A 57,671-nucleotide genomic window follows, 5' to 3' on the forward strand; every position below is an offset into this window, starting at 1 on the left:
CCACTCGATGCTCCGGTCCGCCGCATCCTTCGATTCCTCGGCGATCACCGACTCGACGACCGGGCGCAACGCGAATCGCTCCGGATGTAGCGCGGAGCGGCCGGTGCGCGAAAACGCCAGTAGATCGTCGACGAGTCGTCCACCGAAACGCGCCGCGCCGATCACGCGTTCGACGAAATGTCTGCCGCGTTCCGAAAGCCGGTCGCCATCCAACTGATAGAGCAAATCGGCGAAGCCGACGATATGACGTAGCGGCGCGCGAAGATCGTGTGAGACGGTATAGGAAAACCCTTCCAATTCCTGGTTCGCGCGGCCGAGCTGCATCGCGAGTTGCGCAAGCTCTTCGGCACGGCGCAAGACGACGCCTAGCAACGCCGTGCGAAACTCGATCGCGATTTCAAGCTCCGCATGACCCCACGCGGGCGAACGTCCCCTGACGGTCTCGACCCATGCATCGAAACTTTCGCGCGGCGATAACGACGACGACAACGACGCGAGCTTGGCGCGCGGATCGCCTGCCCATTCGATCGTTCGTACGACTTCCGTGCGAAACCAAATGATGTAGTTGCGAAACAGCTTCGAGAACGACAGCACGAGCATACCCGCGTTCTCCGGATCCACGGGCTTGCCCCATGCCGATGCGAGATCGTCTGTCGAGAAGATGTCTTCGCTTTTCGTATCGAGCCACGTGACGAGTTCGTTGACGGTCTCGGCCGACGGTGTCGTACCCACCGTCAACGTGTGCCCGTCGAATACGATCGCGGCGCCGCTTGCGCCCATGAGATCGAGCAACGCCGATGGGTCTTGCGCCAACGCATCGACGAAATTGACCGAGTTCGCCATCGACGCGAGCAGCGCCGACAACCGCGTGCGCAAGGCGAGACGTCGTTGCGCTTCCTCTCGATCCTCCTTCGCCTCCACCTGCAACGACAAGACTTGAGCGATATGTTCGCAGGCGATGCGCACTTCGAACGATGGCATGCGCGGCGTGGCATGGTGGCACGAAATGAGCCCCCAGAGCTTTCCGCGAACGACGATCGACATGGACATCGACGACCATGTGCCCATGTTTTTCATGTACTGCGTATGCAGCGGCGAGACGCTGCGCAACGAAGCATGAGTCAGATCGGTCGGCCTGCCCGTGCTAGGGTGAGCCGGCGGAACCAACCGCGCCGGCGTATAGCCCGCGTCCGCGATCACGCGAATACGGTTGCGCACGTAAAGCGCGCGTGCCTGCTCGGGGATGTCCGACGCCGGAAAATGCTGGCCGAAATACGAGTAGTAGTCCGGTTGCAACGCCTCCGCCAGCACGACGCCGTTACCCTGTTCGTCGAAGCTGTAGACGAGCGTGCGTCCGTAACCGGTAATGCGCTGCACCTCTTGCGCCGCGAGATTGGCGAGTTCGACGACGTTTTGCGCCTTCTGCAAATTGCCGACGAACGTACGCACGAGCGGATACATCGAGAAAAATACGTCGTCCGTGCCACGCGCCCGCTCCAACTCGAGCAACGCCACGCTATCGTATCGGTGGACGACGATCGCAAGCGGCACGCTCTGCGGGAGCGCGGCGCGCCGAGGATGTTCGATCGATCCGACATACAGCGGCACGCCTTCCTCGTGAAGCCCGGCGAGCGCGGTCCTCACCATCGCCGCGGCGGATTCCCCCAGCACGTGCTCCAACGGTGCCCCGACAATGGCGCTCAACGCCATCCCGGTCAGTTCGACGGAATTTTCGCTCGCTTGGACGATCAGACCATCGTCGTCCACGCTAAACAAGAAGCCGTGCGGCTGAATGCCGCCGGGAATGTGAATGGGCTCCTTTGCGCAGTTGGCAATCAAGTCATCGACGCTTTGGGGTGCCGCTGTGGCCATGCATGCTCCGTACACTCAGTCCGTGACACATCAATTGGACGAGCCGCCATGTTGCCAGATTTATTGCCCTTTTGCTCTTCGCGACCGCCCTGCTTTAGAAATAAACGAACAACGTTCTCGGTAGTTTTTTCTCAAATCATAAAGCATTAAATTTACAAGTCGGAATTTAATTCTCATATTAAGAACATGGGACGCGGCAATCGCACGGCGTGCAGCATGGCACGTGCCCGTTCAACGTCGAGCGCGCGACAAGATGCACTTGAGCTAACGGTGCGATCGGCGCTAGTCTTGCATGTTGCCGCAACCCCGATCCCAGGCGCACCGACCGCGCCTAGCGACGGCGCAATGCGAGGTAAGCGTCAGCACGACTGACTTTTCAGGAACCTGCATGCAAGTCTATATGCCCTCTACAACTTCGGAAAACGATTGGGATCCGGGCCCGCTAATTGTTTTCGATCTCGGGTTACGCGTCGTCAGCACAAAGAATATTGAACCGACGCGCTTGGTCGGCATGCATTTGAGCGAAATCGGCGAATCGCTCGATCATCCCGCTTGGCTGCCGAGCGTCGAAAAACTTCATCTGGCGATTGAAGCGGCATTGCATTCGGGGCGGCCGCAATCGGTCGCCGTCGACGCGACGCACTCGGCCCCCTCGGTCACCCTCTACCCGCTCTGGGGCAACGGCGAGCGTGCGATCGCATGTCAAGCGCAGCCGCAACGCAAGCAAGGAGCCGCGCCGAAAGAACATACGACGACCGAGTCGGAGCTGCTCGCCCAGCGCCGTTGGTTCAGCCGTGTGCCGGGCAGTGCCGGCAATCGGCTTCTGCTCGAAACGGCGAGTCGTCTCGAGATGGCCGTTGAGGCAGCCGATATCGGGACGTTCTACGTTCCGCTGCCGATGGGCCGCATCTATTGGAATGCGCAGTGTGCCGCCCACTTCTGGGTACCGCCCGATGCCAGGGTCGACTTCGACCTGTTCTACTCGCGACTCCACCCCGACGATCGCGAGCGGGCCCGCGCAGCCGTGAACGGAGCCGTATACGAGGGCCGCGCCTATGACATCGAATACCGCGTGCTCTCCCCTGAGGGCGAGGTTCGATGGATCCGCGCGAAAGGCGCGGTGCGCCATTCCGCCCAAGGCGTTCCTACGCGCTTCGACGGCATCACGATCGATATCTCGGCCCAAAAGCGAGCCGAGGAGGAACGCGATCGCCTGCTGCAAAACGAAAGACTGCACCGTATCGAAGCCGAGCGCGAGAGCCGGATGAAAGATACGTTCATCGCCACCGCTTCGCACGAGTTGCGCACGCCGCTAAACGCCATTCAAAACTGGATCGAATTGCTCGAGCGCAAGCCCGGCGATCCGTCTTTCGTCAATCAGTGCGTCGTCGTCGTCAAGCGCAATCTCCTCAGTCAAACCCGTCTGTTGAACGACCTCTTGGACGCGAGCCGTATCGCCGCCGGCAAGCTGGAAATGCGAGAGGATCGCGTGAACTTGGCCGACGTCCTGAGCGCGGAGGTGCAGGCCCTGCGCCCGCTCGCCGACCGCAAGGCAGTTCGGGTCGTGGCCGAATGGATGCCGCAAGCGCCTATCCTCGGCGACGAGACGCGGCTTAGGCAGATATTCGGCAACATTCTCGGCAACGCGCTCAAGCACACACCGGCGGGCGGCAGCATTTCCGTCTCGCTCACCTCGCGGCGCGGCGAATTCGCGATCGAGATCGCCGATACGGGGGAAGGCATTCCGCCGCAGTTTCTCGACACGATTTTCGCCTCGTTCGCGCAAGTGGACGGGTCCTCCACGCGCAAGCACGGCGGACTCGGCTTAGGGCTCGCGATCGCACGCAAACTCATCTCGCTGCATAACGGGCGCATCGAAGCGTTCAGCGAGGGATTGGGCAAGGGCGCGACGTTTACGGTCGCGCTGCCGCGACTGGAATACACCGCCGATCAGTGCTCGCACGATTCGAGCAACGACGATTCCGTTGCCGATTCGCGAAACGATTTCAGCGGGCTGAACGTGCTGCTCGTGGAGGACGATCGCGATTCTCTCGAAGGCTTCCGCCTCATGTTGATGGGCTTGGGCGTGGACGTGACCTCCGCGATGTCGGCACAGGAGGCACGAACGGCCCTGGGTCAACGAACGTTCGACGCCATCTTCTCCGATATCTGCATGCCCGAGGAGGACGGCTATCAATTCATGCAGTCGGTCAGAACCGAGGGCGTGACCGTTCCCGCGTTCGCGGTGACGGCACTTGCGCGGGACCAGGACATCCGCCAAGCGGTGGCGGCCGGTTACGACGACCACATTCGCAAACCCGTGGAAAGACTCGCCATCGTGCAAATGCTTGCGCGCATACGCACTCTTGCAAACCCGGCCGTTCAGGTGGGGGCCAAACCGCAGCTTTGATCCCGTCTCTCTCGGCTCTCGCTCGAACCGGCTCGAACCGGCTCGAACCGGCTCGAACCCACGCGAGCCGCGCCGTGGCGCTAGGCGCCTTGGCGCGGCCGGCTCAAGCGCGCGTGCGTCGACAGCGCGCCCTACGCACGCAATTGCTCGCGTTCGAGATTTTCCATGCGAATGCGACGGCGTGCGCGTACCGCGTCGGCCAACGCTTCGAACAGATAGCCGGTATCGTCGAGCGATACGCACGCGTCGGTGATGCTCTGCCCGTACGCGAGGGCGGTACCCGGAACGATGTCTTGCCGACCTTCCTTGATGTTCGATTCGATCATGACGCCGACGATGCGCTCGTCGCCGCCTGCCACTTGATCGGCGACATCGGCACATACGCCCACCTGATTGCGGTACTGCCGGCGGCTATTCGCATGACTGAAGTCGATCATCACGCGCGGCGTGAAATGCGCCGCCGCGACGCGCTTGCAGGCCGCATCCACGCAATGCGCCTCATAGTTCGGCTCGCTGCCGCCACGCAACACCAAGTGCGTATGACGATTGCCCGCCGTGGACAATGCACATAGTTGACCTTGCGCGTCGATCGAGATGAAGCGGTGCGGACGCGACGCTGCCGACATCGCATCGACGGCAACCTGCACGTTGCCGTCCGTGCCGTTCTTGAACCCGACCGGCAGCGGAAGCGCCGACGCCATCTCCCGATGAATTTGCGACTCCACGGTCCGTGCGCCGATTGCGCCCCAAGCAACGAGGTCGCTCAAGTATCGAATCGAAAGCGGATCGAGAAACTCCGTGGCGGCCGGCATCTCGCGATTGTTGATATCGCAGAGCAGCGCGCGCGCGGTATAAAGGCCCACGTCGATCCGATGGCTATTGTCGAGCAACGGATCGTTGACGAGCCCTTTCCATCCCACTGTCGTGCGCGGCTTTTCGAAATACACGCGCATCACGATTTCCAATTCGTCGGCAAAACGGGCCCGCTGTAGCGCGAGCCGGGCGGCGTAGTCGCGCGCAGCGACCGGATCATGCACGGAACACGGCCCTACGATCACCACCAACCGATCGTTCGTACCGTTCAAAATATCGACGATCGCGTTTCTGGTTTTTTGAACGGTATGTAATGCGCGCGGCGTCGTCGGCAGTGCCTCCAGTAACTCTGCCGGGGACGGCAGGCACTGCACGGCGTCATGGTCTGGCGACCACGATATCGATTGCATCGCACTTCCTCCTCTCCGTAAATCGACGGGATGAAACCACGGACGGACTCTATGCAAGCCGCGTGGATTATGCAACTAAGATATCTAGCAGTTCATTCACTTAAAAGAAGAAAAGCGGCGTGAATTCAGCACAAACAAAAAGGGCACGCCTCATCATCGCGTCATTCACAGAACTTTAATATTCATCGCAATGAACATCGCGGTTTTGCACACAATTCGCACTGACGAATGAATCTGCGATGCACGGGCCTCGCCTTCCGACCTCGAGCCAAAAAAACGACGTATTCGCGTAGGAAGCACGCGTGATGAAGCGCGTTTTTTCGTACATAAATCACGATATTACGCAGCGCCTTCGGACTGCCCTACCAGATTTCGCAGCCTCAATTTTGCCGCACCCTCGTGACAAGTGACTGACTCCCAGTCATACTCAGGCTATCATGTACCCAATCCGGTTTGCAACGACTTCGCGCGTAATGAACATCGTGTCATTACTGCGTTCTGCTATCCAATTTCAAAGTGACGAGCTCATTACTACCTTTTCTTGTAGCGATTTTGTCTCGTCAACCGGCATGAAGTCGTCTTTTTGAAACTGATAATTGATGGAAATGACGTTTACTCATATGCATTTCATGAATAGATTTCGCCACTGAAATCCGGGAGATAGGCTGCGCAAATTAGTAGCTGTCAAGTAACGGATATTGACCAAATCGACCATAGCCGAGCACGGCTAACAGCATGCGCCATTCTCATTTCGGAGATCGCAATATGTTGGAGCAAGTGATTGACGAGGACCGTCGCAGCGAAAGGCTGGAACGATCGATAGCTGTGCTCGGCATGCATGCATCGAGTGCCGACCGAATTCGAAAGCTGCATTCGGACGTCGTCGACGTGCTGATCGAGCGCGGTGTCGTCCGTCATTTCGTCCCCAGCGAATTCGGCGGTACGCATGGCTCGTTCTCGAATTTGATGCCGAACATTCGTGCATTGGCAATGCGGTGCACATCCGCGGCCTGGTGCGGTGCGATTTACGCCGTCGCCGCGCGCATGGCAGCCTATTTGCCTAGACATACGCAACAGGAGATTTGGCTCGATGGTCCCGATACGCCTATCTGCGCGTCGTTTCGCGCAACCGGCCATGCGCAGCCCGCCGCCGGCGGATGGGTGCTATCCGGGCAATGGCACTCGTTATCGGGTATCGATTTCGCCGCATGGATGCTGGTCTGCATCGAGCCGAGCGGCGAAGAACGGGCGCCGCGCTATGCGGCCGTGCCGAAGTCGCGGCAAGGCATTCGCGTCATCGACGACTGGCACACGCTCGGCATGCGTGGGACCGGGAGCAAGTCGATCGAACTCGATAACGTTTTCGTGCCCCGGGATAGGACGTTCCTCAAGAGCGAACTTTGGGCAGGACGCTCGTCGCATGCGACGGGGCCTGGCTATCACGTATCGCCCATCGCCGCCGATCCGCATCTGTTCATGGCCGCCGCGCTCGGCGCGTCGATCGCCGCCCTCGGTTACTGGAGCTCGGTGTTCGGAAATACGCCACCGGCCGCGGAGATGGGGGCCGCCTACGCCCGATCGGCGGCGGAAATCGACGCGGCCTACTTGCTCGTTGAACGTGGCTGCGAAACAGCCGATCGCGGTGGCTTGCCGCCCGCGCTCGCCGCGCGCAATGCGCGCGACGCGTCGCTCGCCGCGGAGATGGTGCTGACCGCCGTCAGCCGTCTCTTCAAGCATGGCGGAAGCCAAATGCATTTCGAGCACAGCGCCTTGCAGCGGGTCTGGCGAGATATCCAGACCTTGACCTCGCACGTCGCGCTGCGACCGGATATCAATTTCGGACAGTACGTTCGAAGCGCTTGGACCACGGACCTCATTGGTCACGCGGAATTGAAAACGTCGCGGGAGGCTGCCTGAGCATGCTCGAGCGCCGACCCGACTACGACCCCCAGCGGAGTTCTATGCAAACGACCGACGAAACCCTCATTAGCGAATCGATATTCAAGGATTCGCCCCAAAACCCCATTACGGCTGTGCGCGCCTGGTTTGCTCATGCGATCGCGCAAAACGCATCCGAACCGGGCGCCATGGCGCTCGCCACCGTGAGTGCAGACGGCGTGCCGTCGAGCCGGATGATCCAGGTCCTCGAAGTGAGAGACGAGGGCTTTGTTTTCGCCACGCATGCGCAAAGCCCCAAAGGGCGCGATATCGCCGCGACCGGGTGGGCCTCGGGCGTCTGGTACTGGCGCGAGACCAAGCGGCAAGTCATCGTCACCGGCAAGGTCACGCCGCTAGCCGACGAGGAATCCGACGCGCTGTGGGCGTCGCGCCCTCACGAGTCGCACGCGATGTCGACCGTAAGCCAGCAAAGTGCCCCGCTGGACGACGAGCGTGCGCTGGCCGACGAGATCCAGCTTGCCAGCAAGTCCGACTCGCTGGCCAGGCCGCAAGGATGGCTCGGCTATATCGTGCATCCCACCGCCGTGGAGTTCTGGGAGTTTTCGCCCGACCGCATCTATAAGCGGCTGCGCTATGAAAGCGCCGGCGGCGCGTGGACGAACCATCGACTGCAACCGTAATTGAACCTTCGCTTGTCCTCGCCTCGCGCGAAGGCATCGTGCTTTGCCGGTGCCTTCGCGCCGGCGAGCGAGCTGTGTCAGTGAATAGAACGAGTGCCGCTCGATCGTTTTTCGTCGCCTGTAACGAGCCTCAAAAGGGCGACGAGCAAAACGATGAGAACGGTCGTCGCCTAGGCGGTCGGGCCGGCACTCAAACGAACCTGGGAGAGATCCATGGCAGGCATTCCGACAATCGCCCCTTATCAAGTTCCGGGCACGACGGACGTATGCGCGAACATCGCGGGTTGGCAGCCGAACCCCGAGCGCGCCACGCTGCTCGTGCATGACATGCAGCGCTTTTTCTTGCGCCCGCTACCCGTCGACGCTATTGCGCAACCGCTCGTGCAAAACGTAACGCACCTAGTGACGCGTGCGCGCGAACTCGGCGTGCCCATTGCCTATACGGCTCAACCGGGTGGGATGACGCCGGCCCAACGCGGCCTGCTGAAAGACTTTTGGGGCCCGGGCATGGCTGTGGCGCCTGCCGACCGTGAAATCTCCGGCGCCCTTTCCCCGCGATCGGGCGATTGGATTTTCACCAAGTGGCGCTACAGCGCATTTTTCAACTCCGACTTACTACGCTCGCTACGCGCGGCAGGCCGGGACCAACTAATCATCTGCGGCGTATACGCGCATATCGGCATCCTCGCCACGGCCATCGACGCCTTCTCCAACGACATCGAAACGTTCATCGTGGCCGACGCCGTGGCCGACTTCAATCGCGACGATCACCTGATGGCGCTCAACTACGCCGCGCGCTCGTGCGCGGTGGTGACGAGAACCGAGGAGGTTTGGCAATGAACGATTCGCTCCTTTCCTCGCTTATGGCCGAGCCCGAAAGCGTAGGGCCGTTCGCGCTCATCGTTCGGGGGGACCGCGCGAACGAGCCGATCCTTGAAATCTATACGGGCGAGGCACTGACCTGCTCCCGCCTTGAGGACATTCCGCTGCCGCCGACGGGCCGCGAGGGTCGGTCCGCCATCGCCGTGGTGCCCTATCGGCAACTCGTCGAACGCGGCTATGCGGCCATTGACGATGGCGAACCGCTGCGCGTGATTCGCATCGAGCGCGAGCAACGCGTCCCGCTCGATGCGGCGTTGCGCGCCTGGCCCGATACGCAAATCGACGTTTCGGGCGGCCAATTCGATGTTGAAGACGCCGCATACGCGGAGCAGGTGAAGCGTGTCATCGCCGACGAGATCGGCGCGGGAGAAGGCTCCAACTTCGTCTTGAAGCGCACGTTCCGCGCACGTTTGGACAATTACTCGCTGAGCACGGCATTGACCGCGTTCGGTCGCCTCGTGCGCCGCGAAGTGGGCGCGTACTGGACCTTCCTCGTGCACACGGGCGATCGGACCTGGATCGGCGCGAGCCCCGAACGTCATGTGAGCGTCAAGGCCGGCATCGCAAGCATGAACCCGATCAGCGGTACGTACCGCTATCCGCCGAGCGGCCCGACGCTCAGCGGGATCGTGGAATTCCTCGCGAACAAGAAGGAAACCGACGAACTCTATATGGTCGTCGATGAAGAGCTGAAAATGATGGCGCGTTTTTGCACCGACGGCGCCAAAGTCATGGGGCCTCGATTGAAGGAAATGTCGCGCCTTGCGCATACGGAATACGTATTGGAAGGCGAAACGCAAGCCGACCCGCGCGCGATCCTGAGAGAAACGTTGTTTTCGCCCGCGGTCACCGGCAGCCCGATCGAGAACGCCTGCCGCGTGATCGCAAAGTATGAAGACGGGGGACGCAGCTACTACGCCGGCGTGCTGGCCTTGCTCGGCCGAGACGAAGAAGACCGCGTGGAACTCGACTCGGCCATTTTAATTCGCACGGCCGACATCGACCGGCAAGGCGGGCTGCGCGTCTCGGTCGGCGCAACGATCGTCAGACACTCAGATCCCGACTCGGAAGCCGCGGAAACGCGCGCGAAGGCGCAAGCGGTATTGAACGCGCTGGGTCAAACCACGCAAAACTTCTCGACTCACCCGCTCGTTCGCTCGGCGTTGAACGATCGCAACGTGGGCATTTCGGAATTTTGGCTATCCGATGCCGATAAGCGCGCGAAAGCGATCCCCGGACTCGAAGGGCGCAAGCTGCTGATTATCGATGCGCAAGACGCCTTCACCTCGATGCTCGGTCATCAACTGAGCGCGATGGGGCTGACCGTTTCGCTCGCACGCTTCGACGACGAGCGCGTACGCACCGGCGATTGGGATCTAGCGGTCTTCGGTCCCGGCCCAGGGGATCCGCGTAGCAATACCGATGTGCGCGTGCGTACGCTGCGCAAGGCGCTGTCCGACGCACTCGCCAAGCGCAAGCCGTTTTTCGCGGTCTGCTTGAGTCATCAAATGCTCTGCCTGGAGTTGGGGATGCCGATCGCCCGGCGCAATCAGCCCAATCAGGGCGTGCAACACGAAATCGACTATTTCGGTGCACGCGAGCGTGTGGGTTTTTACAACACCTTTAGCGGGACCTATGGCAGCGACGAGCTTTGGCACGACGGCGAAAAGGTTGAGGTCTGCCGCGACGCACGGACCAACGAAGTGCATGCACTCCGCGGAAAAGGCTTCTCGTCGATTCAATTTCACGCCGAATCGGTATTGACCGAACGAGGGATCGGCATCGTGTCCGAGGCCCTGCTGAGCGTGCTGTCCACGCAGCTTGAATCGGTCCATTGAACCGTTGTTCGCTCCATTCACGAGATCATCCAATGAGCGCTTCCGAGTTTTACGACTACGTCGTTGCCGACGCTTTCACCGACACCCCGCTCTGCGGCAATCCGGTTGCCGTGTTCACGAACGCGACCGGTCTCACCGCGAGCGACATGCAGCGCATCGCGCGCGAGCTGAACCTATCGGAAAGCACGTTCGTGTTTCGCCCGAAAGGCGACGGCGACTATCACGTGCGGATCTTTACCCCCGTCAACGAGTTGCCGTTCGCGGGACACCCTACGCTTGGCACGGCATTCGTGCTGGGTCGCACGCACCCCCGGCAGCAATTGGTGATGGAGACGGCGATGGGAAACGTGCCGTTCGCGCTTGAGCGCGACGAGAACGGCCAGATGATCTCGGCGACGATGGCGCAACCCGTACCCACTTGGTCCTCTTATGAATTCGAGGACACGCTGCTCAGGGGCCTCGGGCTCGAGGCGTCCACATTGCCTGTCGAGGTCTATCGAAACGGTCCACGCCACGTGTTCGTCGGCTTACCCAGTCTCGCCGCCCTCTCCGCCGTCAAGCCGGACCAGCGGATTCTCGCCTTGCTGCCCGACGTTGCCGCGAATTGCTTCGCCGGCGACGGCCATCAATGGCGCTTGCGGATGTTCTCGCCGGCATACGGCGTCGCGGAAGATGCCGCTACAGGCTCCGCGGCCGGGCCGCTCGCATTGCATTTGATTCGCCACGGGCTACTCGATTTCGGACAAAGCATCGACATCGAACAAGGCGTGGAGATGGGACGCCGTTCCGTAATGCGCGCCAAGGTAGGCGGCACGCTCGGCAACTTGGGCCCGATTCACGTATCGGGCAGCGCGGTCATCGTCGCAAAAGGCCAGTTCGTTCGCTGGTAATAACCATGGGGTACATCGGCCCCGTCATCAACCGTAGTCAGGAGAAAACATGTCACAGGACGTTTCGGCAGTCGAAGTACAGGAGAACGATTCGGAATTGCGCCGCCGCAATCGCGCCGTGGTCGAGGATTACATGAGCCGGCGCGGCGAAGGACGCTTGACGCGCTACGAGCTGTTCACATCGGACGGCGTCGGCGGCCTATGGACCAACGACACGCTCGAACCTATCGTCGCGTGCGGGCACGAAACGCTGAAAAAACATGCGACCTGGTCGTTGAAATGTTTTCCCGATTGGCAATGGACCGACGTTCAGATTTTCGAAACGCAAGACCCGAATCGTTTCTGGGTCGAGTGCAAAGGACACGGAAAGATCCTATTCCCCGGGTATCCCGAAGGCCACTACGAGAACCACTTCATTCACAGCTTTGCGTTCCGTGACGGCAAGATCAAGGAGCAGCGCGAATTTATGAACCCGTTTAGGCAGATGGTCGCTTTGGGCATTCCGATTCCGCGCATTCTGCGCGACGGTATTCCGAAAGACTAAGTTCGATGCGGCGTCAGCTCGACGAGCCGACGCTGCGCAACGCCAGCTTCTCGACCGTGCGGGCTAAGCTCGCACGCGTCTTACGATTTTGCTTGCGCGATAGATCGTCCACGATGCTGTGAATGCCGCCGAACAAAAATACGGCCGTCATGCGCGTATCGTCGATCGACCACGCGAGTGCCCGTTCTCCGTCCTCGAGCAACCGCTCCAAATCGTCCACGACGCAGTTGTCCAATTGGCCGTCTCGCGGCCGCGGCCATGTCGCGCAAAATACGGCGTCATGCACGCGTATCGATGCCAAATACCCGGTGGCATAAGCCTTCGCCCAAGCCGCAAGCTTGCCGGGCCAGTCAGACTCGATGCGCCTCGTCGCACGGCGAATGCTTTCGAGCAGCTCTTCGCCGAAGCGTGCGCCGAGCGCCGCCAATAATTCGTCCTTCGACGAAAAATACAGGTAGAACGTACCCTTCGCGACTTCGGCGGCGGCCGTGATCTGGTCGACCGTCGTAGCGGCCACGCCATGTTCCACGAATAGCCGCTGCGCGGCGTTCATGATGTCGCTGCGCCGCGTCTCCGGCGGCTTGGTCCTCGTACCCGGCTTAGCGGCAACAGGCATCTTCGGTCAAGCTCCGATTTGTTATAGGGACGATGCCGGAGGATAGCGTATCGGTTCGGGTCATGGCAACAGATCGCCTCGTCGATCGCGATTCGTATGTCCGGGGCAAGGCGATAGCCAATCGTTATTCATCGAGCGCCGAAATAATTTCGTATTGCACAGGACCTGTGAGTATTCATAGCGCGCCACTCGCCATCGCCCCATATGCTTGTGCTCAGCGACGTTTCGTGTACCGGCGCAGAGCCCCGCTCTTTCATCATCGCGGTTTAAAAAGCGAACGCCGCTGTCCGGAGCCATCGCTTTTGTCATTCAACATACCAAGGGTCCAATTGATGAACGGTAAGAAACTGACGATGATCTTCGCTGCCGCCTTATCGGCAGTACCGCTGATTGCCGCCGCTGCGGATAGCACGATCGATGGCGGTGCCCCCCCCTTTTTGCAGGTTCCCATCGTAGTCAAAGAACCGGTCGAGAAGGCACCGTCCGCTTTCCAAATCTGCGGCACCGTCGCAAGGGCGAGATGCTCCGTCGACGCACAAGGAAACCCGCCGAGTTTGACATGCGACGTCGTCAAATACGGTGGCCTAAGCTATTGGCCTATGACGTTCGACGACAACCGCTATGCGATTCTGGTCACGGGCTATGATGAGCGGAACGAGCGGAGGAAGGCCGTGTACGCCCCCGGCCCGCGCCAGATTTGGAAGGTCGGTGTCGACCACTTACGAAAGACCGTCACATTCTTGGGTCAAGGCGATTCGAAAGCGACCCTTCCCTGGGCCGAACTGGCCGGCCATGCCAGCGCGGTGCCTTGCCAACCCGCGACTGAAAAGAAATAGCACGCACGTGCGTCGACGTCGGCAGCGGACCGGCTCCTAATTGCTGCTATCGTCGACGCGCGCCCCGCCGTTGCGCAAGCGATTGAACATTCCCCATTGTTCCCGCTGCCTCAAGTCCCCGTCGTTATCGATGCTTTGCATCAATTCGTCTGCCAGCCTTAAATAATTGCCGGCCAATGAACGCAGGGTGCGCGCATGCGCCACTTGGTCGCGGAATCCCCCACTCGTCGCGCGTTGGATAAGGATCCGGCTGTCGTAATCTATCCTGCCGGCCTCGCGCATGATGTGCGCGGCATGTTCGCGCATCAAATGCCGCACCTGCCAGCCGCCGTCATGCCACACATTCGTCGTTTCTTCTACCGTTCGCTCCAACTGGTCGAAGGCACGCTCGATTCGTTCAAGATCCGCGTGAATGCGATCGGCCGCCTGGGGCTCGCCAAGCTGCAATCGCTGCATTCGATCGACGACGGAATGCGTGAGCGGTGCATGGAGGGGACGCGACGTACTCGCCTCTTGCGAGCTGAAACGTTCCATCGATGGGCCCGCCACAGCAGCTATCGATGCCGCGCGTGACGATTCCTGCGCGTGCGAGCCCGCGATCGAGTCACCCGCGACCTCGCGTGCCCTATCCGCCGTCTTCGCGGGCTCAGAGACCGCTCTCTCGGCCACTCCAAACGACACGCGTCCCGAAGGATCTTGGCGGTCGATAGGGTCATCCGCACAGTACAGATACGGATGAAGCCCCCCGATACCGAACGGACTCGAATCATCCGGGGCGGTGAAGCGCAAGATTCGAGGAAGGTAAAGGCGATGACCACTCCCCAACGGATAGCCATCGCAGACCAAATCACGATATCCAGCCGTATACCCCAGCGCAATCACGATTGACATAGTTGAATTCACAGTATCGAAACAATGAAGGCCGATCCGGCACGACTTCATTCGAATCCCACTCAAATACTGAGTACAACATAGCTCATGTTGATCCACAACCGCACGGCGCATTTCTCAGCATGTGAGAAGGCATGCCCAATAGACACTAAAATTCACCGAAAAACCAATATCGCGCAATGTCTAAACACGACAAGCAATACCCCTCCCTGTAATTGTTTATAGTTGCCAACGCCATTCGCCAGATCTACCCTGATTACGAAAGAAAATTTTTACGATCATCGCAAGCAACTATTTAAAAACAGCTTTTCTTGTTGAAACCATTTTGCGCGATCAGGCGCGCAAATTATTGCGCAACACACTTTTACAGCTCGCGACGTCGATTGATTATGTAGCGCTCGCCCAAGCCCAGGGCCTTTTTAGGAAGGAGCAGCAAAATGAGCGGCAACACAGGCGACGACGGCACTTATACCGCCACGCAGTACATCAGTCTGGACAGCAAAGAGACTAATACAATCTATTCCAATTCCTTAAATCAAATTCACGTTCAAGTTAAATTCACCATCGGCGTGGAAGACGGATCGGCGGTGGATCCCGATCCGACTCAAAACAAGGCCGTCGTCACGCTCGTCGAGTACACGACAGGCGCACCCATTCGGTGCAGCGATGACGGTGCGCCGACCGTGGAGAACCCAGTACCGGGCTGGTCATACAGCACCATCAAGGGGGATTATTGCAATCCCTTTGTGCAAGGCGCGGGCCCCGGTCACGACACTACGAATCCGTCGGATCAGCCCTCGACGGAAACGCTAGATAGTACGCCTGAATTTGAGTACCGCCATTTTTACCTCTCCGATAACTCAGGGACCAACGACGGGCTGCAAGTCGCCTCTTGCATCGCGTGGAAAGACCCGAAAACAGGTAAGCCATTAGCCTGGGACACCACGGCAACGGGGACGGCTCCGGCCTCCGTTCAACTTAACGCCATCACGCCGAAAACCTATAGCTCCCTCAACACCAACGGCGCGAAATTGGATTATCAGGACTACGGATACGCTCGAATTCCCGCAGGTTCGACATGCTATCTCGGAAATTTTTTCTTTAAAATCACGGACCCCGGATTCAAAATAAAAAGCAGCTATATCACAGGAAATACCGTCGACTCTCCTTTTGCGGTAACCGTATCCAATGGCGTTCACGTCTATTTTTACGCATGGCCTACCGGCGACTATGGAACGGATGTGGTTAAGTTCTTGGACATCAACGTATCGTATAACCAACGAGCCAATCAACTATGCATAGCTCGAGGCATGATATCTAATTACAACGCGGATGGAGATGGATGGAACAATCCTTTGTACGCCACCATTTACGATGACTATGGGAATATCGGAAAATTCAAAATCACCATTGGCAACGATCGCGTGAGACCGCAGCTTTTGGATAACAACTAAAAATCAAAACAAAACAATATACTCCTTTAATTTCAATTTCAGATCGAAAAAATTTTCAATAGGCATATATCATGGACAACAAAACGAATCTCTACTATCAAGTAAAGAGCGGAAGCGGAACGAATTCCGCACGATCGTACACAGTATCGATCTACAATAACAGCGATTCGGTTTTAAAGGTCGCAGGAAGCTCCAATTCATCCGGACAATGGAGTGACAATGGTGCCCCCACCGAAATTGGTATCGGCACCTGGGGATCGTTCACATGCGAATCGCATGGATTTTGTACAGGGGCCGAAGGAAGCGTCGTGTACAAAATCGACAAATTGACCCCGACCGACCCCACGACGGTTACATTCAACTTCGCGGTCCCATATTGGGGAAGCAATTCGGCGAGCTGGACCGTAGACCGCGCGGGCTCCGGCTATTACTTCGATCCGGCAACCTCCCCGAATGACGGAAAAAGTGGCATCGATAACGCTAGCGACAGCGTGACGTTCGGTGGCGCCTCTCCGTCGCCAGGCGGGACTTACGGCGGAAATATCGACTAACCGTCCCACGATCCGTCCATATCCATTCATTCCCAATTTACAACTAAGAATCTTATGCGAACCATATCTAAAATTCGTGCCGAAACAATCGAATCGCTATTCGAAGGCGCAGCAAACGATTTTTGGGTCGGCAAAGCCGCCACTTCGGATCAATTGTCGGCAGAACTCGACGGCGATTACATCCCGGCGCTAGTAGGCGGAAAGCGAATCATTTTTGGATTCAACAAACACTTCATCTACAGCCACAACGTAGATCTCTATAGCTACGAAAGCTTCCTGTTGAAAAACAAAGACGGCACCACCTTCCTTCCCGCTCAACAGCATCGATACCTAGGCTTGACGCTGGTGAACGATAGCACCAGGGAGCTTTTGCCGGCTTGCGCAGGCGGTCCTTCCGAGACGGCCCTCGATTTCGCGTCCGGCGACGAGATCGCCCACACTTTTTTCGCAGCGCTCGATCATTTCCTATCCGAACACCCCGAAATAACTCAATACCTGTTCGAGGGGCCGCAAATCGCGGAAATCGTGCGAAAGGTCGAGGAAGGGATTTCGGCAGCGGCTAATCCGAAGCTCAAGCTGACCTTCCTTACGACGTTGGCGGAGCCCTATTTCGGTTTCGAAATCACGCGACCGAGCGCGCAACCGGCAAGCGCAAGCAAAGGCTCCGCCACGCCCTGACCCGACCTTGCTCGGCCTTGCAAGTCTTTGCATCGCGCCCCTGTCCATGAAAGACGCCATGGCGCACGCTTTCGGGAGACCGCATTCATGCAATGGGTGGGAAAGCAGCGGCCCGTCGATGGGCAATGCGCAGACGCGCATATCGCGATCGTCGGAATGGCGTGCCGCTTCCCCGGTCGAGCGAACTCGATCGACGCCTACTGGCAAGCACTGCTCGAAGGCGTAAGCGCAACCGCCGAAATACCGGCGGATCGCTGGAGTCTAAAGCGATTCTTTCATCCTCAGGCCGATATTCCCGGGCGCAGCCACGTCAATCGCGGCGCCTTTCTTTCCCAGCCGCTGGATTCATTCGACGCGCGTTTCTTCCGGATTTCCCCGCGCGAGGCCATGTGCCTCGATCCGCAACAACGGCTGCTCCTCGAGGTAGCGTGGGAAGCGCTCGAAGACAGCGGGATGGCCGCCGATATCCGCGGCTCGCTCACGAGCGTCTACGTAGGCGGCTTCATGCTCGATCGGCTGCAATCGCACAGCCCGCTGCAACGCTCGGCGACCGGTCCGCACACAGCGGTCGCCCATACGATGTCCATGCTTTCGAATCGGTTGTCGCATGTTTTCGACTTGCGAGGCCCGAGCCTCACGGTGGACACCGCATGTTCAGGTTCGTTGGTCGCGCTGCATTTGGCATGTCGTGCGCTTTCGAACGGGGAGTGCGACGCGGCGCTATGCGGCGGCGTCAACGTCATGCTCTGGCCGGACACCATGATCACGCTTTCCAAGGCCGGATTTCTTTCTCCGGACGGCTTATGCAAGACCTTCGATGCGACGGCCGACGGATATGGTAGAGGCGAAGGCGCCGGCGTACTCGTACTGAAACGGCTGGACGATGCGCTGCGCGACGGCGACACGATTCGCGCTGTGATTGCCGGCACCGGCGTGAATCAAGACGGACACACCGACTCGATCACCTCGCCGAGCGCCGAGGCACAGTGCGCACTGATACGACGCGTGCAGCAAGACGCAGGCGTGTGGCCCGATCAGATTCAGTACGTCGAGGCACATGGAACGGGTACGCAAGCCGGGGATCGGACCGAGGCCTACTCCATCGGTACGACGATCGCCACACGCCGCGTCGATGGCGAATCGTTATGGATCGGTTCGGCCAAGACGGCGATCGGGCATCTGGAAGCCGCGGCCGGGATTGCCGGCGTCATCAAGACCGCCCTAGCGCTCGAACATCGCACGATTCCGCCGCACGGGAATCTCCACGCTCCGAATCCCGCGATCGACTTCGACGCGTTGCGCCTACGCATCCCGCTCGAGCCCACCCCTTGGCCGCCCACCACGGAACGTGCCGGCGCCGCCGTCAATGCCTTCGGCTATGGCGGCACGAACGCCCACGCCATATTGCTCGAGGCCCCACCCGCCGGCGAGCAAGCGTTCGTCGCAAGGGCACGTCCGGCCGTTTTTCCCGTGTCGGCGGCGAGTCCCCGCGCGCTCGCCTCTCGCGCTCGTCAACTCGCGAACTGGATGCGCGCAAACCCGGCTCTGGACTTGGATGAAATCGGCTACACCCAGGCATGCCATCGTCCACATTACGATCACCGCGTCGCCTTCGTTGCGCAAGATGCGACGCAGTTGGCCGAGCAACTCGATCGTTGGGAGCGCTCGCCGGAAAGTGGCGAGCGCGAAGACGCAATAGGCACGCAACCGCTGAAAATCGCCTTCGTCTATACGGGCATGGGCGTTCAATTCCGTGGCATGGGTGCCGCATTGGTTGCGCGCGAGCCCGCCGCACGAGCCGTACTCAAGCAGTGCGAGAAAATCTGGCTCGAGCTTGGCGAGGCACCGTTCGCGTCGCTGTTCGAGGAATCCGAGCACGAGCCGATCACCGCACCAAGGCAAGCCCAGATCGCAAACTTCGTCTTGCAGGTCATGCTGACCGAAGTCGCCGCGACATATGGATTGCGCGCCAACTGCTACGTCGGCCATAGCGTGGGCGAAATCGCCGCCGCTTACGCGAGTCGCGCACTCACGCTCGAAAGCGCGCTTCGTATCGTCCACCATCGCAGCCGATTGATGGAGCGCGTGCGAGGACGAGGTGCGATGCTCGCGGTCGCGCTGTCGCCGATCGAGCTCGCCCCTTATCTGGCGAGTGCCCGAGAAAGCGTCGATCTGGCCGCGTTCAACGGCCCCCACGCCACGACCTTGGCCGGCGATACGCAAGCCATCGATCGCCTCTGCGACGAGATGACAAACGCCGGCGTGTTTCACCGGCGCCTCGATACCGAGGTGGCGTACCACAGCCGTCATCTTGACGGGTTCGAAACCGAGTTCAAGGCAGCCCTCGATTCGCTGGTCCCGCGCGAGCCCGATGCCGTTTTGTATTCGACCGTTACGGCATCGCGCATCGACTCCGCCTCGCAAGACGCGACCTACTGGTGGCGCAACGCGCGAGCGCCGGTACGCTGGGGCGACACCCTCGCTGCCATGCTCGACGACGGCGTCGATGCCTTCGTCGAAATCGGCCCTCACCCCGTGTTGGCGCGAACGATCGCCGAATGTGCGTCGCAGGCCGGCAAGCGCGCGATGACCTGCGCGCTGCACCGTCGCGATCATACAGGCGTCGATACGCTGCTCGATGAGCTGGCGAGGCTGTACGCGGCCGGTGCGGACCTCGATTGGCGTACCCATTATCATGGCGGCCGCCGCATCGCGCTGCCCGCGTACCCCTGGGACCGCGAGCAACTTTGGACCGAAACGCAGCTGGCCCGCGCCGATCGTCTCGGCTTGCCCGGCCATCCGCTGCTCAGTGCGTTGATCGGCGAGCCGCAGCCTAGCTGGGAAGGCGATATAGCCGCCCACCTTTATCCCTATTTGCTCGACCACCGAATCGCCGGCGAGACGATCTTCCCCGCGGCCGCTGCGATCGAAATGGCGTTGCTCGCTTATCCGGGGCACGATTGTGGTCCACGCTGCATCGATCAGCTCACACTGCATCATGCACTAGCTATCGACGACAGCCCTCTCGTTCGCCTACAAGTCGACAGCGACGGCCGACACTTTGCGATCTACAGTCGCTCGCGTACGCCCGATGCGCCCTGGAGCCGATTCGCCTCCGGCCGATTCGGCGCCGAGTCGCAACCATGCCCTACGACGCGATTCGATCGTGCCGCATGGCATGCCGGCCGCCCCCATGAAGCGGAGATCGACGTCGATGCGTTTTACTCGCGCGTCGCCGATCTCGGCCTGAATTTCGGCCCCGCGTTTCGCTGCCTGCGACGCATCACCCGTGGAGAGGGAGAGTCGATCGGCGCCATCGCACTCGCGAGCGCGCAGGCAATCGAAGCAGCCGAGTATTTCATTCACCCTTGCTTGCTGGACGGTGCCCTTCAAACGCTCTTGACGCTGGTTTTAGATCAACCGGCACTCGAATCGACGCTATGCCTTCCTGTTTCGATTCACGAGGTTCGCCTTTATCGAAAAGCGGGGGCTGCGGCAACCTGCCGAGCCTGCATCACCGAACGGCATAACGGTGGCGCCACCGGATCCGTCACGCTGTTTACGGCCGACGGGGAAATCAGCGCAACGCTGACGGGTGTCAGCGTTCGCACGTTGCACCTAGCGACCGCGGCCAACGCACCTGCCTCGCGGGACTGGACCTATCGAACCGCGTGGGTACCGGCCCCTGTCGAGCCAGTCGAGAACGCGGGGAGATCGCCGCAAACGTGGATCGTTCATTGCGACGATGCAGGCATAGGCGATGCCTGGGCGGAGCGCGCGCGTAAGCAGGGTGACAACTGCATCACGATCCACGCCGGCACCGCTTATCGACGACATGACGCCTACTCGTTCGACGTCAGCCGCGGCGCACGCAACGACATCCGCCGAGTGCTCACGGAGATCGGCGCGCCGCAAATCGATGCGATAGCGTACTTCTGCGAAGCCGTCGAAACCGACGCCGCGCAAGACCCGACGGGACTGAGCGATGTACTCGAGGCGGTCCATCTCGCACAAGAGGTCGAGCGTCATAACCTGCGAGGCGGTCTCGGCTTTCTCGTCGTCAGTTATCGAGCCCAGTCCGTTCTCGCTAAGGAAATTTATGGGCATCCCGGGCAGCAGGCCCTGATTGGCCTGTTGCGCGTCTTACGCGCGGAACGGCCCGATTGGCGAATCCATTCGATCGACGTCGACACGCGCGACGCCCAGCGCGCCGCTGAAACGGTCCACGCGGAATGGACCGCGCTTCAAGCGGATAGCGAAGTGGCATTCCGCGGGGACGTGCGCTACGTGTCGAGAATCGAGCGCGCCGAGCTTCCCAGCCCCAATCGGGCATCGACGCAGCTCGGCGCTTCGTTCGCCGAAACGGATGGCGCCTATCTTGTCACCGGCGGCTCGAACGGCCTCGGTTTGATGACCGCGCGGTGGTTGGCCGAACGCGGGGCGCGGCATATCGCGATCTTGAGCCGTCGAGGACCGGTCGACGAATGGGCCCACCAAACGCTCGGCAAGCTGCAAGCCGGCGGAACGTCGGTATGGATCGTTAACTGCGACGTGGCCGAGCGCGTGCAACTGCAAGGCGCGCTAGCCAAGCTCAAGTCGGTCATGCCCGCCATACGCGGCGTGGTTCATGCCGCCGCGACCGTGCAAGATGCAAGCTTCGGTACGGTAACCGATCGCGCAATCGAAAACGTATTTCAAGCAAAGGCAATCGGTGCATGGAATCTGCATAGCGCGCTAATCGACAGCCCACTCGATTTTTTCGTCACTTACTCATCGGTCAGCGCCTTGATCGGGAATCCGGGCCAGGCCGCGTATGCAGCCGCAAACGGGTTCCTCGAAGGCCTCGTGAGGTGGCGGCGCGCCCAGGGAAAAAGCGGCACGAACGTACAGTGGGGCGTGATCGGCGAAGTCGGCATGGTCGCGCGCAGCGCCGAGCTCCAAGCCACGTTGGAAGCCCGAGGATTGCACGGCATTGCTGCGGAAGATGCTTTGGAGATCCTGGGCCAAGCTATCGCACACAACTGGGAGAGCCTCGGCATCTTCGATATCGATTGGGCGCGCTGGCGGCGAGTCGCCCAGGTCGGGGGACCTGTCGACCCCCGGTTAGCCGGTCTCGTTCAAGCGCCCGCCGGCGAGCAAGAAGCCGAGCGCGACGCTGGACCTTCTCTCTCGCGCCAATTGGACACCCTGCCGGCCGACCAGCATTGGCAACTTGTCTATGCGGAAGTGACGAACAGCATCTGCAAGGTTCTTCAAATCAAAGACTCGGCACGAATCCGAGGAACAAGCCGCCTTAGCGAACTGGGCCTCGATTCGTTGATGGCTGGCGAATTGGCTCAAACGCTGAACAAGCGCACGGGGATCGACATTTCGCCGTTGGTGCTGTTGCGCGGCCTGAACGTCGCGGAATTATCCGGTTACGTGTTGAAGCACGCCTGAGCCGACGGATCGCGGCCGCAATTTTCTCGAATCTGGATGGATTGGATCGAAACTCAAATCAATCGCTCTGAGTCAATAGGAAAATCATGACTAGCCCCACTTTCGTCACGCAGGCAACCAATTTTCTAAGCGCAATATCGGGCGCAGTCGATCCGCGCACCGGACTGTACGGCGTCAGCATCAATCTGGGGAAATTCTCGGGTAACCGAGGATTGGGCCCCAGCCTGCCGCTTTCGCTCCGATACTCTCCGCTCAACCAAATCGACTTCGGCTTGAGCCGAGGTTTCAAGTTCGACACCTCCGCGTATCGGCGCAGCCAATCGGGCGTCCCGGCCGCACTGCTCCTTTCCACCGGCGAGCAATACGGCGTTCAAGAAACCAGCGGCGACGTCTTTCTTCGGCAACATCCGCTGAAAAGCCTCACGTTCAAGACGCAAAGAAACCAAAAGGGCGAAGTGATCGGCTATCTGATCGCCCATAAGTCCGGCGCCCTCGAATTCCTCGGTGCAGGCTCCAACATCTGCCTCCCGTACAAGATCTATACGGCGGCCGGCCATTGGTTGAACTTCAAATGGGTCGAAAACCAGGACGTCCCTAAACTGCAATGGGTCAAGGACGAAAAAGGCACTACGCTGCTTTCCGCCACCTACTCCACGCTAGGCGCGACTTTTGAAATCCTGCCCGGGAATACGACGGAAGGTTACCGCGTCGAATTCAATTTTCAGGCGGGCTCGCTCGCGAACCTAGTAGCAAAGGGAAGCGACAACGCCAAGATGCAGTGGAGCTTCGACCGGCATAGCGTGGGGGACGGCTCCTGGGGGGTATGGATCACGGGGATGACCGCACCCGGCGGGTATTCGGAAAACGCGTTTTACCCTGAAAGTGGAGGCCACCAATGGCCCCAGGGCGCGCCGTATCGCGCTCCGATGCCGTACGCGAACCGTTTCGAGCGCGATCCCGGCGGCGGCCAGCCCAAGGTCGTATCGACCTACTCGTTTTCGGCAAGAAATTACCTCGGCGCGGCATCGGGTAAAAATTGGGATTCCAGCCAAGACACGCTGATGAGCGGCCCGTTCGATGCGAGCTACCAATACTCATGCATAGAAACCCAGGTGCATGGTCAGGGCACCAATAGGCACGATACGAACATCGAGCGCCTCTACAACGCCTATCACTTGCAGGTCCGAGAAAAGACGACGTGCGGCCTGGTCACGCAACTGATCGAAACGGACTACGACATCAAGCCCAATACGTTTCTCGAGAAGCAGCCCCCGTATTACCAAATGCCCGTTAAAAAGGCGACCACCTGGGACAACGGCCAGGGAGCGACCACCATTGAGACGGTGAAGAGCGAATGGGACGATTGGGGCAATCCGCTAAAGCGAACGGACCCGGACGGGGCCATCACGCAATGGACCTACTACTACGGAGCCGCGAACGCCCCTGACGATCCGCATTGCCCGAGAGATCCGAACGGCTTCGTACGCTTCGCGAGATGGATGCGCGTAGACCCCACTAAGGTCGACTCCCAGCTCAAGGACGCTCGCATTCAACAAACCAATTTCCGCTACGCCGGATTTGCGCCCGCATTCCAGAACGATCAGGTGACCACCGTCGTACTGAAGAGCTACGAGTCGCACTTAAGCGGCGGCTCGGTGGACACGCAAAGCGGAGAACTCGCGGGCGGGACCTTGCTCTCGGAAGCGACGTTCGACTATTTCGGCGGGGACGACGCCGGCCGCTTGAAAGCCCACTCGTTCACGCACTACTCGAACAATTCGAATGGGGATACTTACGTCACGAGCGAGACGTTCGACTATCCGAGTACGGTCGACAAGGTGACGACGAACCACACACTCGATACCTACGACAATCTAACCATCACCGACACCAAAACGATCTCGGCTTTCACGGGACGCGTGCTGAGTACGACGGATCTTCAACAGAACGTCACTACCTACACCTACGATTGCTTCGGCCGGCCGAAAACCCGCACCTTGAATTCGGCGTCCACCGACGGCTACCGGAATCAATGGACTTACGAAAACTATGTGAGTCAACAAGATCAGACTACGAATCACGCCGGCAAGTGGCCGTTCCAGATCATCCAATCGGATGGCAACCACAACCGTATCTGCTACACAATGGACGGACACGGGAATGTCCTTTTCACCGATGTCAACGACCGCGATAGCAGCGACCCCGCCCGATTTCACACTAGCGAGAGTAGGCGATACGATGACCGAGGCCGCCTGCTGAAGTCGACAGGATTCGATTACGACCTCGTCCGCAATACGACATACAGCCTCGAAAAAACGCTGGCGTACGACGACTGGGGCAATGCGGCGACGACGACATACAGCGACCAGACCGTGGAAACGCATCTGCACGATCCGGCTCGTAAAACGACGACCGTCACCCATAGCGGCCCCACGACGGTCACCGGCACGCAGGTCACCACGCTCGATTACAACTTCAGTAAAAAGCCGGTCAAGATCGAACGCTATCTCGCCGGCAAAACACCTGGCGTGGACGCCCCCTACAGCACACAAACCAAGCTGTACGACGGCTTGCACTTACTGCGTAGCGAAACCGAACAATCCGATGCGGACGGCTCCGGCGTATCGAAAAACTTTACGAGCAGCTATGAATACGACCCATGGGGGCGCCTATCGCAGACACAGTTGCCGGATAGTACGGTCGTGCTGCGCCAATACAGCGATACGTCGCCGGAGAAGTACGTCAGCGACATAGCCGTCAGCGGGAAATCCGTCGGCGATCGGAAGTTCGACGGCCTCGGCCGCGTCACGGCCAAGACCGTGTCAGGAAAACCTTGGACGTACCAATACGCGGCTGCCACCGACAGTAAGCCCAAATACGAAAATACGCCCGACAACCAACAGCTCAGTTACACCTATAACCCGCAACTTTCAGAAGCGCTTTGGACTGTCTCGGTAGCCGATGTGAACCAAAGCTATCAATACGACCCGATCAGCGGCGTCATGAACGGTGCGCAGTCGAGCGGGACCAACGAGAACTCGGCGACGCAATTCACACTATACGATTCGGGGCGCTTAAAAAGCGAAACCATCACCTATGACGGAAAATCCGCCCCCCAACCCACGCAATTCGATTACACCGTTGGGGGGGCGTTGCTGAGCTATCGCCATATCGACAATGCCGTCTCGACGGTTTCCCGCGACAGCAACGGCCGGATCACACAGGTGGCAGACGATAGCGTTTCGGTCTCGCCTCTGTACGACAGCGCGGGGCGCTTGACGGGCTGGACGGCGTCCGAGCTGATCGGGGGCAATCCCGCGCATACCTTGACCACGACATTGCAGCTCGACGACATGGGCCGGGAAACGGGCCGCACCGTGAAGGACAGCGCGACCAGCGACGTATGGACTACGACGCAAGAATGGTACGCAAACGATCTTCTGCAAACTCGCTCGATTTCGAAGAACGGCGGCAAAGAGACGAAGTATTCCTACACCTATGATTCGCGAAACCGGTTGACCTCTTGGAGCGTTACGCGCAACGACGAGAACGGCCCGTCGCGCCCATACGATCGATACGGCAATGAGATGACGGGGCAAGATTTCGTCATGGACGGCTACGGCAATATCACGTTGGCCACGACGACGTTCAACACAACGCCCAAGACCACGAACGAGGCGGCCTTTACCTACGACCCGACCCATCCCTGCCTGCTCGTGAGCATATCGAACACGCACGCCAGCTATCCGCCGGGCGGGAAGATCGAGTACGACGCAGCGGGCCGGATTACCTACGACGGCATGGAGACACGGCTGACTTATAACGCGCTGGGTCGCGTCTCGTCCGCGACCAGTTCGCTAACGGGACTGAAAGGCGACTACGGTTACGACCACCACAATCGGCTCTATCGGCAAACGCGTAGCGATGAGAACGATCCGATCTATTTCTATTACAAGCTTCACGACAAGCTCGATCAACTCGTGAATTTGATCCAAGGCGACGACCAACAGCGACTGTTCCGATCGCTTTCCGGTGCACCCGCCGCGCAATTCAATACGGGCAGCAATGCCGGCGCCTGGCTATTGGGTGCGGACATGCTTGGCTCGGTGACGAGCGGCAGCGACGGCGCCACGACCGAGGAGCGCGTGTATACGGCTTATGGCGAAGAGGCGGTCAAGCCTATCGTGAAACCCGATATCACTTAACACGCGACGCCTAATCCACCCCACGCCCAGGTCGAAGGAGAAACGCAGATGAACACGATGTTCGCACAGGGGTTCACCGGAGCCTTTTCGGATCCCATTACCGCCGCGGTTCCGTTGGGCAACGGCTATCGATTTTACTTGCCGGGCCTCATGCGGTTCAACGCGCCGGACGATGAAAGTCCGTTCGGCGTCGGTGGCCCAAACCCGTATGCCTACTGCGCCGGCGACCCGATCAACCGAGTGGATCCGACCGGACATTTCAGCTTTTTCGATATTTTCACTTACATCGGGAAGGGTTTCGAAACGGTTTTCAATTACACGAGCGTAGCTTGGTTGACCGTCAACAAAATTCTTCCGGCGCTCGGCGCGACGGTACCGAAAGCGATCGTCAAGGCGGAGTCGGTCGTGCAGTCCGTCGTGCAAGACGTGACATTTATCGCGATGGCGGTGGTTCTGTCCGTGTTCACGGATGGCGCAAGCCTCGAGCTATTGGGCTTCGTCGCGGCGAACCTCGATATTATCAGCGGCGATCTCGCGGTCGCCTCGGATGTAACCAGCGCGATCCCCGGTCGTGGTATAGCGTCGGTGACAAAAGGCTTGTCGCTCGGTGCGATGGTTACGGGGGCCGGGGGAGGCATATCGGCCAGCTTCGAAGCCTTCGCGAAATCGGCAACGAAAATGGCCGACGTGGGTGAAATAGCGCAAAGCGTCGCGGGCGCCGTCAGGGGAAGTGCTCGCGCCGCGCTCGACAGCACCGGAAAAGTCACTACTTCGCTATTCAAACGCGTAGTTCGCTTGGTTGCCGGATTAAGCATTCAAACGATCATGAACTCGCCCGCGCTGCTCATACCGTTTACGTTCGACGACCCGCCCCGCGTCGAACCGCGGGTCGAGAATTCCGGCCGGCTCGGATTGCGCGGCGATGCGCCTCCCGCGCCGTCGAACAACAACCAAAACCAATCGAGAGTGCTTGCGCAATCCACCCCGCTCGCCGGATGAGCGCACCCGTTCGGGCGGCGGCGACGCCGAATCGATGTACCTCGCACGCCGGCCGTCATCGGCGGCGAGGTCTATCCAATACAGCGCGACTAAGTGGAGAAAGCGAGTGAGTGTCGATTCAGTCCTCGGATATACCGGCTGCTTCCGAGATCGCGTGACGGCCGCTTACCCGCTCGGTCAAGGCTATCGATGGTATCTGCCCGAACTCATGCGATTCAGCGCCCCCGATCATTGGAGTCCATTTGGACTAGGCGGCACTCATCCCTATCTCTATTGCGGCGCCAACCCGATCGATCGGAGCGACCCGAATGGCCACATGTGGAGTCCCACGCAATTGAATCGCGAGTTGGAAGGTATGTTCGAATCCGATCGCGACGCCGGCGGAGCCATTGCAGCGAATGACGCCGGCCACGCGACTCGATCGCCTCCTTCCAGCGGTTTTTCCACGCCGACGCGCGTACCCGGCACGCCCACCCGCTCGGACCCGGTTCACGCATTCCTTCGTGATTGGCAACCGCCCGCGGAGTGGAGACTGGGGGAACGCCAGGTATCGCCCGTCCCCCTCACAGAGACGGAATTCGATCCCGCATCTCCAGCTCAACACGATCCGGGATCGCCTGCTTCGACGATAGCCTACCTCGGGTCGCCGAGCCCGCCGCCGAGCGAGCTACCGACGTTTCGCGAAGTGATGCGGGAGGCGATCGATCGCCGCGCAGAGATTTCACTGCCCGAGGTCCGCCTTTATTGGCCCAACCCTTCCTACGACGATGCGTTGAGCCGACAACAACTGACGCTCTCCCTAGTTCGCGTGCTTCAAGAAAATCGGGTGCCGGCGCGTTACCTGCAAGGCAATCTACCGATAGATACCTTATCCAGGCGATTGGGATACGGCTCATCGACGTTGGGAAAAATGCGAATCAGTTATCAGGATCAGGTGGATCTCGGAAAGCCAGTCTTCGAAAGAAAGGCCGAATTGCTATGGTGGCTCGGTTACATCGAATAACGGCTAGCGCGGCTCAAGGTCCAAGAGGGAGCCTAAGCCGCAATGGGAGAATGCCGATGAGCACGGCTTTGACGCTCCAATATGGAGGGTACGACTACGATCCGATTACAGGCGGCTATCCGCTTGGTTGCGGCTACCGAATCTATTTGCCGTCGCTCATGCGGTTTACCGCGTCGGATACCTCTAGCCCTTTCGACGAAGGCGGCATCAACGCCTATACGTATTGCGGTGCAGATCCCGTCAATCGACGCGATCCGAGCGGACACGTCTTTTTGCCAGCCGTCCTTGCAATCGGCTCAGTGACCGCCATCGCAGTCAAGGCGGCCGGCTCGCTGCTTGTTCGCAAGTTCCGCGCCCCCGTCAAAGAGTGGATCGACGGGTTGCGCATAGACGAACACATCGGCGCATTCAATGCCGAGCGCGCCTCGGTCAACAAGACCTGGGCCACTCGCGACGTCTCTGCCAGGAACCGTTCGCCGGACCGCCCCACGAACAGTAAGGACGCCGGCGCCTTCACCGCCAAGCAAGCGGCAAGTCCCAAAAAATTGGCACGTGCCGTTACCAGGCGACTCGAGCGCGTCGACAAAGATCTTGCCGCAGCCCGGGTGCATCGAGAACGCACTCGCTTGCTTCAACTCGGCGCGCGCGGCAGCCACGATCCCGAGCTCGTGATGCAGTTGGCCTTTGAAGAAAGGGAAGAAGGATTGGCCGATTTGGACTCGGCTCGTCAGCTCATCGACACAATCGCGCCCGTCAAAAGCAATTTGAATTCCGAGCTAAAAAACAGACTGGATGTAGCCGACCGCGAACAGGAAACGCTACGGCACGATTTCGATCGAAGATTTCTTTCCAATCGTTTCCGCGATCGCTGACACTCGAAAGACTTAGCCCTTACCATGAACGACGGTCCCGTCCTTGCTTTTACCGGCGCATTGCGCGATTGCGCCACCTTCGGCATTGCGCTCGGCAACGGCTACCGTTGGTACCTTCCCGCATTGATGCGCTTCACTGCGCCCGATAGCTTGAGTCCGTTCGGCGCAGCCGGCCCCAACCCGTATATCTATTGCAATGACGACCCGATCAATCGCCGCGATCCCACCGGCCACATCGCTTGGTTCGCGGCGGCCAATGACGTGCGCATGTTCGTGACCCGCGAGGCGGCACGCGACGACGACCGCGCCATCTCCGCCAGAGAGCCGATGGCCACGGCCGAGCATGCCACCGCTTCGGGACGCGAGCCAGGGCATCACGTTTCGGTGCCGCGCGAACAAGCGCCGGCCAACGAGGGGTCGCCCCAGGTGGAGCGGACGATGATGGCGGCGAAGAAGCCCATTTCCTATCGTTTCTATTTTGTCGAGGGTGCGGTGCAGGAGATAGAGACCCGCGAGGGAAAAATGAAGGCACTGCGCGGCGATGCCGTCGTCACCGGACGTGCCGGCGAACAGTGGCCGATTCCGCGTGCCGATTTCGACGCCAGGTACTCCGTGGTCGACTTCGGCCTCGCCGTGCCGAACGCCATCCCGGTCATTGCCGAACAGATGAGCACCGCTTTCCGAATTAAGCCCCATTGGTCGGAAGAATGGCTTTTGTTCGAAGCGAAAGACATTCGAGTCAAGGTAGTTGGCGACCCTAACAACAGCTGGGGTGTAGGCAACAAGATATTTTTCGAGACCTACGACGTTTTTTCCGGCTGACGAGGCTTAGGTCCGAATAGGCCCACCTCGCTTGGTCTTTGTCTCGCCGCATCCGCTATCGATTGGAGTAGAGATCCATGCAAGAAAATTTCGTCCTGAACTATACGGGAGCGCATCTCGATAGCGTGACCGCCGGCTATCCGCTCGGCAACGGCGCTCGGTGGTACATCCCCGCTTTGATGCGCTTCAACGCGACCGATAGCTTGAGTCCGTTCGAGGCGGGAGGGATCAACCCCTACCTCTACTGCGACGACAACCCGATCGATCGCGTCGATCCCAGCGGACATCTCAGTTGGTCGGTGACGGGTCGTGCCATCAAGCGATTTTTGGCACGCTTAGCCGCGCACGACAAAGGCCGTTCGGTCGCGGCGGCGCTCGCAACCGATGCCTCCGAGGGTGGAGGTGCATCGTCAGGCGAACGAGCGCTTCATGCGGGAGAAACGGCCAAGCGCCCATCGATCGTTTCCGCACCAAAGCCGCATGGCGCGAGTGCGATACATAAACCCGAGTGGCAGACACTGCCAGCGCCGAGCATTCACCTGTTTCGTCCCCTGACGATCTTGGAGAAGATGACGTTAAAGTCATTCGATCGCCCGGACAAAATCCTGAGCGAGCAGATCTTGGTAAAGCACGCACCACGAGAAGCGTCGGTATATCCGCTCGAGGCATTCGTGCAGCGCTTCAATGTCGACGGCACCGAACACTTTCAGGGTGCGCATGGCGTCGGCGCCCCCGACCCGCTGCGCAGCCGAACTCGAGTCTGCTTTCCGAAACAATCTACGGATTCAGCTACGCCCAATGTAGATGGCCCATACAAGACTCCGGTCACGGCAGCCGCTTCGGAATTCGACGAGGACGAGTTCAATTTCTTTCCAAGCACCCTCGGCGGCTAATCGCGAGATCGCAACGACCTACACTCATGAATAAGCCAACCATGATGGGCTACACAGGTAGCCACGGCGACACTTGCTCGAACGCTTACATATTGGGCGCCGGGTATCGCTTTTATAGCCCCGCTTTGATGCGATTTACATCAAGCGACGATTGGAGCCCCTTCGGTCTCGGCGGCATTCATCCCTATGTCTATTGCGACGACGACCCGATCAATCGCCATGACCCGTCAGGCCATGCGCCTTGGAGCTGGATCAGAAAGCTCGCGCGGTCGATAGGTTTCGGAAACAGCACGCCGACCGCCGCGAAAGACGCCACCGCCGCTGCGAGATCCACGGGGCAAGACTCGTCCGTTGTGATCACCTCCGGACGTCATATCGGGGCTGCGGAGCCGCCTCCGAACTATCGGAAGCCACCGCATCAATGGGAACCCACGGAGGAGGAAATCGACGATGAGCAGGAGGAATTGGCGCGGCGCGCCGAGGGACGGCAGCAGGCATTCGACGACATGATGGCGCCGATCAGGCAAGAAGCCGCCCTGCGACTAGCACGCGAGCACACGCAATACGTGAGCGCGCAACGACGGATAGCGGAATTGCTGAATGCCCGTCCCTCTCGTACCCGGTCAAACTCAATATACGGCCGGTATCCGTATCCCGGAGAAATCGACCCTATCGACCGCACGAGGACGCGGTTGCAGTTTAACTTTCTCACGAACATATGGCGGGCCAGAGTGTCCCATCCAGCCCCTTTCGCAAGCGAAGCGCAGCATAGTGAATCTCTCGAAATATTACGCATGCGGATTGACGCAACACTTCGCCAATTCGTATCGTCCCAAGTGCCGTACACGCCGGGGCTCTCGGCACGCACAGCGTTCAATCTCACGCCTTATTAATGGCCCCTCGGAATTCAAGCCTCGACCGCGCGAACAAGTCACCACGCAGTCCGACGTAAGGAAAGGCCATGCGTACTCGTTGCAGGCTGGGTTTTACGGGCGCCCTTAGGGATGCCGCGATGCCGGGCTACCTCTTGGGTAACGGCTATCGCATCTATCTACCGTCGTTGATGCGTTTGAACGCGCTCGACAACCTAAGCCCGTTCGGAGCGGGAGGGCTCAACGCGTACGCATACAGCGATGACGATCCCATCGATCGCATGGACCCAACCGGGCACATGAATATCGATCTCGGTGAACTGGATGCGTTACAAAGCGTGTTTGCCCATAGCGACACTCGATCGCGGCCTCCCGCGACTCGCCTCGATGAATTTCCGCGCGATACCGACCGCCCCATCGCTGCGGAAAATAGCGCAAGCCCCAAAGGGTCTCCCACGACTAAGAACCCGTCGCCGAAGCCATCGACCCCAACCGCGGTCGTCGCACCTTCCTTGCGACCGCCGCTCGGAAGCGAGCGGACCTACCTGGCATGGCGTCGGGATCCGGTTACGCCCATCGAACGAGCGCAGCGTATTCAAGCCGCCCAGTCGCTGCTCGAGAACCCTCCGCTCTTCGACGAAGAGACCTTCAACGCCGTGCCGCCGGTGGGTTGGCTCGCGAGAGGCTATCAGCAAACACTAACGCTCGAATGGACGGTCTTGACGGAACAGACTCCAATGCGTGTGCTCGCTCATGTGCACTATGCATGGGAAAACGGCGCATGGAAGAAGTTTGCGGGGCATGCATGGATCCCAGGCGTGAAAAACTGGCAATACCGCACACCCGAGGCCGTGGTCGATTTGGCACGGGACATTCCGCCGCCGCCCAGCCGAGTCGGATGGCCCTAAGCTCTTCGCCCCATTCGACCATGAGCCACGAATGGACGACATCACGTCCCCATCCGCTCGACGCGAGCGAGCGCTAACCACGAAGAGGCCACACCATGGAGCAGCCGTTTGCGATCGGATACACGGGAAGCCATGTGGATACCGGTACCCGCTATTGCGTGTTAGGAAATGGTTACCGGTGGTACAACCCTGCGCTCATGCGATTCATGTCGAGCGACGACTGGAGTCCCTTCGGTCCTGGCGGCATCAATCCTTACGTCTACTGTATGGACGATCCGATCAACGCTAGCGATCCTTCTGGGCATGCGCCGTGGGGTTGGTTGGGCAAGATGACCCGCCGCCTGCGCGCCGCTTTGCCCGACGGATCGATCGATGCGGAAAATTCCGCGCTGCATTCCAAGTCATCGAGCTCGACGCTCGCCAAGTTTTTTGGACATCATCGTCCCGAACGAAGCGGATCGATGCGAAGCGATCGCGTTCCGATCGTCGCCGCCTATCGAGAGGAGGAAGCCGCACGTGAGGCGCTCGAGAACTACCTAGCGGTGGACGAACAAGCCGAGCAAGCGTGGGCGGAAAGAATGCGGCGCGTGCCCGCACAAGCCGCGGCGGCGGCCCAAGCCGCCGAGCTTTGCGATACGGCGAAGGCCGCCGCACACGCAGAATGGCAACGGCGTCTGGACTTCGTCTTCGATGCGACGCAGTCGACGCTCAGCGAGATCGAGCAATCGCGGCCGCGATTGGAGCGTTCGCATTCTCTGTATAGCCGCTACCCCAATACGGGGCTAGATGCCGTCGGTCCGCAAAGGCTGTGGCACGAACACTTCGTCTTTCTCATCCGCAGAATGAACGACCGTCACGCGAGTTGGATCAGCGACGAGATTCGGGCGGCGATGCCGGGCCGTATCCGAGGCGACATGGAAGATACGCTGAAGGCGATGATGCGGGACCGCCCGCAGCCGCAGCGCATGGGCATGCAAGCGGCTTTCGATATCACCTCGCCCAATTGAAACCCTATCGAGTGCATTGACGTTCGAATCGGAAGCGAAGCGCTCTTACTCAAACAGTTCGACGACAACGCTCGCCCCGCTCCAATCGATATCGGGCCACCGTCTCCCCGTCGCGCTCGCCAACGAGCGCGGCGAGCCTCATTCCGATCTTCTCGGCCACGGCGCGTGACGCCTTGTTTTCCGGGTCGATGTCCGCAATGACTCGGGGCAGCTTGACCGTGTCGAGCGCGTGGGTCGCAAGCGCCTGCGCCGCCTCGCTCGCGATACCCCTTCCCCAAGCCGTCCGCACGAGTCTCCAGCCGATCTCGATCTCCGGCCCAACGCCGTGATCGGGAATGAGCATGACCCAGCCTAAGAAGACCTCGGGCGCCGCGCGTTCCCGAATCGACCAATACCCGAGGCCCGGCGGATAGGGCCGCGTGATCCGAAATTCCAAAAAGCGCCGGTGCTCGACCGGGTCGCTCCACGGCCCTTTGACGAAGCGCGTCACCTCCGGATCCCGGTCCATCGCAAGGCACGCTTCGAGATCGTCGAGCGTGCGCCCGCGAATCAGCAAACGCGGCGTATCGAGCGCGGGCAAGGCGATACCGGATCCGTGAGCCTGTGGCGCACAAATTGCACGTTTACCATTCCCTACATTCATCTGAATATCGCCCTTTTAATCGCCTTTCAACTACCAAACGATTCGCCGTCAGGTACGCGCTGCATGCCCGAAGCGCCTAGGGATTAGCCCGTAGAGCGCATTTCCGAACCCTGCGTCCGCTTAAAGAGCGCGTACACTTTGATCACCCACGGGACGATGCGTGCCGTGCGCCATAAGCATGCGAGTGGAGCGTCCGGCGCGCAAGACCTGGAGACCCAAGGAGACATAACCAAATGAAGTGGACCAAGGAACAACGGAATGTGACGATCGCGGCCTACCTAGGCTGGACGCTCGACGCATTCGACTTCTTCCTCATGGTATTCGTGCTCAAGGACATCGCGACCGAATTCCATACCAAGATCCCCGCCGTCGCTTTCGCGATCACGCTTACGCTCGCGATGCGCCCCATCGGCGCGATCATCTTCGGCCGCCTCGCCGATAAATATGGCCGGCGCCCCACGCTGATGGTGAACGTTGCGATCTACTCGCTGCTCGAATTGCTATCGGGGTTCTCCCCCAACCTCATGACGCTGCTCGTGTTGCGCGCGTTGTTCGGCATCGCGATGGGCGGCGAATGGGGCGTGGGCTCGGCACTGACGATGGAGACGATCCCGGCGCGCTCGCGCGGCGTCGTGTCAGGCCTTCTGCAAGCGGGCTACCCCAGCGGCTACCTGATCGCCTCGATCGTCTTCGGCGTCCTTTATCAGTACGTGGGCTGGCGCGGTATGTTCTTCGTCGGCGTCGCGCCGGCGTTGCTCGTGCTGTACATTCGCGGCAACGTGCCGGAATCGCCGGCCTTCAAGGCGATGGAGGCCAAGCAGCACAACCGCGCGGGCCTGCTCGCCACCATCGGTAAGAATTGGACGCTTGCGCTGTACTCGATCATCTTGATGACGGCGTTCAACTTTTTCTCGCATGGCACGCAAGATTTGTATCCGACGTTCCTGCGCGAGCAACATCACTTCGATCCGCATACGGTATCGATCATCGCCATCGTCTTGAACATCGGCGCGATCGTGGGCGGCCTCGTCTTCGGGACGATCTCGGAGAAGATCGGTAGGCGCCGCGCCATTTGCATCGCCGCGCTGATTGCCCTGCCCGTCCTGCCCTTGTGGGCGTTCTCGAGCGGCGCGGTCATGCTCGCCATCGGCGCGTTCCTCATGCAGATTTCCGTGCAAGGCGCGTGGGGCGTGATTCCCGTCCACCTGAACGAGATCTCGCCCGACGAAGTTCGCGCCACGTTCCCGGGGCTCGTCTATCAGCTCGGCAACTTGATCGCATCGGTCAATGCGACCATGCAAGCCTCGGTGGCCGCCAGCTCCGGCAACAATTATGCCTTCGCACTCGCCATCGTCGCGGGTATCGCCTCGGTCGTCATCGCCGTGTTCATTCTGTTCGGCCCCGAGCGGCGCGGCATCGACATGACGCGCTCGGCGCAGCAAGTCGCATCGTCGACCTCCGTTTAATCGCTCACCCTCGTCCACGAAGAAAGGCGCTCCGGCGCCTTTCTTCCTTTGCGCACACGAACTATCCTTGACGTGCTGCACCGCAGCGCGATCGAGCCGCGAGACGCGCTCTAGAGGAGTCCGTCGACAAACAACGCTTGCCGCGATTTCTTCACGTTTTTATCGTGCTAAAAATAAGCAAATTTCAATCAGAGACTTGAATCGCTTGTTCGCGGCCGGGTAACCGGCAAGGGAGGCGCACATGGCAGGTCGTACATCCAGCCGAAGCACCGGCGACACGAAGGCACGCATCCTCGATGCGGCCGAAGACATCTTCATCGAATGCGGCTACGAAGCAATGTCGCTGCGCCAGATCACGTCGCGTGCCGACGTGAATCTGGCGGCCGTCAACTACCATTTCGGGAGCAAGGAAGCGCTCATTCACGCGATGCTCTCGCGTCGGCTCGATAAGCTGAACGTCGAGCGCTTGAAGCTGCTCGAGCGATTCAACGCGCAGCTCGACGATCGCCTGACTTGCGAGCACGTACTCGGCGCCATGTTCATTCCGGCGCTGCGCCTTTCGCGCGATACGCGCGCAGGCGGCCCCGCTTTCCTACGCTTGCTCGGCCGAGCCTATACGGATCCGTCCGCCTTCATCCACGACTTTTTGAACGGGCACTACGCCGACGTCGCCGAACGATTTTTCGATGCGTTCCAGCGCGCGCTGCCGCATCTGCCGCGCGAGGAGCTGGGCTGGCGGCTGCACTTCGCGATCGGCGCGCTTTCGGGCGTGCTCGCGGGCGCGGATACCGACAGCCTCATCGCGGAGTTTTCCAAAGGGCAAACGATCAGCGACTTGCATCTGATCGCCCGGCTCGCGTCGTTGATGGTGGCCGCGCTCAAAGCACCGTTGCCCGATGCGGCTCAACTCGCCGCATTCGCCGCCGTGCTCGGCGATGCGGGCGACAGCTGCGACGCCGCGGCGGGCATCAGCGCATGCGGGCCGCTCGATGCCCAGCTCGACGCCACGCTCGATGCATCCGAGCACGACGAGCTCGATCGCCCAAGCGAGACCGCAGCATCGCAGCTCGTGGCGGCCACGACACTGCAAGCCGCCGCTACGCCCGCCGCGCAACTGCAAGAAGGTTCGCGCCCCGCCTTCTAACGAGGGGCGGCGCGCGCGCCGCTCGGAGGAACGCTCAATGACTTGGCTCGTCGTGGCGCTCGTCGTCGCGGGCGCGATCTTGATCTTCGCCGAAGCCGCCGCGCTCTGGTGGCTCGGCACGCTCTGTCTCTGGCTCGCCATCGTCGCGCTCACGGGCGCGGCCGGCATCGCCGGGTGCATCGCGCTCGGCATCGTCCTGATCTTGCCGGCCATGATTCTCGCGTTGGCGCCCTTGCGGCGCGCGCTCGTCAGCCGTCACCTGCTCGCGCTCTTTCGCCGCGCGCTGCCCGATATGTCGGCGACCGAGCGCGATGCGATCGAAGCGGGCACGGTTTGGTGGGATGCCGAATTGTTCACGGGCCGCCCCGACTGGGATGCGCTGCTCGCGTACGGCCCACCCGTGCTGTCCGACGAAGAGCGGGCATTCGTCGACACCGAGTGCGCGACGCTCGCCGATCTCGCGAACGACTGGGAGACCACCGCGCGTTGGCAAGATCTGTCGCCGCAAGCCTGGCGCTACGTCAAGCAAGAAGGCTTTCTCGGCATGATCATCGACCGGGATCACGGCGGCAAAGGGTTCAGCGCCTACGCCCATTCGCAAGTCGTGATGAAGCTCGCGTCGCGCTGTTCGGCTGCCACCGTGTCGGTCATGGTGCCCAACTCGCTCGGGCCCGCCGAATTGTTGCTGCACTACGGCACGCAAGCGCAAAAGGCCCACTACTTGCCGCGTCTCGCACGCGGCGAGGAAATACCGTGCTTCGCGTTGACGAACCCCTATGCCGGCTCGGATGCAGCGGCGATACCCGACGTCGGCGTCGTCTGCAAAGGCGAATACGAGGGTCGCGAAACACTGGGCTTTCGCGTGACCTGGGACAAGCGCTACATCACGCTCGGTCCGATCGCCACCGTGCTCGGTCTCGCGTTTCGCGCCCGCGATCCGCAACGCCTGCTTGGCAGCGACGTCGAGCCGGGCATCACGTGCGCGTTGATTCCCACGTCGCACCCTGGCGTCGTGATCGGCCGCCGGCATTGGCCGCTAAACGCCGTCTTCCAAAACGGTCCGACCTCGGGCAAAGACGTCTTCATTCCGATCGATTGGGTAATCGGCGGCCCCGCGCAAGTGGGTAACGGCTGGCGCATGCTGATGGAATGCCTTGCGGCCGGCCGGGCGATCTCGTTGCCGTCGGCCGGGGTGGGTACGGCGAAACTGGCCGTTCGCGGCACAAGCGCCTATGCCGCGCTACGCCGCCAGTTCAAAACGCCGATCGGCAAATTCGAAGGCATTCACGAAGCGCTAGGCCGCATGGGCGGCAACCTGTACGTCATGGATGCGATGCGCCGGCTATGTGCGCAAGCGGTCGATCTTGGCGAGAAGCCTGCCGTGCTATCGGCGATCGCTAAATACCACGTAACCGAGCGATCGCGCCGCGTCATCAACGATGCGATGGATATCGCCGGCGGTAAAGGCATCTGCATGGGCCCCTCGAATTTTCTCGCGCGCGCCTATCAACAATTGCCGATTTCCATCACCGTCGAAGGCGCCAACATTCTGACGCGCTCGCTCATCATCTTCGGGCAAGGATCGATAAGGTGTCATCCGTACCTGCTCAAGGAGATGACGGCCGCGCGCGATGACGACGACGAGCGCGCGCTCATCGCGTTCGACTACGCGCTGTTCCGGCATGCGGCATTTTTCGCCTCGAACGCATTGCGCAGCTTCGCGCATGGCATAACCTGCGGCGCGTTTCTCAGAAGGCCAAAGGCCGCGAGCCCGACGCTCGCCAACTACTATCGCGCCGTCACGCGCCTTTGCATCGCGTTCGCTTTCGTAGCCGACGCCTCGATGCTATTGCTAGGCGGCGCCTTGAAACGCCGCGAGCGGCTATCGGCGCGCCTGGGCGACGTGCTTTCGCAACTCGTGCTGATGTCGGCTACGCTCAAGCGCTTCGAAGACGAGGGCGCCCACCCCGAGGACCTCCCGTTCGTGCGATGGGGCGTCAAGGACGCGCTGCTCGCGGCCGAGCAGGCATTCGAGGGCCTCTTCGCGAACTATCCGAATCGATTCGCCGCCGGCCTCATCCGCACGCTTGCCTTCCCGCTCGGATTGCGCCACCGGCCGCCCTCCGACGGACTCGTCAGTACGATCGCGCTGCTGTTGCAAACGCCATGCGGGGCACGCGAGCGGCTGCTCGCCGATTCGCATGTGCCCGCGCAACCCGATTCGAACGATCCCGTCGCGTGCGGCGAGCGATTGCTCGAGCTCTGTCAACAAGTGGCCGAAATCGAGACGAAACTGCGCGAGGCCGTACGCAGCGGTCATGCGCGGCCCATGCCGCAAAGCTTGGCCGAATTGCCGCAATGGGCCCGCATCGCCGAAGAGCGCGCATGGATCGAGCCGCGCGAGCGCGAGGTGCTCGATCGCTACGCGCGCGACGGTGCGAACTTGGTACACGTCGACGACTTTCCCACCGATTTCGATCGCACGGCGAGCGGACCTGCCGTCGGCTCGCAAGCCACGCATGACGCGCCGCCCACCCCGCGCGGCGACGACGAGCAGCCGGTCGGCAAGACCGCCCCCGCCGATCTTTGAATCAACGCCGGTCGCCCTCGATCGGCTTGATCGCCGCGGGGTCGTCGCGGCGACGACAACCCAGGGAGAAAACGATATGGATCAACCCATTGCCCCGCAGGCGGCATCGGGCGCATTAGGCGCGCTCGCCGGCATGCATCTCGATGCAGCGGATACGGACGGTGTCTGGTATGCCTCATATCCGCCCGACGTGCCGCACGAGATCGACGTCGGTCAATACGCCTCGGTCGCTCACTTCTTCGACGAATGCACGTCGCGCTTCAGCGGTCGAACGGCTTTCGTCAGCATCGGCTCCGAGATGTCGTACGACACGCTGGCCCATAAAGCAAAGGCATTCGCGGCCTATCTGCAAAGGATAGGCATCGGGCGTGGCGATCGCGTCGCGATCATGCTGCCCAACACGTTTCAATATCCGGTGTGTTTGTTCGGCGTCCTAAAGGCCGGCGCCGTCGTCGTCAACGTCAACCCGCTCTATACGCCGCGAGAACTCGCGCATCAACTGAAGGATAGCGGCGCGAAAGCGATCGTCGTCTTCGAGAATTTCGCGAAAACGCTCGAACAGGCCATGCCCGGCACGGCCGTCGAACATGTCGTCGTGACGGCGCTCGGCGATCTATTGGGCGAAACGATCAATGCGAAGGGTCGCCTGCTCAACTTCGTCGTCAAGCGCGTTCAGAAGATGGTGCCGCCGTATCGCCTGCCCCAATCGGTGCGAATGCGCGAAGCCCTTGCCCTAGGCGCCAAATCTCCGTTCATGCCGGTCGACGTTACGCACGACGACCTGGCGTTTTTGCAGTACACGGGGGGGACCACGGGTGTCGCCAAGGGCGCGATGCTGACGCATCGCAATGTGGTCGCCAACCTGCTGCAAGCCAAAGCTTGGGCCGAAAGTCAATTGAGCGGCGACGTCGAGACGGTGCTCACACCGCTGCCGCTTTATCACATCCTCTCGCTGACAGTTAACGGATTGATCTTCCTCGGCCTCGGCGGCCGCAACATTCTGATCGCCAATCCGCGCGATATGAAGCGCGTCATGCGGATTTTGCGCAACCAAACGTTCTCCGGCATCTTGGCGATCAACACGCTCTATAAGGCCTTTCTCGACAACGAAGAATTCTGCAAGCGGGATTTTTCCAACTTGAAGCTGGCGATGGCGGGCGGGATGGCGACGCAACGCGCCGTCGCGGATCGCTTCAAAGCGGTGACGGGAAAACCGATCGTCGAAGGTTACGGCCTTACCGAGTGCTCGCCGATCGTCGCGTTGAATCCCGTCGATTTGAAGCATCTGCGCGAATTCGACGGTTCGGTCGGTCTTCCCGCACCGTCGACACTGGTCCGCTTTCGCAAGGAAGACGGCGCATGGGCCGGCATCGGCGAGGCCGGCGAGCTATGCGTGAAGGGACCGCAAGTCATGAAAGGCTATTGGATGCGGCCCGACGAAACGGCGAAAGTCCTCGACGCCGACGGCTGGCTCGCAACCGGCGACATCGGCATCATGGACAGCGCCGGCTTCATCAAGCTCATCGACCGCAAGAAGGACATGATCCTCGTGTCGGGTTTCAACGTCTATCCGAGCGAAATCGAAGATGTGATTGCGATGCATCCGGGCGTGCGGGAAGTCGCGGCGATTGGGATCCCCGACGACGCGCAAGGCGAGCGCGTGAAGGTCTTCATCGTACCGCGCGCGCCTGGACTCACGCGCGACGAGATCTTGCAGCACTGCCGCCAGCATCTGACGGGCTACAAGGTGCCTAAGCTGATCGAATTCCGCGACGAGTTGCCGCAGACGAACGTGGGCAAGATCTTGCGGCGGGCCCTACGCGACGAAGAACTCGCCAAGCTCGACACGCTACGCAATGCGACCGCTAATACTGCAAATACGGCTGATACCGCTAATACCGACGGCGCCACGCCGCCAACGGCGATGCACTGAGGTGCGTTCGCACGGCGGCGGTCCAAGCAACTCGCGCGCGGTCGTCGCCGGAGATACCCCCGTCGCGGCGAGTTTCATTGCCGGGAAACGGGCGGCACCGCATCGATCTCGAACGCTATCGCCCAGGCGTCGGTCGTGCGTCCCTGCGCGCGCGGGTCGACCGCCGTCGAATGAAAGTCCCGGCCGTACGCAAGCGATAAACTTCGCAGTACGAAACAATCGGACGAACGCAATACGCCCTCGATCCGCCCCGGCCAATCGCGCAGCGTTTCGTACCAAAGCACGCCCATATCCGCGCCGGCGCGAAGGTACCGTGCGTCCGCTCCTTGCCGGAGCGCTGCGTACGAGCGGCTGATAGGCATAGCGGCGTCGATCAGGACAAGCAAGCGCGCGGATGCCCTATTTCGAGCGGCAACGCAATCGAGGCCCGGCACCGCGCAACTCATCGCCGCTACGCGGAGGCTCGAACGCAAAAAGGTGCGGCGATCCATCGTCGAAACTCCTCACAACACACCGCGTTTCGCCCGCCAAGCGCGAGGCCAGATGCCGGACTTGCCCGGCGCGAGAATACCGTCGGGATCGAGCGCGTCTTTGATCGTCTCCGACATTTTGAGCAGCGCGCCGTCGTTGAAATCGTACTGGGACGCGGCGAAATCCATCGTCGCCAAATGCGTGCGGTAGACACCATAGCCCTCGGCGCGCGTATCGCTCATTAACACGCGCTGCAAGTCGGCCGCGGCATCCACTTGATGCGGATCGGTGCGGTCGAAGATGGTCGCGACGATGTGATGCAAGTGCCGCTGGCCGGCCGTGAATCCGCCGTAATAGTCGAATCCGTACTCGGCTAAACGCGCCTTGGCCACCGAATATTGCCGCATCGCATCGGGTCCCGTGAAAGGGCAAATCGGCGAAAAATCGACATGCGCGCCCGTGCCGCCGCGCCAGTCGAGCATGCGAAATGCGCTCATCGCGGGGATGCCGGCCATGTTCCCCTCGCTGCCGCCCGTCGGCACATCGCCTGCCTCGTACCGGTGGGCCTCGATTGCGGCGCCGGGCAAACGCGCGAATGCTTTTTGCGCAGCGGCGAAACGCACATCGACGATATCGCGCTCGCCATAAAGGGCGAAGTGAACGTTCCAGCGGCCGATGCCGAGCCGCGCGACGATGGCGTCAACGACCGATTCGGGCAGCGGGCCAGCTCCGTCGTACCAATCCGCGCGCGAGGAGACGCCCGCGGCATGGCGAATCGCCCCTTCGATGACGGCATGGTTCTGGACGATTTCGTTCAACCTCAATGGCCGAAGCGTTTCGACGGCGGCCGCGAGGTCGTCCTCGCGCGGCAGCTTGACGTGCGCGATCAAGTAAGCCGGCGGTTGGGGCATGAGCCAAAGGCCGAGCTTCGTGACGATGCCGAAGTTCGATTGCATGAACATCGTGTCGTAGGACGGCCCAAACCCCGCCTTGTACAACTGCCACGTGCGGCCGATTTCGATCGCCCCCATCCCCGTGCGCACGAGCTCTCCGTTCGCGAGCATGACTTCCATGCCGCATTGAGCCGCCGCATGATCGCCATAGGCGGTGTAGCCGAAGCCCCGCTCCAGTGCATTGCCGAGCACGCTGCCCCACCCGGCGGCAGCGGGATCGATCCATAGCTTCATACCATGCCGGCGCAAGTAGTCATGCAAATCGAAATAAGTCACGCCGGGCTCCACGAGCGCATAGGCCAGCGTCTCGTCCACTTCGACAATGCGATTCATGCGCTTTAAGTCGAGTACGACCGACCCTCGCAAACGCGGGGCCGCGCCGCCATAGGCGAAGTTTCGTCCCGTCGAGACGGGCCAAAGCGGCAGCCGATACGCCCGCGCGATCTTGAGCACCTCCCGAATTTCGTCGGTCGATCGCGGCAACACCGCCGCCGATGCGGCGAAAGATTGCGCCATGGGTTGCGGCGTAAATGGATCGGCATAGTCGTCCAGACGATCCTTTGCGCGCTGTACGTTCGCTTCCCCCACGACGGACGCCAACTCGCGCAACGCGCGCAAAAACTGCGTTTCGGACAGGTTCGGAGGGTGTACGCTCGTCATCGAATACTCCTGCGCGCGTCGAAACAATGGCTCAAGGCGCGGCAAAGCGCGACCGGTGCGATGCCGTCCGAATTTTCTTCATTCATGATAGGCACTGCCGATGCTGCTTCAAGAAAACGAGTGCGGCAAATACCGCTTTTGGCCCCGACACCCTGCCGCGCGGGGGCCGGGCAGTGCGAAAGATCGGCGAAAAACGACGTCGCGACGCATGTATACGGACGATCTCAGCCAAATCGATACGCGCATCGCGCGCCCGGGGTAAAATCCCGGCCAATCGTGAATCGTGCGCGCCTCGTCGCGCAGCCGCCAACTAACCGTGGAGCAGCCCCCGCTGCTGTACTCGCAATGCCGAATCCGTCCGAATCGCATCCGCAGAACGACTTCATGAACGCCGCGCGCAAGGAGCGCAAGCGCGTCGAGATCTATCTCGTCAACGGCATCCGCCTGACGGGATGCATCGAGTCGTTCGACCAATACCTCGTCATGCTGCGCACGCCCGTGGGGCTGCAAGGCATCTACAAACGCGCCATTTCGACGATCCAGATCGATACGGGTACGCGCCCCGGCCCACGCGGCCCGCGTCCCGGCGGCGGTTACGGCGAACGTCACGGCCCGCGTGAAGGGTCGGGGCCGCGCGAAGCACGCGAGCCGAGGGAGCCGCGCGAGCCACGTGAAGGATACGGTCCGTCCTCGAGCAGCGAGCATCGCTCGTCCGAAGGGCCCGTCGTCGTCACGCGCCGGCGTCGTCCGTTCAGCACACTGCAAAACAACAACCCGTCCAGCGATACGAACGGCTCGGATCACCGCGACGAGTAACCGCGGCGGCCGCCGCGCGGCGCCGTTGCCGGCTAACGCTGTGCCTCGTCCCGCGGCGACGCCCTGCTCCCGGATTGCGTTCGCTTAAGTCCCGTTCGAACGAAGCGATGTGCTCGCCTTTGGCGATGCGCGTCGCATATTGTTCAGACTATTTTTAGCAATCCGGTCGGCGATCCCGAAGCTTTCTCGGCGCACCCACCGTCCAAGCGGCGACCGCATCGAACTAGTGCGCGCCGCCCCTGGCCATCATCCTTCCCGTCCCGCGAATCGCATCGCCCCCAGCGCTTGGTATACCATTATGCCGACCGATGATGGGACACCCTATGCAAACGAAGATCGATTCCACGGCTGACGCCCTCGCACAATCGCTGCGCGCGGCTATCGCGACAGGCGAATTGGGCGACGGCATGCGTCTAGTCGAGCGTGACCTGGCCGCCCGCTTCGCCGTCAGCCGAATCCCCTTGCGCGAAGCACTGAAAAAGCTCGAGGCCGAAGGCCTCGTCGAGATCTATCCGAACCGCGGCGCCACGGTGCGCGCGCTTACGCCGAGCGACGTCGAGGAAATCTATGCGATGCGCACATTACTCGAGGGCGATGCGATCTTTCGCGCCGTGAAGCAGATGGACGAGGAAACGATCGTGCGTGCGGAGCTCGTGCATCGACTGTTAGGCAAGACGAAGACGGCCGATAAGCAAGGCGAGTTGAACCGAGAGTTCCACGAATTGCTGTACGCGCCTTGCGGCAACGCCCGGCAATTGAAGGCGATTCGCGAACTGCGCGGCCAGGTCGAACGCTACGAGCGGCTACAAAGCACGCTGCTCGCCGATACGGCCGCGTTTCAGCCCGAGCACGAGGCTATTTTGGAGGCTTGCCGGCAGCGCGATGCGCGCGGCGCGCGCGCCATGACGGCGACCCATTTGGCGAGCGCGAAGCGCATCGTCGAACGAGTCGTCACGCAAGCATTCGCCGAGCGGCGACCCGATCCCCTCGCCGCACGAGACGCTAGATGAGATAAGGCGGTCGCAGCTGTCGCGGACCGAGGCAACGAGTGGCATCGAGCGCGCCCGATGCCACCGAGGTCTCAATGCTTGCTGCGGCGATGCGAATGCGGATGCTTAGCCGGCAGACCCTGCTGCGTTTCACGTTGCAGCAGATGGATTTGGTGCTGCATGGCGCTCAACTGTTCCTGAGCCGCCGCCTTCTGCGTCTGCAATGCCACCGCCTCTTCGCGAGCTTGCTTTTGGCGGGCGGCGACGAGCGCTTGCTGCTTATGCGCCACCTCGAGATCCGCTTGCAGGCGATCGGCTCGTGCTTGCGCCTTCGCGAGCTGCTCTTCCGTATAAGCCTTTTGCGCCGCGAGTACCGTGCGCTTGATCTCGACATCGGCAAGCTGCGCACTGCGTCGCACGAACTCGGCATAGACCGATTCCGCGTAGTCGGCGTTCGTCGTCTTGATCACGCGCCAGAAATTCTTCTGCTGAAAGAGCACCGCGTAATACGTCATGTCGGTACCGTGCAAAAGCAGGCTCGCGCCGTACGTACCGTTGTATGCCGTGCGCAATTCGGAGAGCTCGTTGCCGTGCATCAATTGTTGCAATTGCGCAACATCACCCTGCCCATCCGTCGCTTCATCGTCCTTTGACGCTGACTGATCCGCTGACGTGACCGGAGCCGACAACTGCGTCGAAGCAGCTGACGAAGTGGTCAGGACAGGTGCCGCCGGCGCAGCCGAAGCCGTTGCCGTCGGTACAACGTTTGCCGTGTCTTGCGCGGCCGACTGCGCCGTGGCGCAGCCGTCGATACCCAATCCCCCGATTGCGATAAGCGCTGTTAGCGCGGTCCCCCGCATACGCGAATAGTGGCTCATGTGTCGTTTCCTGCTGGAATAGTTCTACTTTTGAGACAGCTTGACTCAAGCGCGCCATTATCCCTCACTTTCCCGCGTTTCGGGCTCCTCATCGAATATCTGGTACTTCCTCATTTTTTCCCACAAGACTTTTCGGCTGATCCCGAGGTATTGTGCTGTGTCCTGCCGTCGCCACGCATTCGACGCGAGCGCGGCGAGCACGCGTTCGCGCTCGGCCATATCCCATTTGCTGCGGTCGACGACGATCTGCGCCACGCTTTCGGCCGGCGCCGGTTGCGCATTGCGGGCGTGGGCGATGAGCCGGCGCAAGCGCTCGGTATCCCACGCGCCGATCTGACGCACGGTCACGCCGATCCGCTCGGCGAGGTTGCGCAATTCGCGTACGTTGCCGGGGAAGTAGGTATCGGCAACGGCATCGGCCAGCCAGTACGGAATTTCGGGCAGCGCCGCGAGCCGCTGCGCGCCGACCACCGCGGCGATGAAGGCCTTGAAGATCGCGATCTTCTCCACGGCGCCGCGCTCCTCCAGCGACGGGATCCGCAACTCGATGACGGCGAGCCGGTAATACAGATCGGCCCGAAAAGCGCCGTCCTTCACGAGCTGCGGCAGGTCCTTGTTGGTCGCGGCCACCAGCCGGAAGTCGACCTTGACAGGCACGGCCGACCCGATGCGCGTCACCGCGCAATCCTCGAGCACCCGCAACAGCTTGACCTGTTGGTATAGCGGCAAGTCGCCGATCTCGTCCAGGAAGAGCGTGCCCCCGTCGGCTTGCTCGAAGTAGCCCTTATGCGAGCCCACCGCCCCCGTAAACGACCCCTTCGCATGGCCGAAGAACAGCGACTCGAATAAGCCGTCCGGAATCGCGCCGCAATTGACGGCGACAAACGGGCCGTCGCGAAGTCGATTGTGCTTCTCATGCAGCAGTTGCGCGATACGCTCCTTGCCCACGCCGGTCTCTCCGCGAATCAAGACGCTCGTGTCGCAATCGGCGAACGTGTCGACCTCGTGCAGCAGCGCCTGCATGCACTCCGATTGTGCAACGAGCACCGTGGGCGCCAAAGCCTGCGCCGCATGTGCGCGCAGTTGCGTGAGCAGCTTCGTCACCATGCCGCGCAGCTCGGCGCACGTGAAGTCGAGCGGAAGCACGTGCGAGTATTCGGGCGGGTACATGGCCGGATCGCGCTCGCGCGGCAACGCGCCGACCCAAATCACCGGCATGCCGGTGTGAGCCTGCCAATCGCGCAGCTTCGCGCCGCTGCCGCCGATCACGCTCACGCTAATGACGGCAAGGGAAGCACGCGACGGGTTGCGCTCGGGCGCATTCGTCATATCGTCTGCGCGAATGACGTCGACGTCGAAGCTCGACATGCAGCGCACTACGCGCTCGACGATGTCAGCCTTGCCCTCCCAGACATAAATGTCCAGTTCCTCGATCGTATGGCCGGTTCTCATCGTTATTAGGGATCCTAAACATCAATAAACCAATTTCGACGCACCGCACGTGAGCGAAAGATCGTGCACGGTGGCTACGCCGACTTGAACGCCGAGCAGTTGCAACAGCGGATCGACGGCCGGATCGATTCCCGAGAGCAACTGATCGAGCGTGGGAGAGACGACGGCAAGCAGCGCGTCGACGAACTCGCCGATCGGTAGGGACACGCCGCCGAGCAGCGTCACGTTCAGCGAATCGGGCTGCGCGAGCGACGCGGTCAAACCTTGAAGCGCGCCGGCCAATATGCTGCCGACGGCGTTGGAATCGGCGCTTTGGTACGCGCCGTCGGTCGGCGCGGCGCCCACGAAGGTCAGCGTCGTCGCCGACGACGGCGGCACGGTCGCGGGCAGCGCCGCGTTTGCCGTCACCGTGACGACATTGGCGACGTTCACGAGCGTGGCCGGCTTCGTGCACGAAAACGGCTGCGAGGCCGAAAGATTCGCGGGCGGATCGCCGAGGCATACATTCGCAAGCCCGGGCTGCACCCCGATCGTCGAGGTGCTGGCCGCTTGCGTCGGTGCGCAATTCGTCGATTGCAACCAGGCGGTGCCCGGCGCGGCTTCGAGCGAAAGCGGTAGATTCACGCCGATCGAACCGATGACAGGCAGCATAGGCGTGCCGAGCGCGACGTCGAGGTAAAGGCGCACCTGCGCGGTGCTCGCTTGCGTACGCCAGCGCTGCTTGATCGGATCGAAGCCCGCCTCTCCGACGGCCAGGACCGGCGGCTCGACGATTTGCACCTTCAGCGTCGCACCGAGGCCGGCGAGTTGGAGCCCTGCCGCGATATCGATCGGCGGCTGCCCCGCCTTCGCCACCTCGGCCGCGACGAGCAACGCATCGAACGGGCTCACGGTCGCGTCCAGCGCCGCCTCCCCGTCCGCCGCGGCGAGTGCGATCACGCCGTGTCCGCCCGCTCCATCGCCCAGCGCAAACGAGGCCGCGCCGGCACTCGCCCCCCCGGCGATCGCTTGCAACGTCGCGACATCGGTCTGCAAGTTCGCATCGGCGATCGTCGTCGACGACAACGCCCCGATCATCAAGCGAGCCAGTTGCTCGACGTTCACCTGCGTCGCGAGCAATTGATCGACGGTGCCGACGCCGGCCGCGGCCATGAGATCGCGAACGCGCACGCGCGCATTGGCGAGCGATTCGTACGAGGCGACGGAAAGATTCAAATTCGCACCGAGCAGCGCGCTCAACGTTGCATTGACGAGGCCGCCTTGCAGTTGCGCGAGCGTCGTGCCGACCGTGAACGCGCCGAGGTCGGTCGCCTCGGCTGTCGCGCTGGCGCTCAGCGTGCGAGTCGGACCGAGGAAGAAGTAAGGCACGCTGCGCGTCGCCGTCACATGGACCGCGTTGAGCGGCGTGGTCGCGTTCGTCTCGGCAAAATAGCTCGGGGCGGCATTGGCGCTCGGATCCCAGCGTCCGCACACGACGCTCAGTGTCTGGCCCGTCGCATCGGCGGAAAAGCCGTTGATCGCCGCGTTCGCCCGGGCGATCGCCGTCGGCTTCACGCACCCGTCGTTCATGGTTTGCGCAGCGGCCAAAGCCGCCAGATCGGCGGTCCGCTGCAATGCACGCCGTGCGAAAAAAATATTGCCCACGTCGAGCGCGCCGAGCGACGCGATCAACACGCTCAAGAACAACGCGACGATCGGTGCGACGGCGCCGCGCTCGGCGCGATGCGGCCGCCGCAGGTGGTGCGGCACACTGGCGGCGATCGGCAAGCGATCGACGGCATGACGAATCGGGGCGTGTGACACGGTCGAGGCCGTTCAGTCGGTACCCGCGGGCTGCGTCGCACCCGATCCACCGCTCCAGCGATCGAGGCGCGTCGTCCCGCTCTCGCCGGAGAGCGTCGAACCGAACGACTCCGGAATCTTCGTACGGAACGAGTTCATATACCGCTCATAGGCCAACGTCGCCTGCGCACCCGGCATCGGCAACGCGGGGGCGGCCGCGGCGTTGCTACGCTGCAACGCGAGCCATGCCTCGGTGCTTCGGCCGATCTCGTTCGCACCGGCGTGCTCCCTCGATTGAGCTTGCGCCTCGGGCACTGCGTAGAGGCTGCTCAGAATGAGCGCTAGAGCCAGGGCGGCTTGCGCCGCGGTCGATCTCGCCTGTTTGCGATACATCATTCTCTCCTTCATTGCGCATCGCTCATTGATCGCTGCGACCGGATAGCGTTCGCCCGTCCGACGGGGCGCCCGCCGATGCAGAATCGAGCTTGCGGGCGCGCGCCGCTTGGGCGACTTTCCTTGCGTCGTCGCGCAGGGCCGAACGCACGGCCGTCGTGAATTGCTTTTCGTCCATCAGCGCGCGGGCTTCCTTCGCACGGCCTTGCGACATCAATAGCAGGACGACGTTCGCCTGAATCCGGGCGCTACTCGGATCGAGCTCCGCGGCCTGTAGCAGCGGCACGCGCGCGCCCGCAACGTCGCCCTCGCGCAGCCGCGCATAACCGAGGTCGGATAACGTGACCGCATCGGTCGGCGCGAGCACGGCTGCTTGCCCGAGCGCACGGCACGCGCCGCCAAAGTCCCCGTCGGCGCCGGCAAGTAGGCCGAGCCCGCGATAGCCGCTCGCCGCGAGCGGTGTCGGCAGTAAAGCCCGGTAGGCCTTGGCACTCGCTGCGCTTTGCCCCGTTTCACGCAGCGCCTGCGCACGCAGCAACGTCGAATCGGGGGTCGTGCCGTATTGCTTTTCGTACGCATCGATATGGGCCAACGAGGCGTAATACAGTCCTTGGCGCTGCATCCGATCGATGAGGGCGAGGTACATGCCCGGGGTATCGGGCGCCGGATCTTTTTCCGCCGCGGCCTGCGCCGCCGCCCTCTCCGCCTGCGCGGGGACGCCGTAGCCGGATGGTTTGAAAGCACATGCGGCGCACGAGAACGCGAGTACAAGCGCCGGCACGAGGCGATAGCACGAAGCTGCCCGCGCCGCGCGCGTCATCGGTAACTCAGGCATCGGTGGGTTCATCGAATCGTCCATCTCGCGGTCAAATGGGGAGCTGAATATGCGCGTGTCATCGATGCACGCCGGCCAGCGATCGAATGACGGCCAGCAAGCCCGGGCCCGCCGTCACGATCAACAACGCGGGCAACAGCGTCAAGATCATGACGCCCGTCATCTTGACCGTTAGTTGTCCTATCTTTTCGCGCAATCTTGCACGCCGCGTATCGCGCAAGCGATCGCCGAACTGCTTGAGCGGCTCTTGCACCGCTCCGCCATGGCGATCGACTTGGATCATCAGCCGTACCACCGCGCGCAGATCCTCGTTGTCGAAACTGCTCGCCAAGCGTTGCAGCGATTGCTCGCGCGTACGCCCGGCTGCGAATTGCCGCTGCGCTAACTCGAGCTCCCCGCCAAGCACCGGCAGCATCGCGCGAAAATCGTTGATCATGACCTGCAAGCTCTGGTCGAGCGACAACCCCACGCCTTGCAGCAAGCGCAGCAAATCGACGAGGACCGGCATTTCGTCCGCGACCGCGCCGCGACGTTGCGCCGCGCGTCGCCCAAGCGCGAACTTAGGCAGCATGAACCCAATGACGAATGCCGCAACGACGAACGCCAGGCGGTACGCCCCCGGTACGCTAGTCCCCCAGACCCAGGTCGCAATCGGCGGCGCCGCGAGCGCGCAAGCAAGACGCGACAGCAGGAAGAGCCCGCGCGCGTTGGCGTCGACGAAGCCGCACTGCTCGATGAGACGCCGGTCTTCGGCCGCGACGATTTGCCTGCCGAGCGGCGTATCGAGCCAACGCGAACCGGCCTCCCCGCAACGTGCGCGCCATACCGCTAGGCGGCCCGCGAACGCCCGGGGCGGCGCCTTGACGTTCGGCGCGCTGCGCTGGCCCGTCTTTGGGGGCGCCATGTACCGAGCCTGCGCAATCGCGCCATCGAGCGCGGTGGGCAACGGCATGCGCGCCGCCTCGTGCGCACCCGCGTAAGCAGACCCGGCGGCCAGCGCCGCGCGTCGCTCGAGTGCGCTTTCGAGCGCTTGCGCCCCGCGCCTCGCGGCTTTCAGACGCGCGAGCGCGACGTAAGCCAGCAAAACACATCCGAGCGCGCCCAGCGCAAGCGCCAATGCCACGATTCGATCGCCTTGCATCGATCAAGCCCTCAGCCGCGTCATGCGGTACAACAGGTAACCGCCGACGGCTTGCAAGCCGAACGCGAGGCAGATGAGCCGGCGCCCAGTCGCATCGCCCCACATCGCCTGAAAGTAGGCGGGATTCGTCGCGATCAAAAAACCCCCGATCAAAAGCGGCAGCGCGACGAGTACCCAAGCCGAAAGCCGGGTCTCCGCCGACATCGCCGATAACTCTCGCTCGGCCTGTTCAAGATCGCGCATGAACGCCGACATTCGTTCGAGCATCACATCGGCTCGTCCGCCATACTTGACCGACAAGCGCAAAACCGCGCCGACGAATTCGAATTCGCGCGCTCGGTAGACGATGGCCACGTGCGCCAATGCGCGATCGATCTCTACCCCCGCGCGCATCATGCGCGAGACATGATCCAAGCATTCGCGCAACGGCGCCTCGGTGGTTTGCAGCGCGGCCTGAAACGCGGCCGGCACGCTGTTGCCGAGCGTGACGAGGCGCACGATGCCGTCGAGAAACGCGGGTAGTTGCGTAACGATGGCGAGCCGCCGCCGTTGCGCGCGAGCCGTTACGACGAGCGCCACCGCCGCTGCCGACGCGACCGCCGCTGCGCAGGCCGCCACGACGCTCGTACGCATCCCGATCCATACGACACCGAGGACGACGGCCAACGACGTGAACAGCAAAGGCTTGCCCGCGCTGGAGAGCCCCGCCCGCACGCCAAGATGTTCGAGCGCCTGCGCGAAGCGCGCCGCGCCCTCTTGCCTCGATCGCTCGCCTGGCGCCGACGAAGGCCCCGCTTTGCCCGCTCGCGATGGCGCGGGCCCCGGCCGCGAGCCCTGCGCGCGCCCGCTCGTCGATGGGCCGTTCATCGCGCCGATGCCGGATGCGACCACCCGGCGCTCGACGAAACGCTCGACGCTGCCCCGACGTTGGCCGCGCGCGGCGCGCTGCCACAACACGAGCGCAAACGCCGCGCATGCGAACGCCATCGCGAGCAGCATGGCAACGCTCTTAGACACGGAACCCGCCTTGAGAGAAGCCGTCGTCGAAGCGCGCACCGAGCACGCTTCTAAAGCGTGCGAGCTTCGGCGAATGGGGATGGATGCCGAGCGATACCCAGTGATCCAGCTCCTCCCCGTCCGCGCCCGCGACGGGTTCGTAGCGATATAGCTCCTGCGTGGCGATGATCGTATCCGCGAGACCTGTGACCTCGGTGACGGACAAGATGCGTCGCCGGCCATTGGAGAGACGGCCGATCTGCACGATGAAGTCGATCGCGTTCGCGATCTGTCGCCGCAAGCTCGATTCCGTTCCTTGGAATCCGGCAAAGCCCGCCAACATCTCGAGCCGATACAAACACTCGCGCGGCGAACTGGCGTGAACCGTGCCCATCGAGCCGTCGTGCCCCGTGTTCATCGCTTGCAGCATCTCGAGCACTTCGGGACCGCGCACTTCGCCGACGATGATCCGATCGGGCCGCATGCGCAGCGTATTGCGCAGCAAATCGCGAATCGTGACGAGCCCCGAACCGTCGAAGCCTCCGGGCCGGCTCTCAAGACGTACGACGTGCGGATGGTTCAGCGACAGCTCGGCCGTATCCTCGATCGTCACGACGCGTTCGGGCTCGGGAATATGAAACGCGAGCGCGTTCAGCAAGGACGTCTTGCCGGAGCTCGTGCCGCCCGAGACGAGCACGTTGCAGCGCGCCGCCACGGCCGCCTCGAGCAGCGCGCCGATTTCGGCGTTGTAGGTCCCGTTCTCCAAGAGATCGGAAGGCCGCAGCGGATCCTTGCGGAATTTGCGGATCGATACGACCGGACCGTCGATCGAGAGCGGCTCGATGACGACGTTGACGCGGCCGCCGTCGGGCAGACGCGCATCGACCATCGGATTCGATTCGTCCAAGCGACGGCCGATCGGCGCGAGGATCCGCCGCACGATACGCAGCAAGTGCGCATTGTCGGCGAAGCGCACCGGCATCTTCGCCAAGATCCCATGACGCGATACATAGACGTCGCGGTAGCCGTTGACGAGGATGTCTTCTACCGCGGGATCGCCAAGCAGATCCTCGATCGGCCCGAAGCCCGCGAGCTCCTTGGTGAGCGCTTGCGCGATCAGCCTCACTTCGCTTTCGTTGATCGGTATTCGGCGCAATCGCACGAAGCTGTCCATTTCCAGATCGACGAACTGATTGATCGCCGCGCGCGACCAGCGGCCAAACTCCGCGCCGAGCTCCTCGATACGCGTGAGCAGATGCTCGTGCGCCGCATTCTTGATGTCCTGGAATTGCTGCGTATGCGCGAACGAGGAGGCATCGTCGGCAAATTCGATGTCGTTTGGCATCGTCTATGACCGCTTCGGTGGAAGGTGGATGAATCGCTTGAATCGCTCGAATCCCGTCGGCGCCGCCGGCTCGCCATGCGACGCGACGCGGCTGTCCGCACGCTCGCTTTGCATGAGCGCAAGGCGCTCGGCGAGCGCTTCGACCGCGCGGGCATAGGGATCGCGCTCGGCCGTATCGGTCAGCAGCTTGCCTTGATTGGCCGCTTGCACGAGCGGCACGCGCCGCGACGGCAGCGTCCCGACGAGCGGCAAGCTGAGCCGCGCCGCGATCTGCTCGGCCGTCAAGCCGAGCCGCGCGTCGTATTTCGTGACGACGAGGCCGATGCGCCCCGTGTCGAACTGGGCTGCGGCGAGCTCCCGCAGTAGCTCGACAGCCGACACGAGGGAGGCGATCGCCGGATCGCAGACGAGCCAAACCTCGTCGGCGGCCTGCGCCACTTGCGTGACGAACTCCAGGTTCGAAAAGCCGCCGAGATCGACGATCTGGTGATCGAAGAAGGCACGCAAGCGCGCAAGCAACGCACCGGCGGAGGCGTACGACACCGTCCTTAGCGCCGCGAGATCAGGTGCGAGCGCCGTCAACGCAAGTCCGCTTCCGTGGCGCGCCAGCGCCGTATGCACGAAGGTCTCGTCGAAACGGCGCAAATTGCGCACCGCCTCCACGAAATCGAATTCGCTGCGCGTGTCCAAGTAAAGCAGGCCGTCGCCCGCCGGCAGGCCGAGATCGATGAGTGCCGCTTGTCGCTGCGCAGGCATACCCCGCTTTTGCAGGAGCACGCCCAAATGCGCCGCGAGCGTGGACACTCCGCTACCGATCCGCGCGCCGAGCAATGCCGTCAGCCGGCCATGCCGCGCCGGGACCTGCGCCATGTTCTCGAGCGCTTCTCGGGCGATACGCGCCGCCTCGTGCGCCGCGCCGGCAAGGTCGACGAAATCGTGTACGCCGGCGCGAAGCGCGGCGATCGCCCCCTCGGGCTGAGCCAGCCGGCCCACCGCGATGACTGGCACTTGCGGCGCCAGCGCGCGCACGACCTGCACCGTTCGCGCCGCCGAATCGATTAGGACTCCTGAGAAATCGACGAACACGAGCGATGGCCGTAGCGCCGACAACTGCTGCCCGAGCGACGCCGGATCGTGCGTCGCACGTTGCACCGCCCCCGTCGCCGCCAACGCATCGCTTAGCCAACGCAGGCTGCTTTCGTCGTTCGAGGCGAACACGAACTGTTCAACGGTTGTGCGATCCGCGTCACTTAACGATGGGGCTCTTGCATTCATGCCGCTCTCCTAAGCTCGCCTCGTGCCGGCGCATCTCAGCGCGAAAATCCGGGACCGGCATCGCTCGACAGCGCGCCGCCCAAATACGAACGCCACACCGAACCGTTGCGTTGCTCCGACCGCTCGCCGGGTGTCGACGGCAATCGCGCATCCTTTGCGAGCGGCGAGACCAGATGCGGCGTGACGACGATCACGAGCTCCTTGTCGTTTTGCTGATAGTTCAACTGCTTGAAGAACGCGCCGATGACGGGCAGGTCACCGAGCAACGGTACCTTGCTGACGTTCGACATCGTTTCGCGATCGATGAGGCCGCCGATGACGAAGCTTTCTCCATCGCCGAGTTCCACCGTCGTATCCGCGCGACGCGTCGTGATCGCAGGTACCGATACCCCATTGATCGTCACGGCATTTTGGAAATCGAGTTGGCTGGCTTCCGGCGCAACCTTCAATGCGATGCGCTGCGCACTGAGCACGGTCGGGGTGAGCGTCAGGCCAACCCCATAAGGCTTATAGTCGATCGACGTCGTACCGAGCGCCTGCGGCACCGGAACCGGAATCTCGCCGCCCGCTAGAAAGCTCGCGCTCTGCCCCGACAACGCGACGAGCGTCGGCTCGGCCAGCACGCGTGCGAGGTTGTTGCTCTCCATGAGGCTTAAGTCGGCAAACAAGCCGCGCCCCGCCGAATTGAGCACGAGATTGAATGCCGATGCGATCGGCGCCGTACTCGTCACCTGAAAGCTCGAGGTGCCGCCGCCCGCGACCGAGTTCAAGCTCGACGGTCCGAACGTGCCGAACGAAAACCCGTTGCTCTGCTTGAACAGGTTCAGGCCGGCTTGTTTGAGCACCGTTCGGCTGAATTCGACGACGCGTACGTCGACTTGCACGACGCTACGCGTACCCACGGTCGACTCGTCGACGATCGCGCCCGCATCGTCGACGCTACCCTGGCCCGCACCGGCAAGCCCCTCCCCCGACGTTTGCCGGCCGCCATGCGGCCTAGCCGCGCGGTCAGCCGCATTCGCCGCGAGCCGCGCGAGATCGCTGCCGCGCCGATGCGTTTCCATCGTCGGCGTATTGCCCGTGACGACGACATCGCGACCATAAGTCTCTACGTTCGGTGCGTCCTTGCTAGCGAGCGTCGCGGCTGCGCCGGGCTCGACGACGAGCGCAAACGTTCGCGGCGTCGAGCGCCCTTGTTCCCAGAGCAGCAGATTCGTTCTCCCCGGCGCCTTGCCGATCGCGAGGACACCCCCATGCCCATCGCCATCGCGAATAACGAGCACGTCGGCTACGGCCGGATCGCCGACCGCCACGCGCGCCAGATGCTTCCCCGGTTCGATTTGTCTTTGCTCGCCAACAGATATCGTGACGATCGAAGGCGCCGCCGGCTCGAGCGCGCGTGCGCGATCGCTCGCCGCGTCCGCCATGTTCGGCAATCCGCATAAAACGAGCGCGGCGCAGCACGCCCAAACACGTGCCCTCGCACTCCAGTTCACCATCGCCGTTTGTTTCGCCATGTATTCGACGGCCCTCGCTTCAAGCCTCTTTTATGTTGCCGATCAATTGCCGAGCGTTTGCGCTTGGCCGCCTCGTATCACTTCGATGCCCAAGCCGGCATAGGTTCG

At 61.6% G+C, this 57,671-nt stretch carries 45 protein-coding genes and 3 pseudogenes (2 of these 48 running past the window's edge); 29 read left to right on the forward strand and 19 right to left on the reverse strand.

The window, feature by feature from the left end; genetic code table 11:
• Positions 1-1,872, reverse strand: partial view of an ATP-binding protein gene (locus tag AB1286_RS03585; RefSeq protein ID WP_430361971.1) — the 5' portion only. 543 nt of this gene lie to the left of the window's left edge; 1,872 of the gene's 2,415 nt are visible here — the first part of the coding sequence; its start codon is at positions 1,870-1,872; its stop codon lies off the left edge, out of view.
• Positions 1,873-2,383: 511 nt separating this feature from the next.
• Here AB1286_RS03585 and AB1286_RS03590 point away from each other — a divergent pair.
• Complete coding sequence (locus AB1286_RS03590) at positions 2,384-4,282, forward strand: ATP-binding response regulator (protein ID WP_430361972.1); 1,899 nt, start codon at positions 2,384-2,386, stop codon at positions 4,280-4,282.
• 131 nt (positions 4,283-4,413) lie between these two features.
• Here the strand turns inward: AB1286_RS03590 and AB1286_RS03595 are convergent, their stop codons facing one another.
• The gene (locus AB1286_RS03595) at positions 4,414-5,505 is read right to left on the reverse strand and encodes a 3-deoxy-7-phosphoheptulonate synthase (protein WP_430361973.1); all 1,092 of its coding nucleotides are present in this window, start codon (positions 5,503-5,505) and stop codon (positions 4,414-4,416) included.
• Positions 5,506-6,339: 834 nt separating this feature from the next.
• Here AB1286_RS03595 and AB1286_RS03600 point away from each other — a divergent pair.
• The 6 genes from AB1286_RS03600 to AB1286_RS03625 all read left to right on the forward strand — a co-directional run bounded on the left by AB1286_RS03600 (position 6,340) and on the right by AB1286_RS03625 (position 12,238).
• Entirely contained in the window at positions 6,340-7,422 is a 1,083-nt protein-coding gene (locus AB1286_RS03600; RefSeq protein ID WP_430364976.1) for a hypothetical protein, read from the forward strand.
• A gap of 44 nt (positions 7,423-7,466) precedes the next feature.
• Entirely contained in the window at positions 7,467-8,084 is a 618-nt protein-coding gene (locus AB1286_RS03605) for a pyridoxal 5'-phosphate synthase (protein ID WP_430361974.1), read from the forward strand.
• Between the two features lie 213 nt (positions 8,085-8,297).
• Positions 8,298-8,924 (forward strand): isochorismatase family protein, encoded by a 627-nt coding sequence (locus tag AB1286_RS03610; RefSeq protein ID WP_430361976.1) that lies wholly within the window; start codon positions 8,298-8,300, stop codon positions 8,922-8,924.
• On the forward strand, positions 8,921-10,804 hold the full coding sequence (locus AB1286_RS03615) for an anthranilate synthase family protein (RefSeq protein ID WP_430361977.1): 1,884 nt from the start codon (positions 8,921-8,923) through the stop codon (positions 10,802-10,804). Before AB1286_RS03610 ends, AB1286_RS03615 begins: the two co-directional genes overlap by 4 nt.
• Positions 10,805-10,836: 32 nt before the next feature.
• The gene (locus AB1286_RS03620) at positions 10,837-11,694 is read left to right on the forward strand and encodes a PhzF family phenazine biosynthesis protein (RefSeq protein WP_430361978.1); all 858 of its coding nucleotides are present in this window, start codon (positions 10,837-10,839) and stop codon (positions 11,692-11,694) included.
• 49 nt (positions 11,695-11,743) lie between these two features.
• Positions 11,744-12,238: a PhzA/PhzB family protein gene (locus AB1286_RS03625; protein ID WP_430361979.1), complete on the forward strand. Its 495-nt coding sequence runs from the start codon at positions 11,744-11,746 to the stop codon at positions 12,236-12,238.
• Positions 12,239-12,251: 13 nt separating this feature from the next.
• On the opposite strand, the gene AB1286_RS03630 is transcribed toward AB1286_RS03625, so the two are convergent.
• Positions 12,252-12,854: a TetR/AcrR family transcriptional regulator gene (locus AB1286_RS03630; RefSeq protein ID WP_430361980.1), complete on the reverse strand. Its 603-nt coding sequence runs from the start codon at positions 12,852-12,854 to the stop codon at positions 12,252-12,254.
• Positions 12,855-13,186: 332 nt separating this feature from the next.
• Between AB1286_RS03630 and AB1286_RS03635 the strand changes: the two genes are divergently transcribed.
• Positions 13,187-13,690 carry a hypothetical protein gene (locus AB1286_RS03635; RefSeq protein ID WP_430361981.1) on the forward strand — a complete coding sequence of 168 codons (504 nt, stop codon included), beginning with the start codon at positions 13,187-13,189 and terminating at the stop codon, positions 13,688-13,690.
• Positions 13,691-13,726: 36 nt separating this feature from the next.
• On the opposite strand, the gene AB1286_RS03640 is transcribed toward AB1286_RS03635, so the two are convergent.
• Positions 13,727-14,224, reverse strand: coding sequence for a hypothetical protein (locus AB1286_RS03640; protein ID WP_430365135.1), 498 nt, complete (start codon positions 14,222-14,224; stop codon positions 13,727-13,729).
• 162 nt (positions 14,225-14,386) lie between these two features.
• A pseudogene (locus AB1286_RS03645) lies at positions 14,387-14,695 on the reverse strand (RHS repeat-associated core domain-containing protein); the annotation flags it as partial.
• Between the two features lie 323 nt (positions 14,696-15,018).
• Here AB1286_RS03645 and AB1286_RS03650 point away from each other — a divergent pair.
• The 15 genes and pseudogenes from AB1286_RS03650 to AB1286_RS03720 all read left to right on the forward strand — a co-directional run bounded on the left by AB1286_RS03650 (position 15,019) and on the right by AB1286_RS03720 (position 34,284).
• Complete coding sequence (locus AB1286_RS03650; protein WP_430361982.1) at positions 15,019-16,035, forward strand: hypothetical protein; 1,017 nt, start codon at positions 15,019-15,021, stop codon at positions 16,033-16,035.
• A 71-nt stretch (positions 16,036-16,106) separates the two neighbouring features.
• On the forward strand, positions 16,107-16,586 hold the full coding sequence (locus AB1286_RS03655; RefSeq protein ID WP_430361983.1) for a hypothetical protein: 480 nt from the start codon (positions 16,107-16,109) through the stop codon (positions 16,584-16,586).
• Positions 16,587-16,640: 54 nt separating this feature from the next.
• The gene (locus AB1286_RS03660; protein ID WP_430361984.1) at positions 16,641-17,264 is read left to right on the forward strand and encodes a hypothetical protein; all 624 of its coding nucleotides are present in this window, start codon (positions 16,641-16,643) and stop codon (positions 17,262-17,264) included.
• 87 nt (positions 17,265-17,351) lie between these two features.
• On the forward strand, positions 17,352-22,703 hold the full coding sequence (locus AB1286_RS03665) for a type I polyketide synthase (RefSeq protein WP_430361985.1): 5,352 nt from the start codon (positions 17,352-17,354) through the stop codon (positions 22,701-22,703).
• An 86-nt stretch (positions 22,704-22,789) separates the two neighbouring features.
• Positions 22,790-26,908: an RHS repeat domain-containing protein gene (locus AB1286_RS03670; protein ID WP_430361986.1), complete on the forward strand. Its 4,119-nt coding sequence runs from the start codon at positions 22,790-22,792 to the stop codon at positions 26,906-26,908.
• Between the two features lie 48 nt (positions 26,909-26,956).
• Positions 26,957-27,907, forward strand: coding sequence for an RHS repeat-associated core domain-containing protein (locus AB1286_RS03675; protein WP_430361987.1), 951 nt, complete (start codon positions 26,957-26,959; stop codon positions 27,905-27,907).
• 34 nt (positions 27,908-27,941) lie between these two features.
• Positions 27,942-28,211, forward strand: a pseudogene (locus AB1286_RS03680) (RHS repeat-associated core domain-containing protein); the annotation flags it as partial.
• Between the two features lie 30 nt (positions 28,212-28,241).
• Positions 28,242-28,910 (forward strand): hypothetical protein, encoded by a 669-nt coding sequence (locus AB1286_RS03685; RefSeq protein WP_430365136.1) that lies wholly within the window; start codon positions 28,242-28,244, stop codon positions 28,908-28,910.
• A 56-nt stretch (positions 28,911-28,966) separates the two neighbouring features.
• Positions 28,967-29,164, forward strand: a pseudogene (locus AB1286_RS03690) (RHS repeat-associated core domain-containing protein); the annotation flags it as partial.
• A 45-nt stretch (positions 29,165-29,209) separates the two neighbouring features.
• Positions 29,210-29,782: a hypothetical protein gene (locus AB1286_RS03695; protein WP_430365137.1), complete on the forward strand. Its 573-nt coding sequence runs from the start codon at positions 29,210-29,212 to the stop codon at positions 29,780-29,782.
• 24 nt (positions 29,783-29,806) lie between these two features.
• Positions 29,807-30,604, forward strand: coding sequence for an RHS repeat-associated core domain-containing protein (locus AB1286_RS03700; protein WP_430361988.1), 798 nt, complete (start codon positions 29,807-29,809; stop codon positions 30,602-30,604).
• A gap of 77 nt (positions 30,605-30,681) precedes the next feature.
• Positions 30,682-31,497, forward strand: coding sequence for an RHS repeat-associated core domain-containing protein (locus tag AB1286_RS03705; protein ID WP_430361989.1), 816 nt, complete (start codon positions 30,682-30,684; stop codon positions 31,495-31,497).
• 26 nt (positions 31,498-31,523) lie between these two features.
• Complete coding sequence (locus AB1286_RS03710; protein ID WP_430361990.1) at positions 31,524-32,390, forward strand: RHS repeat-associated core domain-containing protein; 867 nt, start codon at positions 31,524-31,526, stop codon at positions 32,388-32,390.
• Between the two features lie 68 nt (positions 32,391-32,458).
• Positions 32,459-33,277 carry an RHS repeat-associated core domain-containing protein gene (locus AB1286_RS03715; protein WP_430361991.1) on the forward strand — a complete coding sequence of 273 codons (819 nt, stop codon included), beginning with the start codon at positions 32,459-32,461 and terminating at the stop codon, positions 33,275-33,277.
• A 95-nt stretch (positions 33,278-33,372) separates the two neighbouring features.
• Complete coding sequence (locus AB1286_RS03720; RefSeq protein ID WP_430361992.1) at positions 33,373-34,284, forward strand: RHS repeat-associated core domain-containing protein; 912 nt, start codon at positions 33,373-33,375, stop codon at positions 34,282-34,284.
• A 49-nt stretch (positions 34,285-34,333) separates the two neighbouring features.
• Here AB1286_RS03720 and AB1286_RS03725 read toward each other — a convergent pair whose 3' ends face one another.
• Positions 34,334-34,927 (reverse strand): GNAT family N-acetyltransferase, encoded by a 594-nt coding sequence (locus AB1286_RS03725; RefSeq protein ID WP_430361993.1) that lies wholly within the window; start codon positions 34,925-34,927, stop codon positions 34,334-34,336.
• Positions 34,928-35,160: 233 nt separating this feature from the next.
• Here AB1286_RS03725 and AB1286_RS03730 point away from each other — a divergent pair, with 233 nt between their 5' ends.
• From AB1286_RS03730 to AB1286_RS03745, 4 genes are all read left to right on the forward strand, one after another.
• Entirely contained in the window at positions 35,161-36,393 is a 1,233-nt protein-coding gene (locus tag AB1286_RS03730) for an MFS transporter (protein WP_430361994.1), read from the forward strand.
• Between the two features lie 241 nt (positions 36,394-36,634).
• Entirely contained in the window at positions 36,635-37,537 is a 903-nt protein-coding gene (locus AB1286_RS03735) for a TetR/AcrR family transcriptional regulator (protein WP_430361995.1), read from the forward strand.
• 37 nt (positions 37,538-37,574) lie between these two features.
• Positions 37,575-40,127 (forward strand): acyl-CoA dehydrogenase, encoded by a 2,553-nt coding sequence (locus AB1286_RS03740; protein WP_430361996.1) that lies wholly within the window; start codon positions 37,575-37,577, stop codon positions 40,125-40,127.
• A 76-nt stretch (positions 40,128-40,203) separates the two neighbouring features.
• Positions 40,204-42,060, forward strand: a complete 1,857-nt coding sequence (locus AB1286_RS03745) for an AMP-binding protein (protein ID WP_430361997.1) — start codon at positions 40,204-40,206, stop codon at positions 42,058-42,060.
• Between the two features lie 74 nt (positions 42,061-42,134).
• Here the strand turns inward: AB1286_RS03745 and AB1286_RS03750 are convergent, their stop codons facing one another.
• Both AB1286_RS03750 and AB1286_RS03755 read right to left on the reverse strand, forming a co-directional pair.
• Positions 42,135-42,422, reverse strand: coding sequence for a hypothetical protein (locus AB1286_RS03750; protein ID WP_430361998.1), 288 nt, complete (start codon positions 42,420-42,422; stop codon positions 42,135-42,137).
• Between the two features lie 141 nt (positions 42,423-42,563).
• Positions 42,564-44,144, reverse strand: a complete 1,581-nt coding sequence (locus tag AB1286_RS03755; protein WP_430361999.1) for an FAD-binding protein — start codon at positions 44,142-44,144, stop codon at positions 42,564-42,566.
• 345 nt (positions 44,145-44,489) lie between these two features.
• Here AB1286_RS03755 and hfq point away from each other — a divergent pair, with 345 nt between their 5' ends.
• Positions 44,490-44,960: an RNA chaperone Hfq gene (gene hfq, locus AB1286_RS03760; protein WP_430362000.1), complete on the forward strand. Its 471-nt coding sequence runs from the start codon at positions 44,490-44,492 to the stop codon at positions 44,958-44,960.
• A gap of 323 nt (positions 44,961-45,283) precedes the next feature.
• On the forward strand, positions 45,284-45,970 hold the full coding sequence (locus AB1286_RS03765; protein ID WP_430362001.1) for a GntR family transcriptional regulator: 687 nt from the start codon (positions 45,284-45,286) through the stop codon (positions 45,968-45,970).
• Positions 45,971-46,041: 71 nt separating this feature from the next.
• Here AB1286_RS03765 and AB1286_RS03770 read toward each other — a convergent pair whose 3' ends face one another.
• The 11 genes from AB1286_RS03770 to cpaB form a co-directional block, all read right to left on the reverse strand.
• Positions 46,042-46,827 carry a DUF2968 domain-containing protein gene (locus AB1286_RS03770; protein WP_430362002.1) on the reverse strand — a complete coding sequence of 262 codons (786 nt, stop codon included), beginning with the start codon at positions 46,825-46,827 and terminating at the stop codon, positions 46,042-46,044.
• Positions 46,828-46,884: 57 nt separating this feature from the next.
• Positions 46,885-48,279 carry a sigma 54-interacting transcriptional regulator gene (locus tag AB1286_RS03775; RefSeq protein ID WP_430362003.1) on the reverse strand — a complete coding sequence of 465 codons (1,395 nt, stop codon included), beginning with the start codon at positions 48,277-48,279 and terminating at the stop codon, positions 46,885-46,887.
• 21 nt (positions 48,280-48,300) lie between these two features.
• Positions 48,301-50,046: a TadG family pilus assembly protein gene (locus AB1286_RS03780; RefSeq protein ID WP_430364977.1), complete on the reverse strand. Its 1,746-nt coding sequence runs from the start codon at positions 50,044-50,046 to the stop codon at positions 48,301-48,303.
• Between the two features lie 48 nt (positions 50,047-50,094).
• Entirely contained in the window at positions 50,095-50,454 is a 360-nt protein-coding gene (locus AB1286_RS03785) for a DUF3613 domain-containing protein (RefSeq protein ID WP_430362004.1), read from the reverse strand.
• Positions 50,455-50,479: 25 nt separating this feature from the next.
• Positions 50,480-51,301, reverse strand: coding sequence for a pilus assembly protein (locus AB1286_RS03790; RefSeq protein WP_430362005.1), 822 nt, complete (start codon positions 51,299-51,301; stop codon positions 50,480-50,482).
• A gap of 46 nt (positions 51,302-51,347) precedes the next feature.
• A complete protein-coding gene (locus AB1286_RS03795) occupies positions 51,348-52,430 on the reverse strand; it encodes a type II secretion system F family protein (RefSeq protein WP_430362006.1) in 1,083 nt (360 codons plus the stop codon).
• Positions 52,431-52,433: 3 nt separating this feature from the next.
• The gene (locus AB1286_RS03800) at positions 52,434-53,447 is read right to left on the reverse strand and encodes a type II secretion system F family protein (RefSeq protein WP_430362007.1); all 1,014 of its coding nucleotides are present in this window, start codon (positions 53,445-53,447) and stop codon (positions 52,434-52,436) included.
• Complete coding sequence (locus tag AB1286_RS03805) at positions 53,440-54,771, reverse strand: CpaF family protein (protein ID WP_430362008.1); 1,332 nt, start codon at positions 54,769-54,771, stop codon at positions 53,440-53,442. Before AB1286_RS03805 ends, AB1286_RS03800 begins: the two co-directional genes overlap by 8 nt.
• 3 nt (positions 54,772-54,774) lie before the next feature.
• Entirely contained in the window at positions 54,775-56,046 is a 1,272-nt protein-coding gene (locus AB1286_RS03810; protein WP_430362009.1) for a fimbrial protein, read from the reverse strand.
• 35 nt (positions 56,047-56,081) lie between these two features.
• On the reverse strand, positions 56,082-57,473 hold the full coding sequence (locus tag AB1286_RS03815; RefSeq protein WP_430364978.1) for a type II and III secretion system protein family protein: 1,392 nt from the start codon (positions 57,471-57,473) through the stop codon (positions 56,082-56,084).
• Positions 57,474-57,605: 132 nt separating this feature from the next.
• Positions 57,606-57,671 carry the 3' portion of a Flp pilus assembly protein CpaB gene (gene cpaB / locus AB1286_RS03820; RefSeq protein WP_430362010.1) on the reverse strand. 849 nt of this gene lie beyond the right edge of the window, so only the last 66 of its 915 coding nucleotides appear in the window; the start codon falls outside the window, past its right edge; the stop codon is at positions 57,606-57,608.

The organism is Trinickia sp. NRRL B-1857 (genome assembly GCF_050470685.1).
GTDB lineage: Bacteria > Pseudomonadota > Gammaproteobacteria > Burkholderiales > Burkholderiaceae > Trinickia.

What these genes read in the sequence shown, in the direction of transcription:
- AB1286_RS03810 (WP_430362009.1), bottom strand. Translation starts at nt 56,046, where the DNA reads ATGAATGCAAGAGCCCCATCGTTAAGTGACGCGGATCGCACAACCGTT.
- AB1286_RS03675 (WP_430361987.1), top strand. Translation starts at nt 26,957, where the DNA reads ATGAACACGATGTTCGCACAGGGGTTCACCGGAGCCTTTTCGGATCCC.
- AB1286_RS03765 (WP_430362001.1), top strand. Translation starts at nt 45,284, where the DNA reads ATGCAAACGAAGATCGATTCCACGGCTGACGCCCTCGCACAATCGCTG.
- AB1286_RS03595 (WP_430361973.1), bottom strand. Translation starts at nt 5,505, where the DNA reads ATGCAATCGATATCGTGGTCGCCAGACCATGACGCCGTGCAGTGCCTG.
- AB1286_RS03775 (WP_430362003.1), bottom strand. Translation starts at nt 48,279, where the DNA reads ATGAGAACCGGCCATACGATCGAGGAACTGGACATTTATGTCTGGGAG.
- AB1286_RS03655 (WP_430361983.1), top strand. Translation starts at nt 16,107, where the DNA reads ATGGACAACAAAACGAATCTCTACTATCAAGTAAAGAGCGGAAGCGGA.
- AB1286_RS03750 (WP_430361998.1), bottom strand. Translation starts at nt 42,422, where the DNA reads ATGCCTATCAGCCGCTCGTACGCAGCGCTCCGGCAAGGAGCGGACGCA.
- AB1286_RS03665 (WP_430361985.1), top strand. Translation starts at nt 17,352, where the DNA reads ATGCAATGGGTGGGAAAGCAGCGGCCCGTCGATGGGCAATGCGCAGAC.
- AB1286_RS03700 (WP_430361988.1), top strand. Translation starts at nt 29,807, where the DNA reads ATGAACGACGGTCCCGTCCTTGCTTTTACCGGCGCATTGCGCGATTGC.
- AB1286_RS03790 (WP_430362005.1), bottom strand. Translation starts at nt 51,301, where the DNA reads ATGAACCCACCGATGCCTGAGTTACCGATGACGCGCGCGGCGCGGGCA.
- AB1286_RS03815 (WP_430364978.1), bottom strand. Translation starts at nt 57,473, where the DNA reads ATGGCGGACGCGGCGAGCGATCGCGCACGCGCGCTCGAGCCGGCGGCG.
- AB1286_RS03735 (WP_430361995.1), top strand. Translation starts at nt 36,635, where the DNA reads ATGGCAGGTCGTACATCCAGCCGAAGCACCGGCGACACGAAGGCACGC.
- AB1286_RS03590 (WP_430361972.1), top strand. Translation starts at nt 2,384, where the DNA reads ATGCATTTGAGCGAAATCGGCGAATCGCTCGATCATCCCGCTTGGCTG.
- AB1286_RS03725 (WP_430361993.1), bottom strand. Translation starts at nt 34,927, where the DNA reads ATGAATGTAGGGAATGGTAAACGTGCAATTTGTGCGCCACAGGCTCAC.
- AB1286_RS03600 (WP_430364976.1), top strand. Translation starts at nt 6,340, where the DNA reads ATGCATGCATCGAGTGCCGACCGAATTCGAAAGCTGCATTCGGACGTC.
- AB1286_RS03650 (WP_430361982.1), top strand. Translation starts at nt 15,019, where the DNA reads ATGAGCGGCAACACAGGCGACGACGGCACTTATACCGCCACGCAGTAC.
- AB1286_RS03795 (WP_430362006.1), bottom strand. Translation starts at nt 52,430, where the DNA reads ATGCAAGGCGATCGAATCGTGGCATTGGCGCTTGCGCTGGGCGCGCTC.
- AB1286_RS03635 (WP_430361981.1), top strand. Translation starts at nt 13,187, where the DNA reads ATGAACGGTAAGAAACTGACGATGATCTTCGCTGCCGCCTTATCGGCA.
- AB1286_RS03715 (WP_430361991.1), top strand. Translation starts at nt 32,459, where the DNA reads ATGCGTACTCGTTGCAGGCTGGGTTTTACGGGCGCCCTTAGGGATGCC.
- AB1286_RS03670 (WP_430361986.1), top strand. Translation starts at nt 22,790, where the DNA reads ATGACTAGCCCCACTTTCGTCACGCAGGCAACCAATTTTCTAAGCGCA.
- AB1286_RS03705 (WP_430361989.1), top strand. Translation starts at nt 30,682, where the DNA reads ATGCAAGAAAATTTCGTCCTGAACTATACGGGAGCGCATCTCGATAGC.
- AB1286_RS03745 (WP_430361997.1), top strand. Translation starts at nt 40,204, where the DNA reads ATGGATCAACCCATTGCCCCGCAGGCGGCATCGGGCGCATTAGGCGCG.
- AB1286_RS03770 (WP_430362002.1), bottom strand. Translation starts at nt 46,827, where the DNA reads ATGAGCCACTATTCGCGTATGCGGGGGACCGCGCTAACAGCGCTTATC.
- AB1286_RS03755 (WP_430361999.1), bottom strand. Translation starts at nt 44,144, where the DNA reads ATGACGAGCGTACACCCTCCGAACCTGTCCGAAACGCAGTTTTTGCGC.
- AB1286_RS03740 (WP_430361996.1), top strand. Translation starts at nt 37,575, where the DNA reads ATGACTTGGCTCGTCGTGGCGCTCGTCGTCGCGGGCGCGATCTTGATC.
- AB1286_RS03615 (WP_430361977.1), top strand. Translation starts at nt 8,921, where the DNA reads ATGAACGATTCGCTCCTTTCCTCGCTTATGGCCGAGCCCGAAAGCGTA.
- AB1286_RS03730 (WP_430361994.1), top strand. Translation starts at nt 35,161, where the DNA reads ATGAAGTGGACCAAGGAACAACGGAATGTGACGATCGCGGCCTACCTA.
- AB1286_RS03640 (WP_430365135.1), bottom strand. Translation starts at nt 14,224, where the DNA reads ATGGAACGTTTCAGCTCGCAAGAGGCGAGTACGTCGCGTCCCCTCCAT.
- AB1286_RS03660 (WP_430361984.1), top strand. Translation starts at nt 16,641, where the DNA reads ATGCGAACCATATCTAAAATTCGTGCCGAAACAATCGAATCGCTATTC.
- AB1286_RS03605 (WP_430361974.1), top strand. Translation starts at nt 7,467, where the DNA reads ATGCAAACGACCGACGAAACCCTCATTAGCGAATCGATATTCAAGGAT.
- hfq (WP_430362000.1), top strand. Translation starts at nt 44,490, where the DNA reads ATGCCGAATCCGTCCGAATCGCATCCGCAGAACGACTTCATGAACGCC.
- AB1286_RS03805 (WP_430362008.1), bottom strand. Translation starts at nt 54,771, where the DNA reads ATGCCAAACGACATCGAATTTGCCGACGATGCCTCCTCGTTCGCGCAT.
- AB1286_RS03620 (WP_430361978.1), top strand. Translation starts at nt 10,837, where the DNA reads ATGAGCGCTTCCGAGTTTTACGACTACGTCGTTGCCGACGCTTTCACC.
- AB1286_RS03710 (WP_430361990.1), top strand. Translation starts at nt 31,524, where the DNA reads ATGAATAAGCCAACCATGATGGGCTACACAGGTAGCCACGGCGACACT.
- AB1286_RS03785 (WP_430362004.1), bottom strand. Translation starts at nt 50,454, where the DNA reads ATGTATCGCAAACAGGCGAGATCGACCGCGGCGCAAGCCGCCCTGGCT.
- AB1286_RS03625 (WP_430361979.1), top strand. Translation starts at nt 11,744, where the DNA reads ATGTCACAGGACGTTTCGGCAGTCGAAGTACAGGAGAACGATTCGGAA.
- AB1286_RS03610 (WP_430361976.1), top strand. Translation starts at nt 8,298, where the DNA reads ATGGCAGGCATTCCGACAATCGCCCCTTATCAAGTTCCGGGCACGACG.
- AB1286_RS03630 (WP_430361980.1), bottom strand. Translation starts at nt 12,854, where the DNA reads ATGCCTGTTGCCGCTAAGCCGGGTACGAGGACCAAGCCGCCGGAGACG.
- AB1286_RS03720 (WP_430361992.1), top strand. Translation starts at nt 33,373, where the DNA reads ATGGAGCAGCCGTTTGCGATCGGATACACGGGAAGCCATGTGGATACC.